We start from the raw sequence: 57,671 nt of genomic DNA, 5'->3' as shown, positions 1-57,671 counted from the left end.
CGATTTGCATACAGAGTCCACTAAATCGCGAGTACCGTAGCCTCTCTTTACACCGACAAACCATTCATCCCTTAGTTCTGTCAAGGATACGCTGCTTCGGTTTGCAAGCCGATGCCCCTTTGGAACAGCTACAAGGATGGGGTCGATGAACACAATTTGACATTCAATGTCCTCCCCTTCTATTGGAGGTGAGGACAAGCAGAAATCGACTTCTCCTCTATGAAGAAGCGTAACCATTTCCTGCGTGGTCAGCATTTGCACATGAAATTGGATATAGGGCTGCTTTTTCCGAAACTCTCGAAGGATATTGGGTAACGTGCTTGCGGTCGTCACCGCCAATTCGAGTGTGCCATGTTCCGGGCTGGACAAATCGCTGATCTCCTGCTTCCCCTGTTCCAATTCAAACAAAGCCCTTTCCGCACGGTGAAGGAATCTGCTTCCGAACTCATTCAATCGCAGCTTCCTCCCTGTACGATCGAATAGAGGGACACCTAGATCCTCCTCCAAGCGTTGAATCGTTTTGCTGAGTGACGATTGAGTAACATGCAGACTACGTGCAGCTTCGGTCACATGTTCCAATCGAGCTACTGCGATAAAATATTGCAGTTGAAGAAGTTCCATTTTGCACCCTCCATTCATTCCTTCAAGTCAATGAAATCATAACATAAAATGCGTTGGAATAAATAATCGATTTCGAGTACGATGACCTCAATACACTTTGGGGGGAACTCAAAAATGAATGCCCGTAGCTGGTGGTTAATGATTTCAGTTGGTCTAGGGATACTATTGAACCCATTAAATTCTTCGATGGTTTCTATTGCTATTCCAAGTCTGCAGGATGTGTTCAAACTTGACTTTACAGGTGTTTCCTGGATTATTTTTTCTTTTTACATTGCAAGTAGCGTCGCTCAACCTGTCATGGGAAAGGCCAGCGATTTGTTCGGTCGCAGGAAGATATTTCTTACCGGGCTTGTTGTAGCCTTCATTGCATCAATATTAGCTCCATTATCACCAAATTTCGGGTGGCTCATCGTGTTCCGCATTGTGCAATCCATCGGAACAAGCATGATGGTTGGAGTTGGAATGGCCATTGTTCGAATTCATATTACAGAGAAACAAGCGACTGCGCTGTCTGTTTTGTCCATATTCCTATCAGGAGCGGCAGCAATTGGTCCGTTTATTGGCGGGGTCTTGCTCTACTTATGGGATTGGTCTGCTATCTTTTTCGTCAATATTCCGTTTGTGGTGGCGAGCTTTATATTGGCTTGGAGGACTATTCCTAATGACGAACCGCCAACATCCGTTGCACGGGGCATGTCCTTTCGTAAATGGTTTAATTTGATTGATGCGTTAGGGATCCTGCTCTTCACAGTGGGTCTGATTGCTCTGCTCGCTTCCTTACTCTCAGTAAAAACATCTGGGCATATCTCATTATTAAATGTCATTGTTGGACTGATAGGCCTCATGCTACTTGTGGCTTTCGTACGACATGAATTAAAAACGACGTCACCCTTTATTCCTTTACGCACATTCGCCAAATATCCTGCGATGACTTGGGTCAATATCGAATTCATGCTCGTTAACATTCTTTTTTACTCGCTCTTTTTCGGGCTTCCTTCCTATTTGCAAATGGTACGTCATGTCAGCGAATTCCATACAGGAATTCTTATGTTAAGTTTAGGCTTGTGCTCGCTCGTTGCTTCTCCACTAGCAGGACGATGGATCGATAAATCAGGACCCAGGCCGGCATTGTTAGTGTCCGCAATTCTGATGACATTTGGGTCGGTGTGGCTCGTGACATTGAATCAAACTTCACCGGTTATAAATAGCTGTTTGGCGTTAGCAGCATTCGGTATTAGCAATGGGTTGAACAGTGTCGGTATGCAAGCGGCCTTATTCCAAAGTTCACCGAAAGAAATAATCGGTGTAGCATCGGGATTATTTAATACATCAAGATACCTGGGAACCATTCTCTCTTCATTGCTCATAAGCATCGTTATGAGAGGTAAGTTCAGCTTCGAGGGATTTCGAGTGCTTGGGATTATCCTCACGGTAATTGCATTGTCCTTGGTATTCATGAGTCGGAGGCGCCGGGAGTCAGGGCAATTGCAAGAGTCGTAGGTTCACCAAGTTCAAATTAGAAGGAGCCATCGATGGTCGGTATGAACTGAGACCCGAAAGATGGACACTTTAAAAAAAGTGCCACTAATCTTTCGGGTCTCAGTTCATTAATAGCTTTAGGTATCGTCTCTTTCATGCTTTTATTTCACAGGAATCCAGATCTCTGAGTATAGGTCAGGACTGGATGGATCTTCATCCGAATACACTTCTAGATCAGGCGTGCCAGCGTGCTCATAGGCATTAGAGGGAAACCATTCAGAGAGGATCTTTTTCCACGTTGTTTGCATAGCGTCTGGCATGGGACCCCGAACTTCGAATACAGCCCAACGTGAGGCAGGAATGTCCAACTCATGCAATGGTTCCGGCGTATCTCCTATATACTCTGTACCGATCCAATAGTCGATAACCTCTAACATCTTCCCCATATTGTTCTTGTCAACACATACGCCAAGTACGCCTTTGATGTCTCCGTTGTTAATCTTAAAGAGGTGATCAGTAGTGCCATCCTTATTCGCATCTTGCCAGAACAAAGGGATTTCAACAAAGTTCTCTCCATTTAGCGTGGAAAATTCCCGTTTCACACCTACTACTTTAAAGCCACTGCGTTCAACAATACGATAATTCATCGGTTCTGCTCCTTTCAGATTCACCTGGATGACCAGGCGATTATAAGATTTAAGCTTCCCGATATGATTCCGCACATCGCTAGGTGATAAATCATGCTGCTTGCGAAAAGCCTTCGCGAAAGCCTCGGGAGTTTCATAGCCATATTTGAGGGCGATATCAATGATTTTGGAATCAGAGGTTGCAAGCTCATGGGCAGCCAACGTTAACCGTCTCCGACGTAAGTAATCACCAACAGTCATATCTGTTAGAATCGAAAACGTGCGCTGAAAATGAAACGGTGACGAATGCGCCTGCATCGCAATCTGTTCAATCGTGATATCCTCAAGCAAATTTTTCTCCATATACTGTATAGCCTTCTGCATTGACTCAACCCAACTCATATATGCTTGATCACTCCCTATAATGATAATAACCGAAACAGCCTGCTGCATCTGGTCAATTTCTGCCTTGAATGGACAGATTTATTTGGCAAAGAATATAAGTTCTTACCCTGAGTTTTACACAAGAACTTATATCCTTAAAACAAAAAGCCGCACTGAGCGACTCCTAATGCATACATATTCTTGTTTCTCCACAACAAACTTGGCATATTATGTCACACATCATATTCTTTAATTTCATTAATTTGTTTAATATGTCTTTGTTCATGCAAGTACAGTGATCGAACCCATTCAATTAATAACATCTCTTTAAAGACTGGGTGTATGAATTGTCTTCTACTCAGCACTGAAGGGTCTTCTACTGTATTTAATGTTTCGAATAACTTCTCTCTTGAATTATTTAGCTTCACAATGATTTGTTGATAATCTAAAATTTCGTCAGTTGGTTTAGCGATTTCAGGAGCTTCTAACTTCTTACTTCTATCAAGTAGAAATTCCAATGGTTTATTCTCGATGAATGAATCTTCATTGCTCTTTAATCCTCTCTTTATTGCTACGACATATAATTCTTCTGTCTTACTTAAATGTTGACATATCTGACTAATACTCCAGCTGTGTGGGTCTCTCCGTTGGTTTAATTGATCTCCATTCAATCCATTAAGAATTCCTAGTAATTCATTCCTTGTTTCTTTTAAATTAAAAATGATTTCTTGAAGTTCCATGGAAAACTCCCTTTCTTTAATTTTTTGTGGATATTTCCTATAGCGTTGTTGTAAAACATATTATGGGTTTCGGTGAACTTCCTTTATTGTTGGATTAGATATAGAAACAATATCAACAATATGATTTAAACAAACCATGCCGTAATGCGCAAAAGAACCAGGATAGTCCTCAGTAGCAAAGGTTCCAACTTTAATGAAATCTAAATATCTAGATCTACTATAAAATCTGAACGACTTTCCTTCGAATTTTTGATAATCATCCCATGATGTATAGCTTTCATTTAATATTGAATATCCTATATAAGTCTCAAAATCTACTTGTATAACAGGTAAATCTTCATCTATTTCAATTGATTGAGCATTTTCATAAACTTTATCGCCAATAGAAAATGGTTCTGGAACTGATTTACTTCTACTGAAGAAGAGTCTTAAAGAATTCTCTTCAGGCTCAGTTAACCCTAATAAAAATATGCTTTTAAATTCCATAAGATCTGTGTATATCAATAGATCACTTCCATCTTTCTTATTTTTCATATTTGCACAGGTTTCATATAACGTTCTGTGTGTTCCTGAACCCGAAAGGCTTAAAGGAGCGCAGCGACTGGGTGGTTCCGCCACTTAGCCTTGCAGGGTTGTCTGCCTGATTCCACTCCCTCGAAATGCCTCGGGTAGACCAAGGAGCGTATGCGACGAGGCAGGAAAACGGTGTTAGACGAAGTCTCATAGAACTACTTTCAAATAGTCCTTAATTACTACTAAAAAAATGATCAGTAATTTTTACAATTGATTTCATGATTTCTAAAGAATCAACTATGTTAAAAACCTCTAATGCATGGTTTGCTTCATTGACTTTATGTAATAAAACTGTTGTGGATTTCTCAAGTTGAATAACATCTTGCTCATTGATAATCTTGTCTGCCGTCCCCCATATTACTATTCCCCTTAAGTCTTTAATCATAGGAATCGATGCTTTCATTGGAGTTAAAAATATATGCTTTATTTCATTTTCTTCAATTTGTGTTGCAACCTTTGCAGCTATGTATGTTCCCAAACTCTTGCTAACAAAAACTATTTTTTCGTAATTATTCATTATCTCAGACATTGAATTGTAACTTTCATTAATAATTGCATCTACATCTTCTGTGTTAAAATCTGACCTAGCAGCTTGGTAACCATACTCAAGCAATAACACATCATAATTAGATGCAATTGCTGATTTCATAACATAATACAATAAAGGTTTTTCACAGGAGTAATTTTGACCGGGAAAGAAGACTGCTAATGAAGAATTATTATTGCTTATATATTTTTGATTTAACTCTTTCCCACCATATGAGGGAACAGTAATCTTATTAAAGAACATCATGGACACCTCTCTCATTAAAAATCTCTTCAGTGGTTTCCGTCTAACGTTGTTGTATCTACGAACCCGAGAGGCTTAAAGGAGCGTAGCGACTAGGTCGAAGACTTAGCCTCGTAGGGTTGTCCGCTGACTCGACTTCCTTGCATACCCCTTCTTACGAACATAGGGGCGAATGCCCCACAGCGTAGATAAGATGTTAGGCGAAGTTCGACACTTCCTTGTTCAACTCTTCAACTTCTCTTAAGTATTCTTGTAAATGTGATTTGTATCTACAGTATGAAAATAACGCTTTGTTTTCTTCATAATACTTTCGTGATAACTCTGGTTTAAATAAGACTTCATTAAAACCACGATCTAATTCAATACAATCTACTCCATTGTATTTCTTCTCGAGTTCTGCAAGTTCATCTAATATATTTTTAGTTTTATTTGTTAATTGGCGTGTGACTTCCTTTAGGTCAATGATCTTATGTTTGAACAAAATGTTTATTGCTCTTAAATCATTAACCTTTCCATTCGAAATTTCGATTAGTTCTTCTTGTATTTGAGTAATATTCAATTTATCCCAATCATCAATGAAAAGTTCGAATAGCCAATAGATCCAAACTTCATCATCTTTATGGTGTTTTAGTACAGTTTTAATATAAGGGACAATTGGATCTCCAATTTCTCTTATTAGATCAGCAATCTGCGCAGCTCCAGGCCAATTCATATCTTGTAACCATTCCAGTAGCCCAGGGAGAATCACTTTAATTCTTGGATAACCAAGTTTTGTAATTACCTCCGCAGCACCATCCCACAAACCCTTACCAAGTGGTTGAAGAAGGAGATGGATATCTTGATCCTCAATCAAGAGCAAAGTTTCGATTGCACTATTCTTTTCTTCAACTGAACTTTCCCATGAAAGCTTCATTATTAATCTATTAATTTCTTTGCAATTAGATCACCTACAATTTGCATTTGTCGAATTTCGCCGAACGTTTCTGTGTTCACGAACCCGAGAGGCTTAAGGCTTTGCTGCCGGGTCGAAGACTTATCCTCGCAGGATGTGTCCGCCTGACACATCTCCCAGAATTGCCTCGGGCGGAGCAAGGTCGCGTCAGTTACCGCAGCGTGAATACGATGTTGTATGATGTTCCAGACATCATTGAGATACAATCAAAATATTTATTTAGCCCTCTGATTATTAAATTCTATTGTAATTGTTAGTGAGTCATTGAAAAATTCTTTAAAATTATTCCATGCCTTATTAGGTTTACCTTTTCCTTCAAAATACTCATAGATGGGCGGATCTTCACCCTCAGAGAACCTAAAATAACCAAAAATATAACCTTGATGCATATAACATACAAACGCATCGTAAGGCATAGTAAATTCTTCTTCGTTTTCATTAAGTAACAACTTGGCTTCTTCTGATATTTCCTTCAGTATTGAAAATGTAATATCAGTCCCTAAAAAAAGATCACCTGCTGAATGTCCAGCCGCTAATAAATACTCTCTATAGAACTTTGGAAATTCATTACCAATGCTAAGTTCCAGTAATTGAATTTCTTCTTCTGAACAACCAATAAGATTGCTATTCGTTGCTATATTATTTTCAATTAATGTTTTTACAATATCTTCTTTGAGCATACTTTCGTTCCTTTATCTTTAATATAGTTTTTTCTGGAGTTTCACATAACGTTCCCGCATTCACGAACCCGAGAACCTTTAGCCCCAAAGGGGCGGCCGCGACGCGGTTAGGTTCGCAGGGTTGTCGCCTGAATCACTTCACCGAAATGCCTCTTGGCGACCAAGCAGCCGTAAGGATGCAATGCGTGAATGCATTGTTATCGGATGTCAGTTCCTTCCTTGAAATAGCTTATTAACTATTCTCATTTATTTATTAACTCTGCTTCATTATCTAATCTTGCCAATATCTCAAAAACTGTTTCTTCAGGTGTCATGTTTGAAGAATCAATCCACATTCCAACTCGAGGTGTTTCATTTAGTAGTACACTATTCAATGCTTCAACTGTCCAAACACCATATCCTTTCTTCGATCTAATAGCTTCTCTTAGTGTTACAGTGTCCGTACTTGGACAAAGAACGACTACATACAAAGGACGGTTATGGACGTATGATATGAAGTCTTCTAACATTGGACCAATTACAACATCTTGAACTATTACAGAAAACCCTGCTTCAAAATAGAGACCTGCGGATTGTGCTGCAAGTCTATATCGAAGTTTCAATTGTTCCAACTCGACCTCTTCTGTGTCCGGGCTTACTTCTCTTCGATTATTAACAATCATTTTACGAAAGATATCCCCTCGTAAATGAACTGAGTTCTCGAGATGTTCGGCAAGTATTTGCGCAACTGTCGATTTTCCACTTGCCATAATACCTGTGATTAAAATGATCTTAGGATGTTCATTTAACATATTACGTCACCGCTTTCACTTTGACTTTTATATACTTGCACCGATTTCCGATAACGTCATATTCACGAACTTCGTAAATAATTCCGTAAGTAGAGTATTCACGAAATTGAGCTATTCTGTCTGTTAGCTGAACAAATTGCTACCAATTAGCAACCCTTGCACTATTGAACTATCGTACCCGTTAGTTCAATAAAGATAGCCTAAAAAATCCAGATCCCCCTTACTCCAATCGGTCTTTCCTACTTCCTTAATCATTAATTCATTCATTGCCTCAAAGCCTATTCCATTCGTCAACTGAGTTCCATCATCAATTTTCAACCATTTACATCTGTTCTTCACCGGTTTATATCCATTTTTCAAATATAGGGTCATGTTATCTGCAAATAAAAGTATAAAGTCAATATTTCGTCCCACAGAAAACTTATCAATTTCTAAAAGCAGAGTTGAACCTAGTCCTTGGGAGCGATTGTTTTGTGAAACACATAAATCAATTACTCCCAGTATTCTTATGGGTTTCCCATTTAAATTCATCACCCTGTAATCTAATCCAACATGTCCTATGAGCTGACTTTCTTGGTTGAAAGCTAGAAATCTAATATGCGGTAATTGCTTGAAATAAATTCTACTCTTAGGATATACTTCTGGAAAACTATCGATTAATAATTCTTGTATTCTTGCTTCTAATTCATTACTTATATCATATTCATATACTTTTTCTATCTTCAAATTACGTCTCCAATACCAATATATTTGTTTTTACCCTTTTCTACATCAGGATGGTACATTCCTTCTTTGAACTATCCTCCCGTTAGCGTAGCGAGGCTACCGATCCATTGTCGGCAGCGTCGTCCTAAATCTGTACACGTCTTCTTTCAATGATTTTTGGAATAGGCATGACTATACTTAAAACGGTTCGGCCACACCTTTTCCTAGCCGCGAACATAATCTATTATCAAATAATCGGCCCAGAGGTGGATTAGGATGAACTATTATTGTCCCCAGTACTGTGTTTGGCGTGAATACTGCATGCCAAGTAGTCACTGGCTACGTGTGAACTATTACACTGAAAGAAAGGATTCAACTATCATCGATGAATGGAACGCTGTTCCCACTCCTCCTCCACCTCAGCTGCAATCCGTTTCAGTGGACCCCAAAACAAGTGCACTCCTAGTTTTGGATATGGAGACCACTATATGTAATAATCCTCGTTGTATTGCCTCCATCTCTAAAATCAATCAACTATTGGCGAGAAGTCGTGAATGTGGCATGCTTGTCGTCTATAGCCTTACACATACGGGAAGCCTATCGGATATTGCCGCGCAGATAGCCCCCTTGTCAAGTGATCCTGTTGTGAAATCAAACGTTGATAAGTTCTACAAAACTGATTTAGAACAAATATTGAATGATCATGGCATTAAAACCGTTCTGATTACTGGTTATGCAGCTAATGGCGCAGTCCTTCATACAGCCACTAGTGCTGCATTCCGGGGATACAATGTCATTATTCCAGTTGATGGAATGTCAGCTCTCAATCCTTATGCTGAACAGTATACCACTTGGCATATGATAAATAGCCCTGGAACCCGAAACCGGGCCACTTTAACAAAAGTAAATCTGTTACATTTTAGTCATCCATACTAGCGATCCGAGGACAGGGAACTCGGAGTCATCCAGTAAAGCACATGCTCCATCAAAGAAGTGCTTATGCTATTGCTCCAAGAAGTTAACTCTCAGTCGTTATACCACGCTAATCTGCCCGTCCCTCGGTTTAGCAAAGAAAACGGAATCCCCAGCACTGACTACAGCCGGCGATCCCGCTTTACTATTGTTATCCAATTTTCCATGCATACCTGTCTATACCATCATACAATTTCACTCAACCTTTTTTGCCAAGTATATAAGTGGCTATAGCTTCGTACATTGGCTTTTTCTGCAAATGACTTTGATAAAGCTTAATCTCGTTAACCGACCAGTTTATGATCGAATCTGTGGTGTCAGGATAGTATTTCTCAAATGAAGTTGATAATGGAACTGTCCCTTTATAGCGGCGCGCTATTGTTAAATGAGGGCTAAATTTCGTTTTTCTTTTGGAAAAAGTTCCTCCAAGCTATCATCTATTCTAATGTGCAAATTATTTAGTGAATTCAGATCGCCTCCCACACCGGCCCACAAAATACTTGGTGCAGCTTGATTACCAAATATCCCCCACCCTTTTCCAGTTAATTCAAATGGACAGGTATTTTCAGAAACGTTAACGAGTATCTTTTCAATCTGATGCAATTGACTCACTGATGTATCACCTAAAAATTTCAACGTAATATGATAATCTTCAGGGTGTGTCCATTTTTGAAAAGGCAGGGTTGATTGCAGCGCAATGGATTGTTCGGTCAATTGTTCTCTCCATCTTTCATCGATCGGAATTGCGATGAATAAGCGTAGTGATTCGGTACTCATTTTTTGCCCCCTCATAATTAATTTTCAATTCTAGTTTTCCCTAGAATTGAGGGAATTAATTGTAATCAAGGGCTGTCAACTCTCACGACTTACGAGTCCAGCTTGAACCCTTCTTTGTTCTTCTTTCGGAGTAGCTATCCACCCCGGTTTCCAGAAGACCAGGTACTTCTTCAACCAAACTTTACATTCAGTGGTGAAGTAAACTTCTCTTTTTTTGGATCCCTTGCAATTTACAATTGCTGAGCAATTCTCCTAATTGAGATCTTCAATGTTGATCTTCTGTACCTCTCTAACACGGCAGCCGGTACTATATAGGAACTCAAACAAAGCTCGTTCTCGATTGGGAAAGACAAGAGATCTTCAGATGAATCACATCCTCTTCGATCAAAAACTTCGGAATGCGTTTATCCATCTTCGGCTCCCTTAATTTAAGTGAGGGGTTCGTCGTGAGGTAATTTTCTTCATATGCAAAACGGAAAAGGGAGCGAACAAAACGGATACGGTGTCCTAAACAGCTTGGTTTTAATCTGCCGGACTGTTTAGCTAAGTATTCCTTCAGCACCTGTAAAGTGACCTCTCCAATATCAAGATCACCTAGTTCAACAACCAGCATCTTTAGCTGCAAAGCGTACGCTTTTAATGTGTGTGGACTAAATCCCTAAATCCGTTTATCTGCTTCATACAACCCCCATAATTCTCTCAGATTCATAATAAAACCTCCCATTAGACCTAATAAAACTAGGTTTGCAATAAATGGGAGGTTTTAATCGATTGATTGCACTAGCTCCGTTAGTAATCAATTTCATCCATCTTTTACTCGATCCATTAATAATGGTGGCTTTATTCAGCGGACATGGCATCAGCTTTTGTTACATGAACCGTGCCATATGGATGCTCAGGTGGCGCATAGATGGCGTATATTTTAAGGGGGGTATTCCCCGTATTGGTAACATTGTGCCATGTTCCAGCAGGTACCATAATTGAATAGCCACCACAGGCCATTTCTTGAAAACTCAAATTATCTTTACTTTCACCCATCTGAACAAGTCCCTGACCTTCTTCAATACGTATGAATTGATCAGTTGTGGGATGAACTTCTAAACCAATGTCATCTCCAACATTAATACTCATTAGGGTCACTTGAAGGTGTTTCCCTGTCCACAAAGCGGTGCGGTAAGTATTATTTTGCTTAGTAGCTTGGTCAATATTCACTACAAATGGTTTTTGTCCATAATCTATTAATTTATAAGGATACCAGTTGGTGTTGTTCCCATTGTAGTAATGACAATTCCAATTATTACTCCAATTGATGTTATTCCAATAGTCATGCATAGGATTATGCCATTGATATGGATAGCATGAATTACGGTACAATATTCATTCTCCTCTCAGGATTTCATTGTTTATTTTAATTCTATGCACTTGCCTATCTAAAGGTTTGGAAAATGGGCAAGAGCCTGAGACCGAAAAAACAACGATAACACCAAATGCTAAACAATTGACATCAAATCTTTTTCACATGAATTTATAGTTATTGAAGATAACTGCCTGTTAGTTCAATGAGCTAAACTGCAATAAAAAAACAACGTTATAATTAATAATAAGATAGAAAATCTAATCTTCGTAAAGTGAAAACGGATGCTGCTGATGCTTATCTTTTGGGAGAGCTGCAATTGAATCGTCGTAGCGAAGTAAATATTCCCTAGAATGTGTTAATGTTTTGGATTAATCATTCCATTCCGTTTTCTGTTCAGTGTATAAATAAAACCTTTTATTACAAAACCTTGTAAATAAACAAAGACATATTTACACATATTATCTTCTGGAAAGGCTAAAAAACCAACATACAACGCACATAGCTTACTAAATACAAAGGAGTTAATAAAATGAAAAAAATAATCTATGGTATAGTTACAGTAACAGTTCTAATGTCAGGGGTTGCACATGCTTCATCATCCAATAAATCTCCTATAACTGTGTCAGAGCAGAAAACAGTACCGATTGGTGATCATAAACTTCCACCATTGCCGTATGCATACAATGCACTCGAACCATTCATTGACGAGCAAACAATGCGTTTACACCATGACTTTCATCATAAATCGTATGTTGACGGTTTAAATAAAGCAGAAAAAGAAATGCAGAAAGCTCGTGAATCAGGTGACTTTTCACTAATTAAGCATTGGTCTAGAGAAGCTGCCTTTAATGGATCCGGTGATTACTTACATACAATATTCTGGGAAAACATGAAACCAAACGGTGGCGGAATAGCCAGAGGTCCTATTGCGAAAGAGATTGAAAAATCATTTGGTAGCTTCGAGAAATTCAAAGAGCATTTTTCCGCATCCGCTGAAAAAGTGGAAGGCTCAGGTTGGGCACTTCTTGTATGGAGTCCGGCAGCTGGACATCTCGAAATTCTCCAAGCAGAAAAGCATCAAAATTTAACACAGCAAGGCGTGATTCCACTACTGGTCCTTGATGTTTGGGAACATGCATATTATTTAAAATATAAGAACAAGCGTGGAGACTATGTAAAAGCATGGTGGAATGTGATAAATTGGGATGATGTTAACAAACGATATCAAAAAGTAAGTAAACTAAGATATAGCTAAGATATTAAAAAATCACAAATAGACAGGCTGTCGAGAATTCCAATTACTTTGCTGGAAATGTTGACAAGCTATTTGCTGGTATAGCTGGACAGGCTGCCAAGCTGCGGGAGTTCTTTATCTTTTTATCAATATCCCCCTGTGTTAGGGTAGAAAAAATTGATATACATTCGCCCGTTTGCTGCAGATTTCCATTTTAATCCCGCTATAGCACTTTCGCTTTTAGAAGCTGTTAAACTTCATAACCTCTTAGCAGGTTTAATCTGACTGACAAATTGGGCTAAATCTATTAAGTATTTATCATCAACCAGTTTTCGAGGAAAGAATAGTGCAGTTAAATAGGCTCTTAGTTCGGATGCAGCGTTCTCTTTGCTAAGCATGGAATGGTCAGCATCAGGAAAGTAAGATACAGAAAGCAAGCTGGAAGATATTTTCTCTCGGTATACACGCTCTGTCTCCTCCACATCTACATTAATATCTTGCCCTCCGAGAACTAAGTGGACAGGAGAATAGAAGTTCGTAAGTTCCTCGCTGGAATCTGACTGAAAATTTTTAGCTATAAACCTCCATCTTTCCTTTGAAATCAAATCGTCTGGCTGAGCAAAATTCAAGTAAACATCATAAGATGATTGTTTTCTAAGCAATTGCAAGATTTGCTCGTTGTAATCTTCTTTCACTATTATCTCTTGTTGCGAATACCCTTCATTCTCCATTTCTTTTCTAGTATTATATTTTCCTTGTGAAATCCAATTAATCGCAGGCGATACAAGGATGCTGAACGCGAGATTATGCTCTTTTCCAACAATCTTGGGAATCACCCACCCCGCCTGACTTGCTCCCCACAAACCAATTAATTGATTGTCAATCATGGGTAAAGATTTAGCCCAATTAATCGCATGTATAGTTTCCACTGCACGATCCTCCATACTCTGCTCTAGCCAGTTGCCGGAAGAACCGTCAATACCGGGTTTGCTAAGTGACAAGGAAGCATATCCTGCAGAAGCGAATTTCTCCCACAAAGGCTTATATCCATCATCGTATGTATCATTGATTGGACCATCACCATGCACAAAGACTACAAGTCCGATTTTTCCGGAATATTCTTTTGGCAAAGTTAAGGTTCCTGTCAGCCTGCCTTGAGGAGTTTCAATCTCTATCTTCTTCTCTGTCATTTCATAAGAATGTTGGTAGAATACGAACATAACTAAAGTAAACAATAAACACGCAACAATCCCTGCTAACTTAATAGCTCTTTTCATTGATGGCACTCCTATCGTGTGGGGTTGTTTTCTGTGTCATGTAATGCCAAATGGGCTCATTGAAGAGTAAATTCCTAATACCGTTATATTTGGACTTTCCAATGTCAAATGCCATCTGCTTATATAAGCTTATGGCTCCCTTATTCTTGTTAGAAACATGAAGCGATAATTGGTCAAATTCAGAGTGACAATTGGCAAAATATTGTGCCCATGACAGAAGCTGCCTGCCAATTCCTTTACCGCGATGGCTTGCCTGGACTGCCAAGTGCTCGATATAACACTCATGTGCCCTTGGCTTATAATTCAAGAAATGAAGCCCTACAATAAATTTGCATACATTAAGGTATCCGAACTGCTTGAAAAGCTGTGCAAAGTGGATTTGATCATGCGTTCTGGCAGACGAATGAGTACCTTTCCATTTTAAGCAGACAGTACCGACAACTTCTCCGTTTTCTTTGGCCACTACTTGTTTTACTGATGTAGCATTAAGGTCGTCCTTCCAAAGGCCAGCTAATAGCTTAGAAATATAATGGTCATCCAGCTTGACAATAGAATGAAGTTTCCCTTGAAATGATTCTACTATTAGTTTGCATACAGCCTCATTGTCTTGTTCTTGGTAAGGAACGATAGTGATCGTGTTCGGATTCATCATGCATCACCTTTCCGATCATGATTGACTTTAACCTGTATTTCATAATTCAGCTCGTTGTTACTGAACATGGAAAGATAAGATTTTTCAATGATGATAATTTCCGATGACAGATCATACTGATGTTGTTTAACATATTGTTCGAGTTGCTGAATTTCATGCTCCATATCCTGATCTTCTTTTACTAAAAACGGTTTACAAAGATAGCTGCCCTTCTCTAGGATGATATCAGCCGATTGAGTGGTCTCAAAGCATAGGGTTACTTGATTGGAATCGTATAAGTAATGCAGATCAGTTTCGAATAAATGAGGCGTTTGTGGCCTTTGATTGTATAGTTTTTTTGCGTTCAACGTCTCATTTTCTCCGAATTCAGTCCATTGTTTCAGATGCCTTGTATCCACGTATTTGATGTGATACTCGTTGTTCAGGTTGTCCAATTCATCATGTTCGTTTAGTATCTTCTGAATAAATTGCTGTAATGTCTTGAGCCGATCTATTTCATCATTTATATCACCGAGCGATTCTCTCAACAATTGATGATAATCATCAGTGGAAAAGGACGTTAAACATTTTTTAATTGTACTGACAGGCAAGTTCAACTTGCGGAGCAGCAAAATCTGAGCCAATTGATAAATTTCATTGATGCCATACATGCGGTATTGATTTGTATCTGTGTAAGATGGAAATAGAATCTCTTTCTCTTCAAAGTAGCGGATTTGATGCACGGATACATTCATAAGTTTTGAAAGTTCGCTAATGGTAATGTAATCATTCAATAGAAATGCTCCTTGCTAATATGAATTTGATAATACAACTATAAACCTTAGGTCTGACCTAAGGTCAAGATTATTTTTTTGTAGAGCTTCACGCTATGTTGACGTGGAATACTTCGGTTATTCGGATCACCGGATGTACGTGCAAAAAAGCCGCCTCGACACAAACTCACCAATGAAGGTGCAGAATGTATCAAAGCGGCGTGTGCTTCACGAACGATGGTTTATTGTTAGTATAGCGTAACAAAAAAATTGTGCTTTGTTGTCAGCAATGAGATCAGGGGTTTAATCCTGCTCAGAAATCATGAGCTCAGGCGTTATAGTATAGTAATCAGCTAATCCAGCTTCAACTTCCCACCCGCTTGCTCCAGCATCTTCGCAATCTCTGTAAATCCGTGGGACTGAGCGTGAGCCAGAGCCGTTACTCCGTTGCTATCTGGAATGTTTACATCTGCTCCATATTCAATGAGCAGCTCTACGGCACGCTGGTGCTCCTTGCCACCGCTGCCCAATACAACCGCTTCCATCAAGGCGGTCCATCCCAAATTGTTGACGTGATTGATGTCCACATCCGATTCCTTGAGCAGATACTCGATGACGTCATTATGCGCGTGCTCTCCTGCCGGAATTAGCGCCGTCCCGTTATAACGGTTCGTCAACTTCGTATCCGCACCGGCCTCAATCGTCATTTTTAATATTTCCAAATACCCTTCCGCTCCTGCGTACAAGTACGGATTGTCCTTGTTGTCTGCCTGTATATTCACGTCTGCACCCGCTTCGATTAATGCCTTTACCGTCTTCGCATCATTGCGCAGTGTAGCCAGCATGGCTGCCGTGCGTCCTTGTCTGTCTTGCGCATTAATGTCGGCTCCGTCCTTGATGGCCTGCAGTGCCTCCTCGGTCTTGCCTTGATCCACAGCTTGCAGCAGTACCTGATTCAGTTTCATTGTTACTTCCTCCTTGTTCAGATCTGTGCCGTTCTTCCCTTCAGCCTCAATTCCATCCGGCAGAGACTTATCCTGTGCTTGTTCCGACTGAATTTGTGCAATCGAATTAATGTCACCCTGGTTATTGGAACAACCCGCTAACATAACCGCCGATAGCAATAGAATTAACATCTGATTCATCTTTTCTTCACCTCCGTCATATTGTCGTTATAGCATGCGCCGTCAGAATGGCTGAACCTATTGTGCTGCCTGATTCTATTATTTTAAAATGAATTGAACACAAATAAAATCATATTTTCATAGAAAGTTGGAACCGAGTTGAGATATAAAAAAATTGTTGAAATAATTAGTAAAGATCATTCCAAGCACAATTTCGAACAGTTAACAGATACAGAACTTAAAGATATTTTATTGTTTGGTGACAATTTTAGTGGAGATGCTGTGGGATTTTTAACAACGGATAATTGGTCTATTGTTGAAATATGGCATGACGATGATCTATCCATTAACCCAGGAGAAGAAAAGACTTTCGAAGAGTTTGCTAACGGTATGTTTGAAAAATTCATAAGTTGAATAAAAGAACCCGCACCTAACGCGGGTTCTATCAAAAGCTAATGTATTCAAGCTACATAGAGTACTATTTTACACGAAACGTACGACTGCCATGCTTACGGACAAGTATAAGTGCGACGAACAGGTAGATCAGAGTCAGTGTAAATACGAATGCTGAGAAAATATCGATTGGAATCCGAACCACGATGCTAATTCCGCATGCAAATGATACAAGCATAGTTACTACAAAGTATAGCGGATTCTTAATATTCAGCTCCGTAGAATAAGGCTGAAAGATATAGTACATAAACAGATGATGTACGGAAAACAAGACTGATAGCAAAAGTATGCCTATCCATAGCATGAGAATATCCCAGATCAATACTTCACCGCCAGATGCTGCGATCACGATCGTCAGCACGGCTCCGAGAGCGGCAGCAATCAATAAGTTTAGACTTGTTATCCTAATCAGACGAATACAGAAATGTTCATAGGCAGCTTTTCGGTAGAAGCCATAACGCAGCAGGCTTACATCACAATTATAGAACATGGCTTTGCAAATTCTTTCTCCGACAGTCAGGAAGCTCATAGTCAGCATAAGAAAGGGAAAGATAGCTTCCACATTTGAGCTTAGAAGTGCAGCATATTGATCGAATATCAATACGATGGCAACTCCCACGACGCCCACTGCACCAATAATTGCAATCCGTTTGTACAAGGGCTCTATTATATTACTCCTGTGTCTTGCAAAAAAGAGAGCATTAAGATAGGCGTATCCAGCTTTAGAGTTGAACTTGTCACTACTTGTCCTCTCCAGGGAATAGTCGCTGTCTTTAGATGCAACGCTGGTTTTCTGCGCTTCATTCATCATGCGACCAATATCCAGCAAGGGATCGTCTCTCTTGGTAGCTGCATCAATCACCGTTCTGTAATCGGAGTAACGAGTGAGTCGAACTATAGCGAAAATGCCTAAACCAATAATAATGAATAAAGCCGGCCAACTTAGCAGCATTACTCCTGTAATTGGCTTCATATGAAGGAAAAGCGGTAAATAACCGGCTGCATAGCCAAGTCCGATCACGGTCCAGACAGCGGCAATCTGTTTAACTAAAACCATGCCCGTTTTTTCAAACAATTTAAGATGCAGATATTCACATAGAATCCTCCACATGGTAACAGCTAATGATAGCAAAACAACCTGTACGGTAGAAGCGCCAAGCTTTGCACCAAATATAAGCATAGCTGGCATCAAACAGATCAAAAACATGCTATAGCGATAACTGAGTGATGCTTGCATATATCGGGTTGATGATAGTCTCATCAGCTTCACAGCGACGTATTTTTCACGTTTGGGCTCCAAGATCGAGGCACTGCTAACGGCAGCAACTACAAAGCTGAGCATGAAAAAAAGATGTATAAATAGCTGCAGTTGATCTTCTATAGACAGCGTCTTTCCAAGTGCAACTACAGGCAAGTAAATGAGCAGACCAATATAAGCTAGCCTAGACACAAACCCCCAAAGGAAACTCAAGAGCAGTGCTATGACGGTTATAATCCGCTTTAACGATAGATTGGCATAAATATGGTCCGATACAAGCTTTCTGATTAGCGGTAGCTTCTGAATATAATAAATAAATAGATTTGCGATGGTTGAAATGCGGATGGAAAGCAAAGTGTTAAGTGTTCTCAGCATGGCTCTCATCCTTTAACAAATGAATAACGCTCTGTTCGAAATCTGGACTGTGTAGCAGCTCAGCCGGGACAGAGGATAGTTGTCCTTTGTTCAGCACGACAAGCTCATCGCAAAGATCCGTCGCCAGCTGCAAAATATGAGTGGAGAAAATAAGGATATGATCCGATTTCATTTCCCGCAGCATATTTTTCATTTCCAGTGCCACGATGACATCAAAGGAAGTCAGTGGTTCGTCCAGCAGAATTACCGGCGGTTTCGTAATGAGGAAGAGCAGCATCTGAAGTTTGTTCTTCATCCCATGCGAGTAGCCTTTAATAAGCCGATGACGATCTTCCTCTGTTATCCTCATCATGTCAAAATAATCGTCGATGCGCTGAGTCATTTGCATTTTGTCCCGGTTAATATCCATAAAAAATTTCACAAATTCATAGCCGGTCAGAAACTCAGGTAAAATCGGCAGCGAATATACATATCCAATATCCTGCTCTTGCAACTCTCGAATGCTTCCGTCCTCATCTATGAATGATTTTCCGTCATCCATTTTCATTTCACCGCTCAAACAGTTGAACAGCGTCGTTTTGCCGACTCCGTTACGACCGAGCAGTCCATAAATCTTTCCCTTCTCAAAAGTAAATCCGGCGCCTTGAAGCACCTTTTTGTTATCGAATTGCTTGACGATATTCTCTAATATCAAACGCAAGAGCAATCCCTCCGTTCGGGTTAATAAGCGAGCACTTATTAATCTTCTACGAAGTTGACAGCGGATAGGTCTCAAAAATATTGTTGAAACAAGTCGAGGGAATATTACGATTGTCAAGGGCTTTGGCATTTTTAATGATCACTCAATTACAAGTATCTGAGGAGATGTTGTGGCTATCACTCTTGAAGAAGCCCACGAGCCAAGCCCTGCTGAAATAATTGTTACACAGGCATAAGCAATGATTCCACCCCAATGCAGTATTAAAGGTAAATCAGCAATGCCGTAATCAGAGAGTATACTTCCCAGAATAACTGGCAAAAAATAAACTCCCAGAACGATGCCCATGACAGCTCCGATCGCAGAAAGTGCTACGATTCCGAGCGATATAGACAATCTAATTTTAGTTGAAGTCAGTCCGAGCGATTTATAGATGCCATAGGTTTTGCTTTCTTTTCTGATGTCAAGACGACTGGTGCTATATATGATGATGATTGTAACCCCTGTGAATAACAAGCCCATGATACTCATAGGCAGAATTAAAGATGCTACAGCCTGCTTATATACGGCATCTAATAGAGTTTGCTGCATAACTGCTGATGCTGAATCCTTATATTTCACATTTAATTCTTTTACAACTTGCTCTGAATCTCTGTTATCTTTCAAATTTATAAGTGCGGAATTGGGATTATTATAATCGGGACGATTCACTTTCAACACATCTGCTGTAATTCTTGCCGAGTAAGACATGTTGGCTATTGACTGATAGATTCCGGTAACCATAAGCTTATACTTGTAGCCTTCGATATAAGCCTCTACAACATCCCCTACTTCTTTACCCAGTTGTTTTGCTACATTGATTCCAATCGCAATTTCATTACTATTTCGTGGGTTCTTCCCTCTTAACGTGGCATATCCAGCCTCATTATAACTTCCATCCATAACATGTATTTGAAAATTCATGGATTGGACGTCTGAATCATCAGCGTTCAAGTTTCTTTCTGAAGAAACAACACCATTTACATATCCCAGCCAACCAATATTTTTAATTCTAGGGTCAGATGATATTGTCTTATTGAACTCCTCCTGGGAGAAAGTCGCTTTATTATTTATCTGCAGGATAATGTCGGATGAATCATATCCCCATGCAGATGATGTCTGTTTAATATTGCTGATACTGTATAACAAGACAAAACCTAGAACTAACACAGCTGACATAATCGTAGCTAAAAGCGTTATCAGAACGGATGATTTCCTATTCTTCCATATATTCCGCAGCCCGATAACAACAAGGAGGGGCGCTCTTTCAAAAGAAATTCTTTGATTTTCTCTAGCTGTGAATCGTTTTGTCATTATGCTGTTATCACTTTCGGACATCCCATATCGAATCGCTTGCATAGGCTGTACATGCCGAGCTTTATTCGAATAAAACAGCACACATAGTATAACGAGCATAAATACAAAGATTCCGACGGTTAAGGCCACAAGATAACTTTCAACACTGCCCCCAGCATCTCCCGTCTTTAAAGACGAAAGTGCACTTTCGACGATCACGTTCGATATCCATTGACTCGCAATTAGTCCGGGAAGAATCGAGACCATAGCAATCAATCCATATTGCATTAAATAAGTCCACATTGTTTTCCCTGAGGTCAATCCTAATGCTCTAATAACGCCAATCGTTTTATAATTCGATAGAATGTCATCTGATATCGTAAATCCAATCGTAAATAAAGCCACAAGCATCATTACAATGCCTAGAAAAATCATAATAAATCCAATCACTTTATTCATAATCAGATAAAAAGAGGACATTTCCTCAAAGCTCATTTTTGACTGCAAATAGGGTGTCTTCATATCTTTCTCGAATTGTTCCCAATAGCTTGAACTCTGATTATAGTTATCATATCTAAGCCCCATCATAAACTCTTCTTTACCTGGCATAGCTTGAAACTGTTCCAGATAATCCTCATGATTCATCCATATCCGTGCACCTGTTGGAAATGGGGCACCATAAGGCATATCCACAACGATGGCTGATACTTGCAATTTAAAACTCTTTTCACCTGCTGTAAATCCAAGGGTATCTCCTACTGAAATATGATATAAATAGGCAATCGATGTAGGGAGCCATATCGTTCCTTTTGCCGGCACTACACTCTCATTACCTTGTGCAATTATAAGATCATCCACTGCATAAGGGCGAGGAGGCGTATCCATCATAAATAAAGTTAAGCTTAAAAGCTCTGCAGAAGGCTCTTTGCCCTGATTGCTGATTCCAGCTAAAGTTCTAAACGGTATCAATTCGGATGAGTTAACCCCTTCTTGATTGCTCCACCACTGATGAACCTTTTGCGGGTCATGCAGTTCATTTCCTAATACCAGCATTTCATGAGAGCCATGTGTTTTATTGTGCATATCGGTAAACAAATTATTTGTATTCAGAATAACTGTCACTGATGTAGCTAGCAGCAATGTAGACAAGAGGATGAGTAAGCCAATTAATCCATTATGTATTTTCTTCTTCCTTATATTAGCTAGGCAAAGAGAGTAAACTGCATACATAGACGCTTACCCCTTTCCTGAAACGCATGAAAATATGATCGCTTCTCTGTCTTGGATATGAGTATTATCAAACTTGCCAAACTCCAGTACATCTGCTATTTTCCCATCTCTTATCATGATAAGACGATCCGCTCTGCAGGCCGCTTTGATATCATGGGTTACCATGACCACAGACTGCCCCTTACGATTCATATCCGTTAAAATATCCAGAACAGCTACACCTTGATCATAATTCAAGCTTCCTGTCGGCTCATCCGCAAATATAAGATCTGGAGAATTAATCAACGCTCTTGCAATCGCCGCTCTTTGTTGTTGTCCACCAGAAGTTTGAGATGGTAGGCGATACTTCTGTCCATCAATTTCCATCGCCTTCATCAGTGAGAGCGCTGCGTTCTTCACTTTCTTCTTTGGCTGCCCGGTAATATAACCAGGTAAAGCTATATTCTCATATAAGGTAAGGTCAGGTACCAGATTGATGCTTTGATAAATATATCCGATTCTATTCGCTCTGAAATCGGCTAATTGCTTCTCTGTATAGTTATCAATCCTCTCTCCTTGAAAATAAACCTCACCTACTGTTACGCAATCAAGTCCACTTAGAAGATACAGCAGCGTAGACTTGCCTGAACCTGAATTACCCATAATAACTGTAAAATCACCTTCATAAACTTCTAAATCCAGATTTCTGATTGCATGAAATTGTTCGCTGCCTGTGGAATAGGTTTTGCACAGGTTCTTAGCTTGAATGATCGCTTTTTTCACTAAAAATATGCCCTCCTCTAGTAAATACCTATTCTCATTGTAAGAGGCATTTATATATAAACCCTTATCTAAATATTAATGAAATATTACAGGCGCTAGCTATCCTAACGGAATGTAACAATAAAATACCGTACCTTGACCTTGTACACTTCGGAAAGAAATCGAACCATGATGCGCTTCAATAATATGCTTGCAAATGGAGAGTCCTAATCCCGTCCCCTCATTTCGAGGTGTGGAATTAATCTTTCCTTTAAAATAACGATCAAAAACAAAAGGCATATCCTGTGGAAGAATTCCTTTCCCTGTATCTGCGATTGTTATTTTCAACTGTCCCCGCTCAAGCTCTAAATCCACACGAATAGAATCACCCGCAGATGTATGTTTCAAGCTATTTGAGATGAGATTTGATATGACTTGTTCCAATCGATGAGCATCCACATGGATCAACACATTGGGAATGTGCTGTGGCTCTATGAAATTCACCCCTGCTGTGCGAACATAATGTCCGATCGGTTGTAAAATAGTAAGCAATACGTCCCTGCTATACTGCTCAGTGAGCGTTACTGAAATCTGTCCTAATTCCTTTAACGCATGCAGTAACAGATCGTCTATTAATCTCGTCATTTTGTCCGTATTGTTATGCATAACCTCAACATATTCCATAACTGATGACATATCAGTACAGACCCCCTCACGTATAGCTTCAATGTAAGTCTTCAGTGTCGTGAGGGGTGTCTTGATTTCATGTGAAATATTTGAGATCAGTTCCTTCTGTGCTTGCTCTTGTTCATCTCTCCTAAGGCTATGGTGCATAATTTCCATTCTCATTTGATCAAACATCGCATAGACTTCACCGATCTCGTCCATCCTTTGGTATCCAGCTTGCATCTCATAATTTCCTTTTAGAATAGCTTCTGAGTAATCTTTTAACTGATGAATAGGCTCGAAGATACCTCTTTTGAGTTTTTTCCTAAGAAGAAGCATCAGGATGCATAGGATGAGTACCATTGAAGTCATTACAACAAAAAGGATAAGAGATACTGTATGGCCTCTCTCAACAAAGACAGTACTCGCAGGTATGGTAAAAATAGCATTACCAACTTGAACCTGGGTAGCCTCATCAACTACAGGAAAAGCGATGTTATATGAATCCCTATTTACTCTTGCATGATATAAATCATAATGAAGCGCTGTTTTTAAATCGATTTGTTGAAGGGTGTTGTTTGGTGAGGAATTGATCAGGACACGCCCGTCGAGCCCCACATAGACTAGGCTCACTTGGTATTCTTGGGTCATGGCCAAGAGGGATTCGCGTAACTTGGAATCTTCAGAAATTTGTTGATTATTTTGTGCCAGATACAGCATGATATCATTCACTTGGAGTCGAACCTGATTAATTACATACTGTGAATCAGCTTTTTCCCCATTATTGTAATTATTCCAAAGCAAGCCAGCCCCACTTCCTATTAATATGAATAGACATGTAATAACGGCAATAAACCATTTTTTAATCCAATCATTCAGGTACATATGTATCTCCTATCCTACATGTCATTCATCGAAGCTAAATTTGTATCCAATCCCCCAGACTGTCTTAATATACATAGGGTTTGACGGATCCACTTCTAGTTTCTCTCGTAATCTCCTGATATAAACGGTTATCGTACTTTCATCTCCATAGGCGGTGTAACCCCATACAGCATCCAATAGCTGACTTTTAGAGAATACTTGATTTCTATGCTTGGATAGGAAAAATAATAGTTCGAGTTCTTTTGCAGACAATGAAATTTCTTTATCTTCTTTCGTTACTTTATATCCCTTTTTATCAATGGTGATCTTTCCAAAGTGTAGAATATCTTCATGATCCGATTGTTTAGGCGGCGTACTGATCATGCTCTCAACTCTTCGTAAATTGGATTTAATTCTTGCCAATAATTCACTTAGCGAAAATGGCTTCGTCATATAATCATCCGCACCAAATCCAAGCCCAAGAACTTTATCTGTATTGCTGCCCCTTGCACTTAGAATAAGTATAGGAACATTATTCTTCTCACGAATTTGTCGACAGAGTTCAATACCATCAACATCAGGCAGCATAATATCCAGAATGACGAATTCTGGATTTAATAATTCAATGAAATATAGTGCCTCTTTACCATTATTAGCAATGGTAGCCTCATATCCGTTCTTATTCAGATAATCCTTAACAATTCGAGCAATATCATATTCGTCTTCAACAATAAGAATGTTCTTGTGTCGATTCATTATTTATTCTCCTGATCGTATAAAAAGATGATTAGTTAATCACATTGATTATTCGTTAATATTCGGCTTATATCCTGCTTTATTGCAACTTGGCCGCTTAAAATTATTGTTCCGCGCATCAACTTGTAACCACACAACAAAATAAACCTACTAGCGTACTCTTCTAATAAATCAAAATTGGTCGAACGTCAGTACGTACCACAAAAACACGATCCTATCAATTACATTGGAAATCCGTACATTAATTTTTTTTGCGGAATATGACATAGGTAATAATCGTTAATACGACATATATGACAATCACAACAGCAAGGGTAATCATTCGCTCTTTTAGGCTGCCGTCGGCAAACAATACCGGGCCTAACCCAAACATCGTCACCAGCGCATACATAACAAACATAACAAGACCAAGTGTAACTTTCATTGTTCAAGCACCTCATTTTATCCATTGCCGCACTCGATGATTATATTTTAGAGTGCCAACCAGATTTTATTATAATCCTAAATGAATTAAGCTAATTCAAATGGGTTTCACTATTAAAATATGATTTTAATTGAGCTCTGAATAAATCACTTGCATTTTGCACAACCTTTGCTTGATAACGTCTAATTTGACGGTTCAGGGAGGTTTTTTTATCAAACGGGTTATTGCAATCGCAGCTATATTACTCATTGCAGGATGTTCAGGTAAGGATTCGACAAACACGCAACAGTTGCAACAACAGCAACAACAGCAACAACAGCAGCCTCAACAACAAACGAAGGTTCAAACTCAATCTAACAACAATGCTGCGTCAAGATCAAACTTAACACAAGCGTCATCCATTTCTACACCGAATGCAGGAAAATCATCAGTTACGGCTAAACAGGCACCTAATGACACATCAGGTTTGATGGATTGGTTCAACCGCAATTACGGATCAGCAAAAAATCCACAGAATCAGACCCAAAATCCACCGAATCAGGTCCAAAATCCACCGAATCAGGCCCAAAATCCGAAACCGTCTGCTAATCCGCAACAGTCCGCCGATTCATCCCAATTTGCGCAGCAAGTGTTAAATCTGGTGAATCAAGAAAGAACAAAGGCAGGCTTACAGTCCGTTAGTATGAATAGCAGTCTTTCCAACATGGCTATGGACAAAGCGCAGGATATGTATAAAAATAATTATTTTGATCATCAGTCACCGACTTATGGATCCCCGTTTGATATGATGAAAGCATACGGAATTTCCTTTAAAACAGCAGGAGAAAACATCGCCAGAGGCCAACAAAGCCCAACTGAAGTCATGAACCAATGGATGAACAGTCCTGGCCATCGTGAGAACATCATGGACAAAAGCTTCACCCAAATTGGAGTAGCTTACTATAACGGTGAGTGGGTTCAAGAATTCATTGGCTAGTAACACACAAGAAGAAACGGCTTCACCGTCTTTGAAAGTCGCGGCGTTTCTTAAGGTGATACTTAGAATTTATAAGACGAATGTTATAAATTTTATATCACTACATCAAGCACGCCAAATACGGCGTGTTTTTTTGTGAGCCTTTGGCTATTGCAGTTTCCATATTTACACTTTCAAGAACATAAGTTATTATAAACATATGTTATTAGTAACATAATGAGGTGATTATTAAATGTCTATCCAATATGCCATACTTGGACTTCTTAGCTGGAAGCCTTCTACAGGATATGAATTAAAAAAGATTATGGAAGAATCTTCAATCATGTATTGGTCTGGTAACAATAATCAAATATATAAATCGCTTGTACATCTATTGGATGAAGGTCTTGTGACTAACGAAATTCAACATCAGGAGAGTTCTCCATCAAAGAAGATATACAGCATTACGGATGAAGGACTTGCCAGATTGAAAGAATGGGTTCTTTCAGAACCAGAAGTTCCTGAGTTCAAGAAAGTTTTCCTGGTTCAATTGGCGTGGGCTGAACAACTAAGCAACGAGGAATTAAATGAACTGCTGATACAATATGAAAACAAGATTAAAGTACAACTTTTATTCGAGCAGGAAAAAATCAAACGTAAGTCACTTTCGCCAAATAGAAACCCACGTGAAGCATTTTTGTGGAATGAGATTTCCGAGAACCTACTATCATCCTATCGCAACGAACTAAACTGGGTTCAAAGAATTCGTGAAGAACTATATAAAAATGAATTAATGGAGGAGACGATTATGAATTATAAAATCGTAGAGGACGGAACTAAAAAGTATATTGAATTCATATCTGCCCAAACCCCACTTAGCACTGAGCAGGATGCTGTGGATCTCGTCGCTTTGTGCAAAGAAAATGATACGTATCTTCTTATGCTGCATAGTCATGCTCTTTCGGAGGATTTTTTCAAGCTTCGAACAGGCGTAGCAGGTAAAATGATTCAAAAATTTATCAACTACTATGTTAAAACTGCAGCGGTCATTCCAATGGAATTGGTTAACAACGGAAAGTTCAAGGAAATGGTGCTCGAATCCAATAAAAGCAACCACTTTAGAGTTTTTGAAACCAGAGAAGATGCAGAGAGTTGGCTTTTAAAATGAATAATGAGAGTTTGCAGTCAATTCAAATACTGTAAAAATGCAACATGCTGTCCTCGATAAAAGGACAGCATGTATTTTTCATTTTACTTGCTTGGTCTGTGCTTCTTGCTGATAAATAATGGATCCCCCATAATGTCCTGTCAGAAACACAAGCGTACCGCCTAGTAAAGAAAGAACTAGCAATACGGGTATAAATATTTTAGACTGACTGTACTTGGCATAACGCTTTAATTGCGGGAAGTATGGGAGCCACTGATAAAGCTTTATTAGCACTACAATTCCAAATGTTAATAATGTAAGGAAAGCCAAATTTTCATGACGACTTATCGCTGATCTGGATGCTCCCATTACTTGCCTAGCAAAGCTCTCTCCCCCATCTCCTGTCATATAAGCAATAATCCCTGACAAGAAACCGGTTATGAGCAAAAATCCAGCAAGCTGATTCCAAAATTTTGGCCTCCACAAAGCGATGATTTGAATGATTGCACCAAGAAATAATAAACTAATTGGAAAATGAACAATAATCGGATGCAGTGGCATACTCATTTTACGAACACTCCTTTTCTAATCAAAATTTTCATGTATTCAATCCTGCTCCCCACTGACAATTGGAAGCGTTACGATAAAAGTACTGCCAGTTCCAACAATACTCTCTGCTCTAATCGATCCACCGTAAGACTCTGCTATCCATTTGACAATCGATAGGCCTAAACCTGCATGACCTTCTGTTCGATTACGCGCTTCATCCAATCGATTAAACCGTTCAAAAATTGTCTCCAGCTTATCTGGAGGAATCCCTATGCCAGTATCTTGTACATATAAAGTAAGCACTCTGCCCTTAATCTTGGCTTCTACCAAAATACTTCCGCCTGACGATGTGTACTGCATCGCATTATCAAGTAAATTGATCATTAATTGTTGGAAACGCGCTTGATCAGCTGTAATAATCGCATTTGTCTTCACTTGCATTTCCAGTTTAATTTTCTTTTGAGCAGCTATAGGATCAAACTTGCGAAATATTCGTTCTAACTCTTCATCCAATGAAAATTGAACATCATTATGCATAATTGTAGAACTGTCCGCTCTGGCTAAGGTCAGTAAATCTGATACAAGCCTGGTCATTCTTTTGATCTCATCCTTCATATCCCTCATGACTTGTTTGCCAAAAGAACTTATCTCTTCCTTAACCTCTCCTTCCAATACTTCCATAGACGATTGCAGTACGGTAAGTGGAGTTCGCAGTTCATGAGAAGCATCGGCTGTAAACCTCTGTTGCTTAGCAAAGGATTGCATAATCGGCTTCATAGAACGCTTGGACATAAGATAGGCAAACAAAATGGAAACGATGAAAAAGCAACCCGAAATAACAATCAACGTAAGAACCAATTGCATAAGCAGCTTTCGCTGCTCGGTTATATCAATTCCAGCAATAATACTTCCTATGTATTCACCCTCCTCATACATCGGTCTTCCAGCAAGCATCAGATGAATCTTCCCTTGATGTATATCATAGGCACGCTGAATCGTTTGGTTTTCCTTCGGTATCCAATCCTCTATATCATCTTGAATATCCTCTGCAAGCTCCTGATCATCGGCATCTGTCATAACGATATGTCCTTCATGATCCAGCAGCAAATAAAAGGGCCTTAGCGGCACTTCAATTGGACGATGCTTATCGTTTGTATCCTTTTTCTCATTATGCTCCTTCTCCAGCTTGCGCTTATGTGCATCCTGATTAAGCAGATACAACTCGCCAGCATGTTCATTCTTTTCCTCAATAACGACAGCCTCAAGCTTATCTGCCTGTTCCTTGAAAATAATCGATGATAGAAGTACATAACAGGTCACATTAATAAGAAGCAGAAATATGATCATTATGCCTGAAAAAAATATCGTCAGCTTGCGGCTTGTTCTAGCAAACATCAGGTACCTCCAATGTATAACCAGTTCCCCTGACATTGATAAGTGTTATTGGGCCTAGTGTGCAATCAAGCTTTTTTCTTAGTTGTTTGACCAACGCATCAAGAGAATTACTGTTCACATCCGCATCAAATCCCCAAATTCGATCAATTAGAAGCTGGCGCGATAATATTTTTCCATAATTTCTCATCATCAGCTCCATCAACTGAAATTCTCTTATCGTCAGCACAATGCTCTTGGTATCATAAACCAACGTTTTCTCATTTAACATCAGTCGGTAGGAATGCACCTCTATCCACTCATCCTGAACCGGCTGTGCAACACGTCTGGATAATGAACGTATTCTTGCAAACAGCTCGGCAAATTCAAAAGGCTTGATGATATAATCATCAGCTCCTGCATCCAGTCCATTAACTCGATCATCGATGGTATCCTTTGCAGTAAGCATAATAATGCCGCCATTGAACGCCTCAGTCCGCAAATACCGACATACAGCAGTTCCATCCATTCTCGGCATCATCCAATCTACAATGATCAAATCATAATGAATGCTTTTAATATAATCGATTGCTTCAATACCGTCCTTCACCCAATCTGTTGTATGTCCTTCTTTATTAAGCATATGAACAACCAAGGGACCAAGCTTAACATCATCTTCCGCAAGCAGTATGTGCATGTATATCCCCCTCTAGTTTGCAGGCTTTATCTCGTTAACTCATTATACCTCTAACTATTGAGACTCAGCCTGCTTATCGGGTATTTTTTTCTTCATCCTCAACAAGATAAATAGTACAAATAATAGTGCTGTAAGGACATACATCCCTTTGACCATGGACTGCCCGGAATCGGAACCTGCTGTCAATCCATGGATGAATGACAATACAAATGCAGGAAATGCAAGATAATGTATCGATCGCCATGCTTTTATACCTAGCTTCTTAATTCCATCTGAGCTTAGCATCACAGCTAGAAACATATAGAAAGCCAGAATTCCAATTCCTGTAGCAATTGGCTTATACTCCGCATAGAACGGAACAAGCAGCTCTACTACACGGAATGGTTGAAAGTCATCAATCCATAACACAACACCGTGAATCAGACTGAATAAGAATCCGAACCATCCAAACCACTGATGAGCGATGATGAGCTTTGCACGTTGTTTAATTGAAACTTGTTTGCTATGTGCAAATGCACCCAGAATAACCGAAACAAATAACAGCAGATATGAGCTGAAGCCTGCAGCCTTTGTAACCCCCCATGTCGTCAAATATTCCAACATGACTACACCATCTCCTCAATGTAATTCCGAACATACCGATTCAGCTTAATATTTCCGCTTCGAGTCATGAAAATATACCCATATCCAGGAAAATGCTGCTCCATCCAACCATTCACTTCATTAGCCTGCAGCATGCAAATCACCTTGGATGCAACCTCAGCAGATGTGGTTGATGGTCCTAGAACAGTTGCCTGTACAATATCAGTGAAAACAGGTTTCTTAGTAATTCCATCCAGAATATGATGTTTCAACTGCCCCTGATGCAACCAGCTTCGGTAGAGTACATTTGAAGTCGCGACTGCTGCTTGCCTAACGCACAGCTGCATGACTTCCTTGCTTTCTTCAAAGGGATGCTGTATTCCGATTATCCAAGGCTCTTGCTGGCTCCATACAAACAAATCACCGCCAGCATCAATTATTCCTGAAGATACTGACAGTTCGTGGTGAAGCAAGTGATACACTTGATCTACCGTCCAGCCTTTGCCAATCCCGCCAAGATCGATATCCGCATGTTCCTGTTTGACCAAAATATGCTCATCATCTGATAGTATCAAAGTATCTCGTCTAGGAATGATTTCACTCCCAACACCTCCATGTTCTAAACTCGGTTCTCCTATCGCAATTTGAAGCTTCTGAGCTTTGGTTAATTGCTCAAATGACCGGTCGTATCCCTCCTTCTGCAACGCTGTTCCTATTAAAGGATTGAATTTGAAATCAGTAGATACAGTATAATTCCAGGCTTCCTTCACTAAATTGTATAAATCCTTAGATGCTCGAAATGGGCTTCCAGTTACTGTGGCATTCCATTGTGATAATTCACTATCCTCTCGAAACCGTGAAGCAATTGCTTCATTTCTAGTGAATAAATCAGTAACCTTCACCTTCCAATCCGGATTCACAAAATCATTGCTGATTTGTACACTAATCTCTGTATTCATAGCCCTGAAGGTATGTACATCCATCACTTAGGATCTCCTTGTACGAACATGACTTTTAATCTTCACGTTCGTATCACCACTTCTAGGTTGCAAAGTAAGCTCATTCTGCCCCCAGTCCAGACCCGATATCCAGTTTTCTCTTTTCCGAAGCTCAGATTCGTCCATATTTTGGATGCGCCTCAACTCTTCTTCATTATGAATAAAGCCTTCTTTATCTGAAAAAGTCTCGAATTGATTTACAGCCAAACCGTTTTCAGTGTTTACTTTCTTATGCTCAAGCACCGTTTGTTCCGCATATAGAATCCCAGTAAATAAGGCTACGCTTGATATGCCAATCATCCATTTCGTTGCTTGACGAGACATCATTAGTTCAGCTCCTTCCAGATCATTTGTAATTCTCCTTTTGTAATGTCAGGTGATACCTGATAGTGAACCATATCTGCAAGCAGTACAATAGGAATGTACAGTTGACCATTTAGCAATATCGGCTTATTTATGATCTGCTTCATTTGCCCATTGATAAACATTCTGGAATGACCAGCTCTAACAATAAAATCTTGTATTTGCTTTTCCTGAACACCGTTATTAACAATAACTTCCAAAGCACCTAACTTGTCATAAAATAGGGCAGTTATGCCGAGATGCTCTAGCAGAGGCTTGGCTGGAATGTACAATATATTGTCCTGATTCAACCCCTCAAGCTCGAGACTGCTCAGTCCATTTGAAAATACATTTTGGATCATCAGCTTTTGTTGTTTCAAATTGCCTGTTTGATCCACTTCAGCGACAGTTTCATTTTTCTCCGTATCCCTATATTCCCATTCCTCTTCATCTTCCTCATCCTCATCATGATTCCTATCCTTATCTGATTCCAATTCTTTCTCTTGATGCTTGGCGTCCTTGCCCTTATCATGGTCAGCGTAGACGTAAGAAGTCTGGGGGATAGTGATTGCACCAATAAAAGTCAAGACAGCAATAAGGATTGTCAGTTTTCTAGCGTAACGGTTCAGTAGATTACTATTCATATTGGACGAATCACCACTTTTTCTATGTTCTTATCAAAGAGTATAAACACCTAATCTGAAAAAAGAATGAAAATACAGTTTTTTTCGAAACTGCAGGAGAAAGTGTAGGAGTTATTCGCAACTAAAAACAAAAMACGACCCCGAGCCTTATAAGGTTCGGAGTCGTTATATAATTAGTTGAATTCACTGAGTTAATCAAGTACTTCACTATTTAATGGAGGCTTCATAAATAGCCTGAATGGACTTGGATAGCATCGCGTTGAATTCATCGTCTGTTTGCCCGGCACTTAGTCCCTGTGCTAAGGCTCGTGAGAAACTGGCTATCAATCCGTGATTATCGGCCAGCTTTTCGTTTGCTTCCGCTTGAGTATAGCCGCCTGACAATGCCACAATCCGTACAACGTGTGGATCTTCCATTAAATCGCTGTAGAAATTATCTTCCGTCGGTATGGAGAGTTTAAGCATGACCTTAACGTCTTTGCCAAGGGCAGATAATTGAGCGAAAATTTCATCCTTTAATATTTTTTCCGATGTTCGCTTATCCGCGCTATATATATCAACTTCTGGTTCGATAATCGGAACCAGTCCCATCCCTACGATTTGGTTACCGATGGCAAACTGTTGCTCAACGACTTTTTTGATTCCGGCAGGATTGGCTTCCTTAATAAGGGAACGCATTTTCGTCCCGAATATGTTTCGCTCTACCGACCGCTTCAGAAGATCGTTTAAGCCGGAGATGGGCTTCATAAGCTGAACTCCGTCTTCGAGATCAGCGAGCCCTTGATCCACTTTTAGAAAAGGCACAATTCCTTTCTTCTCCCAAAGGTAATCAGCGGTAAATTGCCCATCGATATTACGATCCATTGTGTTCTCAAATAAAATCGCACCCAAAATGTACTGGGAATCAAACGCAAGACTCTTGATGATTCGCGTTCTCATCTCATGAACCAATTCATACATCTCTTCTTCATTGGAATAGCTGCTTTCGTTAACTCCATACTGCAGCAGTGCTTTAGGAGTACTTCCGCCGCTTTGATCCAAGGCCGCAATAAAGCCCTTTCCCGTACGGATCCGATCCAATTGCTTTGTATTCATGAATGATTCTCCTTCCCTTTCGTGGACTGGAATGACTTCGAACCCTTTTATTATAGCACTTTTACTAGCGAGCATACATTCCGCCATTTAATAAGAAAAATGCAAATAAGGGTGTTCCACAGCCATTTTCATAGCTTTGGTACGCCCTCATCCCATATTCTTAGTTATTAACTTATTCTAGTGATACCTTCCTCTATACAACTCAATACATAATCGATTTGTTCATATGAGATAATAGCTGGCGGTTCAAGGCGAATGACGGTAGCGTTGTTTATCGTGCCGCCTACAAGGATCTTTTTGGTAAACAAATATTTTGCCAGATCATAACCAAGTGGATTGGTGGCAAATTCCATGCCGATCAACAGTCCCATGCCCCGCGCTTCAACAAGAATGTTGGAATGCCTGCTTTGTATCTCTTTTAACTGTTTCAAGATGTAATCGCCTTTCTCTTTGGCCATCTCAGGTATGTTCTCATCTAATATTGTATGAATACCTGCGATTGCACCGGCACAGCAAAGCGGGTTCCCGCCAAAGGTGGATGAACCAAGCAAGAATGGATTTTCCTCCATAGGGCCCCACCATTTCTTTTTAGCCACCATAGCTGCGATAGGCATGACACCTCCGCCAAAAGCTTTACCTAATGTCATGATGTCAGGCACAACGTTCCAGTTGTCGACACCGAATAATGTTCCCGTTCGTCCCATACCCGTTTGAACTTCATCAGCGATCAATAGACATTCATATTTATCGCAGATCTGTCGCAACCTTGGTAAATAATCATCAGGTGGAATATTGACTCCGCCTTCGCCTTGAATCGGTTCAATAATGACTCCTGCAACCGTCTCTCCTGTTGCTATCAGCATGCGAATCGCTTGTTCCACTGCATCCGCATCCCCATAAGGTACATGCTGAAAACCAGGAACAAGTGGTAAATAAGGCTCACGAAATTTCGCTTTACCAGAAGCAGACAACGACCCAAACGTTTTGCCATGGAAACCGTTCTCCATTGAAATAAACCACTTTTTCCCGGTTGCCAGACGCGCCAGTTTAAGCGCCATTTCGTTTGCTTCTGTTCCACAGTTAACTAGATAAGAATGTTGCAGATCACCGGGTGTAATATAAGCAACTAGCTTCGAGAGATAGCCTCGCAAAGGATCTACCATTTCCTGACTATGCAAGGCATACCGCTTCAATTGCGCTTCTACTGCTTTAACAACTTTGGGATGACGATGACCAAGCAAATAGACTCCGTAACCGCCGAGACAATCAATATATTCGTCCCCCATCGTATCCCTGAAAACAGCTCCCTCATCTTCCCATTCCACCACAGAGAAATCGGTCGATACTGATTTGCGATGTGCCAGAACTGCTTTGGTCACATAGTTGGAGAAATTCTCAATTGAGTCCGTAACAATTTGTTTGTTTTGATCAGGAGTCAGTTTCTCACTTTTAATAAACCCTAGAATTTCCTCTGCCAGCGCTATTGCCTCATCTTTTGTTTTACGTTGCATTCTATCACCTTTCTCAAATTAGTATGTTAATTTGCAATTCCTAAATCTGATGAACTACCTCACCATCAATAATGGTTAGCACGACTTTGGTATCCCGGATCATATCCGATGGAATATCGAGTAGGTTACGATCCAGAACGATAATATCAGCCAGTTTGCCAACTTCAAGAGTACCTAATTCCTGATCTTTGAAAACGCCGTACGCCGATCCGGATGTATAGGCCTTCAAGGCTTCCGCAACCGTAATTCGCTCATTCGGATTCCATCCTCCTTCTGGCTGCTCATCGTTATGGATTCTGGTCACCGCACGGTAGATTTCTAACATCGGATTGAGCGGAACCACAGGAAAATCGCTGCCAAATCCTAAACGTGCACCGCTATCCAGAAGTGTTTTGATCGACCATGTATAAGGATCTCGTTCTTTGCCAAGCCGTACAGGATACGGATTTTCTTCAAATGTTTGAGTCAATGCCATATGCTCAGGCTGCATCGAAGCAATTACACCGAGCTCTGCAAAACGAGGGATATCATCCGGATGAATCACTTCAATATGTTCAATAGTATGGCGCGAATCTCTGACTCCGTTATGATTACGAGCTGCTTCTATACAGTCCAAGCCTAGACGGACCGCACCATCTCCACACGCATGCAGCCGTACCTGGAATCCTTCCTTGTCTGCTTCAATGACCCATTCCTTTACCTTTTCAGGAGAAATCAGCGTATAACCCTTTGAATCAGGTTTGTCTGAATAGGGGTCTACGAGCAATGCTGTATATGTAGCAGGTACACCATCCAGGAACTCCTTTAGCCCGGAAAATCTCAATTTATTAGATGCATATGTATCCCGTAAAAAGCGAGGACGTTCCAGATCCCCATTTAATGTAGTCAGGAAATGAACGCGGGTTGTTAACTTCCCCTCTTTTTCAAATTCAACATACATATCCAAATCCCCAATTTCCATGCCTGGAACAGGGAAAAAGTCGCTGATGGAGGTAATCCCCAACTGGACTGTTTGTTCAAAAAAACTTTGGTATAGTTTTACTTTTCGAGCGTGAGGCAAATGATAGGCTTCTTGAGCAAGAGCCATAGCTGTTTCAAATAAAATACCGGTAGGTTCGCCATGTTCATCCTTAAGGATCTCACCATAGAGCGGATCAGGTGTCTCTGAGGTAATATTGACAATTTCCAAAGCTTTGCTATTCAACCAGGCACCGTGACCTTCAGCATTTTGCAAATATACCGGACGATCTGGAATTAGACGATCCAAAGTACTACGATGCGGGAGATTTTTATTTTCCCAAAATGTATGGTACCAGCTAAAACCGAAGATCCATGGATCTTCCGGCCTTGAGTCCGCGAATGCTTTCACCATTTCTGCTGCTTCTTCTTCCGAAGTGGCATTAAGCAGATTAACACTATCTTGATACAGGCTGCCAGGCAGCACATGCAGATGAAAGTCGTGAAAACCAGGCATAATCAATTGATCCCCGAAGGCATGCACCTTTGTATTCGGCCCAATATGTTTCTCGATTTCAGTGAGATCACCCATCGCGACAATACGATTGCCTGTTATCGCTATAGCGCCGGGACAAGCCGTCTCACCGATACCAGTAAAAATTGAATTACTAGAAATAACGAGATCTGCCGTTTCTGTATAATTAACTGACATTGTACCGCTCCTCTCTTAAACGCAAAGTCACATGTTAACGCTCTGTGAATCGATGGCGATATCCGCATCTTCAAAATTCATCTCTGGAGGTCGTTTACTGAATATTTTGGTCAAATAGAGCAGATAGATAAATCCACAAGCAGCCCATACAATTCCAAGAATCATGGCATTCTTATCTAAACTCGTCCACAGCCAAATATTAAATAAGGCACCTATAATCGGAAATACAAGGTAACGGATTGTTTCTTTTGCAGAACGTCTGTGTTGTTTGATGTAATAGTGAGATATGACGGATAAATTAACGAATGTGAAGGCGACCAGTGCTCCAAAGTTTATAAATGAGGCGGCGGTGACTAGATTGAGGAATAGAGCAGTTAAAGAGAATAGTCCAATCAAAATAATATTGTAAATTGGAGTTTTAAGTTTGGGGTGAATATATCCGAATATTTTTCGTGGAAGAACCCCATCTCTCCCCATTGCGAATAGAAGACGAGCAACGCTCGCATGAGACGATAAACCGGATGCAATACCAGTGGTAATTAAACCAGCTAGAAAAATAGCGTTGAATAACGATCCCCCGATCCGTGCTGCAATTTCAACTGAGGCAGCATCAGGATTGACGAAAGAATTGTAATCTGGAAATACCATATGACCAACGTAAGATACGAATATGAAAAGCAAACCACCGATTACAACGATGAGCATAACCGCTTTTGGAATCGTCTTCTTGGCATCAATCGTTTCTTCCGAGAGCATCGTAACCGAGTCAAACCCTAAGAAGGATAGACAAAGTATAGATGCACCTGCTAATACAAATGAGAATGAAACTTCAGGATTATAAAAAGGAAGCGAAGAAAAAAAGGTGCCCGTCCCCATTCCACCAGCGATACCTTTAATGGAGAAAATAACAAACAACACCACAGCTAAAACCTGAAATCCAACTAATAAGGCATTTATACTTGTAGTCAACTTAATTCCCAAACTGTTTACAAGTGTTACGGCAAAGGCCAACCCAACGACCCAAACCCACATCGGAATTGACGGGAACGTAGCAGTAAGATAGATAGAATTAATCAAAATATTAAGCATCGGGAGAAACAGATAGTCCATTAGGATCGACCAACCAACCAAGAACCCCATGTGGGGGCTAATCGATTTTTGGGTATAGGTATAGGCTGAACCAGTTACAGGATAAGCTCTTACCATCGGTCCATAACTCAATGCAGTAAAGAGCATAGCAATCAAGGCGAAGATGTATGCAGCAGGCAGCATACCATGCGAGGTTTGAGCTGCTACTCCATATGTGCCGAAAACTGTCATTGGAGCCATATAAGCCAGACCGAATATAACGACGGGAAACAAAGTAAGCGTACGTTTAAGAGAGTATTGGTTTTCCATAAGCCTAACCTCCCAATTAATTTAAGCAGATCAGCTTTCTCTCTTTAGCCCCTACCCAGGACGTGCTAATTTCAATTTATTTATCCCCTTTGAGTATCTTCTACTAACACCTCATTCCTAGAGCATTACGTGAAGTAAGCGCTATCACGATTAGGCTTTAATGTAAATGTCAATAAACTCCAGCCTTGGGTTTTACTATAAATAAAAGTTCACAAAAAAGACACGTCTATGATGTACGAAAAATTAGTTTCATTTTCTATCATGATGAATAAAAAAAGAATACTTTTCCCCTAATCTCAGCATGGGAAAGTAATCTTTAACTTTAATTCTTGCAAAGTGAATCAATTTAACCCAAATGAAGATCTACACTAAAAAGATCATACAGTTTGTAAGCGAGCATGAGATTAAACCGCTGTTCTGCATCATCAATATCGTTTTTTAACAAATCTCTTATTTTCTCCAGACGATACTTTAATGAACTTCGGTGAATATACAAAATCTCAGCTGCATCTTTGATGTTGCCATTCGTTTGCAAATAGACTCTCAAGGTATTAAACAGATCCCTGTTCTTCCCATGTCCATACTGCAGTAAAGGCTCGATATAGGTTTTTATAAATAAAGGCACAGCAAACGGATCACTCAAATGATACAAAACAGAATACGAGCCTAACTGGTGAAAGCTGAAATACCCTTCGTTCGGAAAATGCGTACATAGGATTGTCAAAGTTTTTTGCGCTTGCTTGTAACATAATGTGTAATCTTCGATATGATTGGCTTCTTGACTTATACCAGCATGGATGGAAGCTTTATCAAACTCTGCCAGAATGAGCTTTCGAACACTTTCATAGAAAGTTTTCCAAAAATCGCCTTTACTGCTCTCCTGTGGCACAATCACGATCACATAATCATCTTGCCTGGTAAGCACAATCCCTTGCTCCATGCGGGACACATAGTCCCGTATCCGTTCCCAGATCCAGTTCCTTCGAGCATTAGTTTCGAATAAATCTGACTTCTGATCAGCCTTGTCAAAATCGATAGCAAATACGCCAATCGTATGCGGTTTATCAATATTCCAATTAAGTAAATTCGCATACTCTCTGATTTCGCTTTTATCTTGTATATGCTGAGAAAGCAAACGATGAAAGAATCCATCCTTTACCTGCTCACGTATGTCGAGAGCAACTTTCTGTTTGATAAATTGAACCGCATAAACATTCAGTGCATGATTAAGCGTCATTCTTAGTACAATATCTAGCTTACTTCTAGGTATAATTAACCCCAAATACCCGAAGACCTCACCCGCACCAACGATCTTCCATATACCTGCTTCAAAGCACCCTTCTTTCTTAATCCAATACTCCAATTGCTTGCCATCTTTGAATCGCTTCTTATGGTCAGCTACATCAAGCATCAAAGCATCCAGACAAAGATTATCTTTTTCCAAGATGAAGCTGGAAGCGATATTAAAAAATCGGTCTAATAACAGAACAGAGCAATTCATCATTTGAGACAAAAACTCAGTGATTTTCCCAAAGCTATCATCCTCAAGTGTATGTTTCACCATTTCCTGTTGATGCTGCATGAACTTCTCCAGCCTGTATTTTTGATCTTTTTCACTGCTATATAACCTCATATTTTCAATCAGTGACGATACGTGGGAGGCCAGGAACTGGAGCAATTCCATATCATTCGATGTAAAAAGCGAATCCTTGCCGTTTAAGACATGCAGAACTCCGATTGTTTTCAAATTTATAGTTAATGGTATCGTAATTTCATGTCCGCCAATTTGTTCTAAATAAGCAAAAATTGTTGTAAGATCATACAATTGCTTTAAATCGATTCTCTCAGGTAGAGTAAAATTTCCATATAATGGGGATTGAAGAATAAGACAATTGGCAGAATCATCGTATAAATATACAGCTGCGGCCTCAGCCCCAGTTCCTTTTCCTGCCCGTTCCACGATACTCATAATGATTTGCTCCAATGAAGAGCCGTCCAAGTATACATTTTCCTTCAACCATTCAAGACCTTGAAGACGTTTGATTTCGTGTTCTTTCTGCTTAGCTAAAGCGAAAGCAGTTGCGATATCTTTGCCATACTCCTCAAATAAGGTATCGGCCTCGAGCAACAAAGGAACAAAATGTCTAAATCCGATCACACATAATCCTAAACTACTCTCATCCTCACGATGGATAGGAATGGTAAACCAGGTCTGAAACTGCTCCTTATCCAGACTAGATAATAATTGACAAGCACCTTTCCCCTGCAAGTTGTCGAATGAAGTAAACGATTCTTGGAATATCCTTGGTGTACAAGCCTCCGCAGCAATCGGCAAACCAGCTTCAAAACGGGTAGCAATTCCCTTCGTTGCCTGTAACTTAAGCTGCATATGGTCAACGGTCATAATCGCCATATAGTCACATGCCAATTTGGAGTGGAATGAATCAATTAAATAGTGCAGCGTTTCATTTAACGTGTCGAACTGAATCATCTGACGAGCTGTCTTTCGAAGATGAATGTCTAGCTTGCTCATGAGATTTTTATGTTTTCGCTGATTTGTCATGTTTTCCCCTCCCTTCATATCAAAAGAATCGCCGTCTACTTATGGGACAAGTAAAAGGCGATTCAAATTTGAAATACATATTCAAGTGGTAAATGTCGACAGCTCCTGTTGAAGACTTTCGACCATCTGCTGCAATTGTTTAGCCGTTTCAGAAACCTCTTCCGTTTGAGCGAGTTGCTCTTCAACGGCTGCTCCAACATTCCGTGTACTGTTGCTTGTTGATTCAGCCGAAAGTGTGACCTGATTCAATGTTGCTGCGACCGTATCGAAGCCAGCGAGCACTTCCTTGGTAAATGTGTAGACATCCATAATTTGTTCAACGACAACACGAACATCATGATCGATCGTTTCAAATTTCTGCTGTGCCTTCGAAACAATTAAAGTACCTGCCTCAACATTCACTCTTACATCCTGCATCGCCTTTACAGAGAGATCCGCTCTATTCTGGATCGATTCAATCATTTCCGTGATTCTTCCAGCAAACTCGTGGGACTGGGCAGCAAGCTTTCGCACCTCACTGGCAACAACAGCAAATCCTTGACCTGATTCTCCCGCACGTGCAGCTTCAATAGAAGCATTCAATGCCAGGAGATTGGTCTGCCTCGCAATATCCGTAATCGCTTGAATCATATTTTTGATTTGAAAAGATGTATTCACTAAATCTTGAATGGAAGTTGACGAAGAGTGAACAGATTCCTGGATACGGCTCATTTGATCACTAACTAATTCGAGCGCCTGCTTCCCTTCTTGAGAATTTGCAGAAGCACTCTGGGAAGAAGTGCTAACTTGCTCTGTGTTCGTATAGATCAAATGCAAACCATTCGTCATCGTGTCCATAACTTGAGTACTTTGCATGACATGATTCAGTTCGGCTTCTGCATCTTGTGCGACCAGTTCCATTTCATTTGCAATCGTATGTGTTGCAGCAGCAGCCTCATGTGCATGAAGACTAAGAGATTTAGATGTCGAAGCAAGCTGATTCGCCACAACGGCAACATTAGTATGGATTTGATCCAGTAGCTTTCTAAGATTATTCCGTGTTTGTTCGTACGTTCTTGAGAGCAAACCCAGCTCATCCCCGCGTTTGCTGATCCGATCCGATACTTGATGAGTCAGGTCACCTCTTGACAGCAGATCCATCAAAGAAGCCAACTTACGAATCGGTCGAGTAATCCGTATTTGCAGCATGAATAGTAATAGGACAGCGATTAGCACAATGATACCCATAAAAATAAAACTGATTTCTCCAAATTTGACTGCAACCGCATTACTAGCGTTTAACGAATACTGTAAAGAGAGTAGTCCAATCGGTCTACCATTCAAATCGTTAAGTGTGGAAACAACGAATGCTTCTTTGTTCTGTTCACCTACTGTTTGGAAGTTGTAAAAGGATGCATTCTGCATCCCTTCACTGAGATAGTCAAGCAGCAAGGATTGTGTAATGCTCTTCGTTGTGGATATAAATTGCTGTTTACTAGACAACAAAGCAACATTGACATTGAACTTCTGAGAAAGGTCTTGTAATTCGGGAATCGAAATGAGATGACCTAATATCAGAAAACCTCCAGAAGGATTTTTGCGTTCATTATCTGTGATCTTAACGGCATTGATAACTGCAACCCCTTTAGAAGTTTGCAGCAAACCTGATAACTCCATGTTTTGCTGAATCTGTTTTAACAGATCCGCATCCTCCAGGCTTGTGGTGAATTCTTCCAAATCACCCGCCTGAGTCAGAATGCTCCCATCATATGCAAGAGTAACAACAAAATTTATGTCAGAATTACTAATTAAAGAGGAGTTAATGTTCTGCTCGATCCATGCAATATCACGCGCTAGAAATGCATTATTATAATCTGTCCAATGCGTATTATTGTTAGCTACGCCCGAGAGCAGCTTCGCATGGTCGGATAAAACTGCACGTGATGAATGTATAACCGATATCGAATGGTCTTCGTCAATTTTCTCTAACTGTGCATGAACACTTTGATAAAGCCAATACCCGGCACCTAATAAAGGTAAAACGAGTAGTACAAGGATGACAACTATAACCTGTAAGTGTATTGTAAGCTTCATGCTACTCCTTCCTTACTGCTACTCTTTTGGTGCTCCCTTAATCTCGATCCGTTCAAGTGTTGAATCCTCAGATTTGTCATTCCAAGTCGTTGCTTGTTTGAATTCTCTGAACATTTTACCAAAACCTCGCCCAAGCTCTGGAAGTTTATTTGGACCAAACAAAAGTAATGCAACAGTTGCAATCAGAATAATATGCCATGGTGATAATGCGCCCATGTAAACACCTCCAACAATGATATTTGGAAAGCTATGTCTATACTTGAACTGCAGCTGACTTCAATTTACTCAGCACTTTGCTAGCAGCTATATTGCCTGTCTCAACAGCGCCATTCAAAAACTGTTGAAATTTGAGCGATGTATGCTCACCTGCAAAGAAGCAATTCCCTTCAGGCTCCCCTAGAATCCCTCTATATTTTGTATATTGCCCGACTGTATAGCAGGAATAGGAACCCTTGGTCCATTTATAACCAGGCCAATAATCAAGCTTTGCGATCCCGTTCCATTTTTCAGTTAAACCAGGCAAATCAGGCTCTATTGCTTTTAAGAAGTTTTGTGCATGCTGATCCACTGATCCTTTTCCGAAACTGTTACCCATGTTACCACCTGTAAAATCGACCAAAATGCCAGATTTCCCTGATTGACCTCTTGTCGCATCCCATGTATCCTGGTACCTATCGGATACGATATCTCCGCTGCTGCCAAGAGATTCCCAGTGCCGATCTGTAAATTGAAGAGCCATTTTGGAGCAAGTCGCCATTCCGATTTGAGTAATTGCTTCTCGCTTCAAGCTTCTGAACCCAGACTTGTCTAAACTAACATCACGAAGTGTTGTGGCTGGCAGTGCCAATATGACATAATCGGCCTGTACGCTGCTGAATTTACTGCTAAAATGAAGCGAATACGTACCATCAGTGTTTTGGATCAAACTCTCTAGAGGAGATGACAGATTGATTTGCCCACTCAACTTCTCTGCCATCTTATGTGCGACCAAATCATTTCCGCCATGAACATGATATCTTTCTTCACTACCAGTTCCAAAAGGTGAAAACTCCTGTTTAGTGGATGTACTCATGGCGTATATCATTTCCAGCGAGCTTAGTTGCGAGATCTCAAGCCCCATACTCGCTGTATAAGCTACATCAACAACCTTGGATAACAAGGAATTCATCCCATTCGGAACGTTAAGCTGTAACCAATCTTTCATTGACATATTATCTAATTCCTTGCCACGAGCCGTAAAGCGATTATATAGCGTCACATCACCTATATCTTTTCGATCTTTTTGTAGAGGCTTCCAAACATCCAAGAACAAGCGGGATAATTCCTCAAAATCGGCAAGTTGACCATCCATAATCAATCTAAAATCACCATTACTGTAAGCCCATAAGTCATCCACTTGAAGTCCGAGTTCACTAATCAAATTTAAGATATCCATATGATCGGTATTGATTAATTCTCCACCATGTTCAAAAGTCTGATGATCAGCGAAGTCGTTTCTTCCTGTAAAGCAGCGACCCCCTATGCGAGAAGAAGCCTCGTATACTTGTGCATTGATTCCAGCCTGTTTTAGGCGATAAGCTGCAGTCAATCCAGCTAGTCCTGCACCTACAACCACAACACGTGGCGCTGTCGCTGCATTCACGATTTTGGTGCCAAGGTTTAACACGACTGGCGGAAGAGCCATTACTGCAGTAGCAAGCATCGCTTTCTGCAGAAATTCTCTTCGTGATAATTTGTGTTCCTCAATGACTTGTTCTACAGATACATCTCTGTGAGCTGCCTCGCTAGCTATACGCGCAGCTTTTTGCAAATGGCGCATTAATGGTGTTTTTGACATGGGATTCATCCTCCTATTAATTTAAGAGTGATTCACTATTCAAATTTCATCATGACATGCTTTAAGCGTGTATACTCTTCTAAGGCATAGATTGATAAATCAGAGCCGTATCCCGACATCTTATGTCCGCCATGCGGCATTTCGCTGAGCAAACTCAGATGGGCATTCGTCCAAACTTCGCCAAATTCAAGTTCCTTGCTTGCTCTCATGGCACGATCTAAATTTTTGGTCCAGATAGAAGAAGCTAGTCCATACTTGCAATCATTCGCCATTTGAATAGCTTCTTCATCCGTTTGGAACGGCATTACTGTGATAACAGGGCCAAACACTTCTTCCTGGATAATCTCATCGGATTGTTTCGCGCCTGCGATAACAGTTGGACGGTAGAAGAAACCAGGACAATCCATGCGTGAACCGCCTGCCAATATTTTGCATCCATTATTTACGGAACGCTGCACCATTCCATCAATTTTCTGAAGATGTGCTTCTGAAATGACAGGACCCACCAGCGTATCCGGGTGCATTGGATCTCCAACTGCAGTACTTTCGACAAAAAAAACTAATTTTTCAATAAATTCATTATAGATATTTTCCTGAATATAAATCCGAGTTGCTGCTGTGCAGTCTTGCCCGCTGTTATAGAACCCGCCTGCTGCTGCCCAGAAAACAGCCTCTTCCATATTTGCATCATCGAATACGATAAATGGTGCTTTACCACCCAGCTCCAGATGGAGTTTTTTCACAGAGTTAGATGCCTCTTTGGCAATTGAACTGCCAGCACGCACACTACCTGTAAGTGCAGCCATTTTTACCTCAGGATGGCGAACAAGCTCTGCTCCTGCCTCTGTACCGTGACCAGTCACGATATTTAGTACCCCAGGAGGAAGTATGCCAACACTAAGTTCTGCAAGCTTCAAAGCTGTTAATGGCGTTAGCTCCGAAGGCTTGAGCACGACTGTATTACCAGCCGCAATTGCAGGACCAATCTTCCAGATCGCCATCGCAAGCGGGAAATTCCATGGAGCGATTGAAGCCACAACACCAAGCGGTTCCCGCCGAAGCATGCTGTTATGCTGAGGCATATATTCTCCCGAAAGAGGTCCTTGCAGCATACGCGCAGCGCTTGCAAAAAATCTCAAATTGTCAACAATGAACTCAATTAGATGGGTTGAAAATTGAATTGGGAGCCCAACATTCTGAGTTTCTAATACGGCTAATTCCTCTGCGTGAGCCTCAATCCGATCCGCAAGCTTCAATAATGTGGTGCTTCTTTCTCCAGGAGTCGTATTTCTCCACGACTTGAAGGCGATACCTGCCGCTTGCACAGCAGCATCGACATCGTCTTTATTGCAAATTGGAGCTTTAGCAAGCACTTCACCTGTTGCTGGATTAAGGATTGAATCGTACTGTTTACTCAAGCTATCTACAAATTGTCCATTTATAAAAATTTGTTGTCTTTGTGTCATACCTGAAGTCTCCTCTACAATAAGTTATTCTAACATCCACTGTCCAAAACGTTCATTAAGCTTGTCAAAGTTCTCGATCCAGTAGGTATCGTCATTTGCTACTTGAATAGCTTGCAATTCTGGTGTTACGCCTAGACGCTTCTTATCTGCATCCGACAATTTGTCGATCGCCTTTTGATTCGAAGGTGCATAATCAGCATTCTTGCCATATTCCAGTTGCACTTCTTCGGAAGTAGAGAAAGCGATAAATTTCATTGCCAGATCTTTGTTTTTAGTACCCTTTGGAATTACCCAGCCGAGATAAGAACGTAACGCGTTCTCATATGTAAATTCTACAGGTGTTCCCTTTTTCTTCTGCGCAGCTAGCGTACCGTCATAAGCCGTAGCAAGTGCAGCTGTTCCATTGGTTAACAGATCCGGCACTTGCGCACCACTCGTCCACCATGTTTTAAACTCTTTTTTAATTTCATCTAATTTCTTGAACGCACGATCTACGTCTAACGGATACAGCTTATCCTTGGTTACTCCATCTGCTAACAATGCCATTTCAAGACTTCCGGCAACGAAATTATAAGCAGAGCGACCGCCTGGGTATTTCTTCGTATCCCAGAAATCTGCCCATGTCTTCGGTGCATTTGCCGCATCAATCTTTGACGAGTTCCAGCTTATGACCGTAGCAAAGGAATCAGAAGCGATATAATTCGCTGTTGCTGTTTGATCGTTGAATCCATCTTTACTAATGACATTGTAATCGAGTGGCTCGAACAGCCCTTGTTGCCCAGCTAGTTTTCCATAGAAAGAATCAACATTCACGACATCCCATGTGACGTTCCCGCTATCTACCATTGCTTGCAGCTTTCCGTAATCTGGTGGTGTTTCAAGTACAATCTCTACGTTATATTTTTTCTCAAAGGCATCGTATACTGCTGCTTGTCTATAACTAATCGAATTTGCATCCCAGTCTACGATCGTTAATTTCTGCGGGTTGGCCCCACTCGAACCTTCTTTTGTACTACTGCAGGCGACCAATGAGGCGGTTAAAGCAAATACCAAAGTCATACCGGTTATTCTTTTCAACATTCTTATTCCCCCTTATTTTCATAAAAAATGAAACTACTCCTGCTTAATACTTCGCTTTGCAGCATTGGAAGAAATCCAGCCCTGAACCAGAAATAAAGCCAAAGTCATAACAATCAGAACAGTCGATACGACGGCGATGCTAGGATCGATACTCGTACGCAAGCTTTCCCAATACTTGACTGGCAACGTTTTCGTATTCGCACCTGACATGAAAAGCGAGATAATCGGCTCATCGAATACGATCGAGAAAGCAAACAACGTACCAGAGAACAATCCTGTTTTCATCAAAGGAACGGTTACCTTAAAAAAAGCACCTATAGGCGTGGATCCAAGTCCCATTGCAGCTAATTCTAAATTGCGATCTACTCCTTTAAGACTTGCAATTACAAGTGTAAACACAATCGGAATAGCAAGAACCGAGTTGGACAATATCATTCCTAGGTAGGTATCAGTCAGTTTAAAAGGTGCAAAGAAATAATAAAGCCCAATTGCCACGACTACTCCCGGTACAACCATTGGTGAGAGCATGAGAGGAAGAAAAATATTTTTGCCCCAAAAATTCAGTCTTGTAAAAGCAATCGCTGCCATCGTACCTAGAATCAGAGATAAAATTGCTGTCAAAACGCCAATAATCAAACTTCGCGAAAAAACTTGGATCCAAACAGGACTATCTAAGACCTTTTCATACCACATAAGCGAAAAGCTTGGCGGCGGAAATTGAAAATAGGAAACAGATGTAAAGGATAGAGGAATAATAAGCACAATCGGAAGTATGAACACAAATAGAATTAAGACAACTAGAACTCTTAACCACATGTTATATCACCCCTTTCAAAGCTGGATGCTTCCTAAAGATTATAAATGGAACGAGAATCAAAAGAATCGTTGCAACTAGAAGAATGATCGAGAGCGCTGCAGCCAAATTCCAATTTAATGTAACATTAATAAAATTAGCGATGAGATTTGCGATCATGGCGTCTTTAGGGCCACCAAGAATAACGCCTGTAATAAAAAATCCCAGACTGAAAACAAAACAGATTAACACTCCTGCTACCACACCAGGCATGGATAGCGGAAACACAATATCTCGAAATGCCTTCAATGGTCTTGCTCCCATCCCTTCAGCCGCTTGAATTAAACGACCATCAATCCCTTTCATGACTGAATAGATACAAAATACCATGTAAGGAAATAGATAGTGAATCATACCGACAGCGTTACCAAATGAATTATATAGCAACTGGAGCGGTTCATTGATTAGACCAAGACCCATCAAGAATTTATTGATAAGACCTTCATTCTGCAGCATGATCATCCAAGTAAATGTTCGAATCAATGCAGAGATCCAGAAGGGTATCATGATGAGAGCCGTCGTAAAGTTTCTCCACTTATCGGATTTCATCTTATAGAGCAGATATGCAACCGGATAACCAAGTAGCAAAGTAACAACTGTCGCTATAACAGAAATTTTAAATGTGTAGAGAATTACTTTTAAATAAACCGGTGTTGTTAATATCTTCAGGAGATACTCAAAAGTATAAGCTTCTCCGTTATGAACACCCAATTTCATGATCTTGAGAATCGGGATAAAGGTAAGCAACAGCATGTAAACTGCCGGAATAATAAATAAGAGCCACTGAATGCCCGGAATCGAAGATAAACCTCTTTTTTTCTTGTAAATCAGTTTATTGGTTATTTGTGTCTGCGTATTCGCCATTTGCAACATTCACCTCACTCTCCTTCTATTTCTAAGATGCAGGGATAGCTTCATAGTCAGGAATTAAGGAGGCATCCTGTGCATTCCAGCCAATCTGAATCTCATCTCCGACTGCGATTTGCTTTGAACTTCCATATCTCAGCTTGATACTGATTTGCTCGTCCATACTGGTAGCTACATCAATGCGGAATGAATCACCAATATATGTTTTCTCCATAACTCTCGCTTGAAAAGTATACGAATAGGATGAATTTTCTTGAACAATATGAAGATTTTCAGGCCTTACAGCAATCAATACTTCTGAGCTCTCTGGAAGCACATGTTCAGATTCAATATGAACCACTTCTCCATTCAAAAGCTTTATCACAGACATACCAGATTCTGCTCGAATCAACTTCCCTTTGATCCAATTGATCTCACCGATAAAAGATGAGACAAATTTACTTTGCGGATGATTGTACAGTCTCTCAGGAGAATCAATTTGTTCAATTTTCCCTTTATTCATCACACAGATACGATCCGACATCGTTAAAGCTTCTTCCTGGTCGTGCGTAACGCTGACTGTTGTAATGCCTAACTTCTCTTGAATATGCTTAATTTCAAATTGCATTTGCTGGCGTAAATTTTTGTCTAGCGCACCAAGCGGTTCGTCCAGCAATAACAAGGGCGGATTAAATACAATCGCCCTTGCTAATGCTACTCGCTGCTGCTGACCACCGCTTAGTTGATTAGGAAACCGCATGGAAAAGTCCTCAAGACGAACAATTTGCAGTACTTTATGCACTTGCTCCTTAATCTCTTGCTTCGACAATTTGCGTAAGCGAAGTGGATAAGCTATATTATCAAAAATCGTCATATGCGGAAATAAGGCATAGTTTTGAAAAACCATGCCAATATTGCGTTCATAAGCCTTCTTCTTAGTAATATCCTGACCATCCAAATAGATCGCTCCACCGTCGATGATTTCAAAGCCAGCAATCAGCTTGAGTAATGTTGTTTTGCCTGAACCACTTGGCCCTAGAATGGTAACGAATTCGCCTTTGTTTATGGATAGATCAACGTGATCAACAGCAATAAATTTTTTGTAGTGTTTTTGTGCGCTTTTGATCTCCAAATGAGATGTCATGTGAAATTCGCTCCATTCCTTTAGTTCTGCTTTTCAAAAACGATTTTACCATCCATGACGGTTAATTCGACCTGTGCATCCTTGATTTTTTCTGCAGGCACCTGGAACAGATTGCGATCGATTACGATAAGATCAGCGAGTTTTCCTGCTTCAAGCGTTCCCAGCTCATCTTCTCTGAAAATGCCATATGCGGCTGTCTTTGTATACGCTTTCAATGCTTCTGTAAGTGTGATTGCCTCTGCTTTGTTAAATAATCCATCCCTAGCCACACTTCGAGTCACAGCTCGATATATTTCCAAGAATGGATTCAGCGACACAACAGGATAATCGCTGTTTAAAACTACCTTCGCCTCAGCATCTAATAACGATCGAATGGCAAAGGTATACCGTTCCCGTTCGCCAATGCAGGAGAAATAGTGATCCTTATTAATTAACTCCATATGCTCTGGCTGCATGGATGCGATAACATCCAGCTCTTTGAAACGAGGAATATCTTCAGGATGCACGACCTCGATATGTTCGATCGTATGCCTGGAATCTCGAACGCCATTTTGTTGCTGCGCTTCTTCAAAGAGATCAAGTGCATATCGTACTGCACCATCTCCTACTGCGTGAAAACGAATACGGAATCCTTCTTGATCCGCAGCGAGAACATATTCTCTCATTTCTTCAGGAAGGCTCTGACCATAAGAATCCGGCATGTCTGTGTAAGGTTCAACGAGGTTAGCCGTATGAGTAGTCACAACACCATCCAAAAACTCTTTCAATCCTGAAAAACGAAGCTTGCCTGAAGTATACTTATCACGGTAGTATCGCGCTCGCTCCATATCCCCATCAAGGCCAATTAAGAAATGAACACGTGTAGTTAATTTCTCTTTCTGCTCAAACTCTTCATAGAGCTCGATTTCATTAATTTCCAGATCCGTCACTTTAAAAATATCCGTTAAGGATGTAATGCCATACGAGGCAGCCTGATTTAGAAAAGCTCCAAACACTTCATCTTTTCTGCCTTCTGGAAGTTTCATTATATTTTTCCATGCTAGACTTGCTGCCGCTTCATATAAGATTCCTGTAGGCTCCCCATTCTCATCCTTCATAATTTCCCCGTGCGGAGGATTTGGTGTATCCCGATCAATTCCGAGTATCTCAAGAGCCTTTGAGTTAACCCAAGATGTATGACCAGAGGCATGGAGCAGAAATGCCGGGCGATCCGGAAGCACCGCATCGAGTGAAGCACGATGCGGCAACTTCGGCTCATCCCACTTGGTGTGGTACCACATGTAGCCTTGGATCCAAGCATCTTGAGGTCGCGTTTTCGCAAATTGTGCTACTCGATCGACAACTTCCTGCTCAGATCTCGCGTCAAGCAAATTAACGTTGTCATCATTGAGACAGCCTGGAACAATATGAAGATGCAGATCATTGAATCCTGGCATAACAAGCTTGTCTTCATATCGATAAATCTTGGTATGAGAACCGATTTGTGCTTGCAAGTCGCTTTCTTCACCAACCGCCGTAATCTTGTTATCTTTTATCGCAACCGCACCTGGCTTAGGCAAGCTATCAATCCCTGTAAATACAGCATTACTGATAATGACGATATCTGCATATTCAACATTTTGGATGGATGACATGGGTTACCTCCGCTGTTATTTTATTGTTTTACTGTTTCACTTATTGTGATATAAAGCTCTACATTTTTATTTTTTAGGTAAGAGATAAAAGTTTCTGGATCAACGCAGAGTTCTGCTGGCTTAACGCCCTTCTCCGTAATTTCATCCTTTAGCAGCATTTGGGCAACGATGGAAGCAGGAATAGCTGTTGCGTATTGTGTCGGACTGACGCCCCATTTCGCATGATATTCTGTCAACAATTCCAATCTTACCGTCGTCTGATTTCCATTCTTCTTCCCTTTGATTTCAACAAGCAACGAGTCCGTTCCCCATACCGGCTTCTCCTTCTTGGATAGTACTTTGGTTAACAGTGATACAAGCTGACGGCGAGGGATCGTTCCGTCTTCCAATTCATTCGTATCAATAAGGCCCAGTTCATCCAGCACTTTAATTTTCTCGATCGTTGCTGGATCCCAGGTATCCTTATAAGTAATGTGTTTAACCTGTGGGAAGCTAGTCGGTAAGGTAGCAAGCTCAGAATGAATAATAGAGTACGTTTTCTGAATACCCAGAGCTTCATGAAAATGAGTGAATTCTTCGTCAGCTAAAGGAGGAATTTCAACCAGCTTGCCATTCTTCACAGCAATTGCGTTCTTGACCGCTTCATCAATGATCGTGTCAGCAGCAAATGCAAAGGTTGTTCCAGACGATGTAGATCCATAACGGATATGAATTTCTTCAGCAATATCCAATTGATTAACGCCATAACGGCAAAAGATGTTCGAAGTGCCTGGATCTGAGCCCATTCCTGTAATTGAAAGCACATTTGCTTCCTTCATCTGAACATCCAATTTCAACTGTTCATTCGTAAATTTGAAGAGCCCGCCCAAATCAAGAATACTCACGCCTACTGCCGAAGCAGCTCTCATTGCATCCAGATTAAAAACATAATTTGTCGCATTTACACACACTTTGCCTTGACTTAATACTGTTTTTGCTGCTTCAATATCTCGAATATTCAAAGTAGTTGTCGTAATCTCTTTGCCTACCCACAGAGCCAGTTCATTCAATTTCGCCTGATCCAAATCAGCAGCGATAACCTCGACACCACTTTCAACTAAATCTTTAACGATAACCTTGCCAATTGTTCCTGTCGCTCCTAGTACAACAACTTTACTCATGTGTAGTCCTCCTTTATTGTGGCAACCATCCAGCCGGCGAAACGTTTAATTTGATATTGATTTGCTTAGGCTCCAAAAATTGTCCAAATCCGTATGTGCCCAAATCTCGACCTATACCGCTCATCTTAAAACCGCCCCATGGTGCTTCATTGTAAGTGTTATGATACGTATTAATCCAAGTAATACCAGCACGTATTTTACGAATCACCCTCATCGCTCTTGAGGAATCGTTCGTAAAGACACCGCCTGCCAGTCCAAATTTGGTACCGTTCGCTAGTCGAATGGCTTCTTCTTCTGTAGCAAATTTTTGAATGACGAGCACTGGACCAAAGATTTCCTCTTGAACGATTCTCATCTCAGGTGTCGAGTTAGTGAAAATCGCAGGCTCCATGAAATAACCTTTGCCCTCGATTCGTTTACCACCGCACAACAGCGTGGCGCCTTCATCTAAACCAATTTGCACATAGTCAAGAACCGTTTCTAGTTGATCCTTGGAAACAAGAGGACCCATTAACGTATCTTCTTCGATTCCAGGCCCAATTTTTATTTTCTTCACCTTGATTAACAATTGTTCAACAAAACGGTCATATATACTCTCTTGAAGAATTAAGCGTGAGCCTGCAGAGCATACCTGTCCTTGATTGGCAAATACTGCAAATAGGGCATATTCAACTGCTGCATCAAAGTCTGCATCTTCAAATACGACAAGCGGTGATTTTCCGCCAAGCTCAAGGCTTAATCTCTTCATCGTCGGAGCTGCCTTCTGTGCAATAGCAACTCCTGTGTCTGTACCACCCGTGAAAGAGATTTTATCCACTAAAGGATTCTCAGAAAGTTCATTGCCAATGATCGAACCTGGGCCTAAGACAAGATTGAGAACACCTTTAGGGAATCCTATTTGTTCAATAAGTTCAAACAATAGAATAACTGTAAGAGGTGTCACAGAAGCTGGCTTTACGACCACTGTGCATCCAGCAGCGATTGCAGCCGCAATCTTCTGTGTAGCCATCACAAGCGGATAGTTCCATGGTGTAATTAATGCTACAACTCCAACGGCTTCAGAAACCACCAATGCCTGAACATCATCAGGAACATCATATACCTGTCCATGAGGTTTTGTTGCAAGCCCAGCGAAATAACGGAATTGGTTCACAGCATCGGCCACATCATATCTGGATTCTTGAATCGGTTTCCCGTTATTCAACGTTTCTAGCTTGGCAAATTCTTCAGCTCGCTCTTCTAACTTATTCGCAAGTTGAAGGAGCTTTTCGGCACGATCTCTTGCCTTACTTTCCATCCATCCATCTTCATAGAAAGCCCGATAAGCTGCAGCAATAGCCATTCTAACCTCATCCACATGACCTTCCGTAACTACCGCAATCACTTCTTCTGTAGCTGGGTTCATAATATTCCGAGTTTTTCCACTACTTCCTGTTATCCATTCACCATCAATATACATTCGTTTCAAATCCATTTGGTCCTTCCTCCTTTCTTTACATCCATGATCTATTTTATTGATCTTTTAAAACTTTTTTCAATATTCCAATTACAATATCCAAATCCTCATCCGTCGACGAAAGCGGAGGAGACAAGGCAAGAATATTGTTATAACCTGGGACCGTATCCCCATTCCTGCCTATTATTAATCCATTCGATTTACATTCAGCTATGATTTTGCCAACGGCTGCTGGAGATAACGGTTCTTTCGTCTCTTTGTTTGCCACAAGTTCGATCCCCATTAGGAAACCAAAGCTCCGAATGTCGCCTACAAACTTATGTTCCCGAAGTTCCTGCATTTCCGTTTCCAATCGTTGCCCAAGCTGCCTGGAACGCTCAACGAGATTTTCTTTTTCCATAATCTCTAGATTTTTAAGTGCCAGTGCACAGCAGGCAGGACTGCCACCGAATGTATTGACATGCCTTAGGTGGGTGAAATCACCTTGTTCTTTGAATGCTTCATAAATATCTTTACGAACAGCTGTCGCAGACAATGGTAAATATCCACTTGTTAAGCCTTTTGCCATCGTTACAATATCCGGCTTCACCTTGTAGTTCATGTGTCCAAACTTCATACCAGAACGACCGAACCCGCAAATCACTTCATCAATAATAAGGAGCACGTTATACTTTTTACAAATTCTTTGAACCTCATCAAGATACAAAGAATGTGGGACAATGATACCTCCTCCTGTGATCACCGGTTCCATTATGACGGCAGCGATGGTATCTTGCCCTTCCCAAATGACTCTTTCCTCGATTTCACGCGCACAGAGTAGATTAAAGTCTTCGATAGACATCCCTTCAGGACGACGATAGCTGTCAGGTGGACGCACATGAAGGAAGCCTGATCCGAGCGGTTCATACATGTACTTGCGCGAAGCTTGACCCGTAGCTGCCAGAGCCCCCATTGAGTTGCCATGGTAAGCACGATATCGGGAGATAAATTTATGACGGTTTGGCGAACCCGTTTGTTGATGATATTGTCTCGCAATCTTGAATGCGGTTTCATTCGCATCCGAACCACTATTGGAGAAGAAGATGACATACTCGTCTTCCAGCCATTCATTTAGCTTCTCGGCTAATTGAATCGCAGGAAGGTGACTCTGTGACAGTGGATAATAGGCCATTTCTTTTAATTGCTCATAAGCTGCTTCCGCTAATTCCTGTCTTCCATAACCGACATTTACACACCAGAGACCCGACATCGCATCCAGATAACGATTTCCTTTAATATCCGTAATCCAAGAACCTTCTCCATGAACGACGACCATCGGTTCTTGATTCGGATTGTACGGAGACATCGCATGCCATAAGTATTGACGATCTTTGGCTGTATACAGTTTAGAATCTAGTTCTGAAAAATTATTAATCACATTCATTTCCCACCAATCTATTAAAATTAATAACGAGCCGTTAACATTTTCTTGCGCGTATAGAACTCAACGCCATCACGTCCGTTAGCATGTAAATCTCCATAGAAAGATTTCTTGTATCCTGAGAATGGGAAGAAGGCCATCGGAGCGGGTACTCCAATATTTATACCAAGCATTCCAGCATCGATGTCTTCACGGAACTGACGTACTGCTTTAGCGCTATCCGTATATAGACATGCGCCATTAGCAAATTCAGATTGATTCGCAATCTCAATCGCTTCTGACAAATCATTAGCGCGAACAATTGAAAGCACAGGAGCAAAAATCTCATTTTTCCAAATTTGCATGTTTATTCTGACATTATCAAATATAGTTGGACCTACAAAATAACCTTCACCTTGGGCCGCTTTATCTTTACTTCCATCACGTACAAGTTCGGCCCCTTCTGATTGACCGATTTCAATATATTTTAGCGTACGTTCCTTATTCTCTTCACGAATGACAGGACCTAGAAATACGCCTTTGTCCATTCCATTCCCTATTGTAATCTGATCTGCCGCTTGCTTCAGGCGTTCAACTAATTGATCAGCGATATCTCCTACTGCGACGACAACCGCACATGCCATACAACGTTCACCTGCTGAACCGAACGCACCACTTATAATTTGCGTTACCGCATTGTCAAGATCCGCATCTGGCATAACTATCGAGTGATTTTTTGCCCCAGCAAGCGCCTGAACTCTTTTGTTGTTCGCGCTAGCTGTTTGGTAAACATATTCAGCAACAGGCTGAGAACCGACAAAAGAAATTGCCTTGATATCTTCATGCTCGAGCAATCCATTAACGACATCGCGAGCGCCGTGTACGATATTCAACACACCATCAGGCAAGCCTGCTTCTTTGAATAGTTCAGCCAGCCGATTAGCCAGTAATGGCGTGCGTTCAGATGGCTTCAATACAAACGAATTACCACATGCGATAGCAAGCGGGAACATCCAGCATGGAACCATCATAGGGAAATTAAAGGGTGTAATTCCTCCGACAACACCTATCGGATATCGATACATGCCTGATTCAAGACCTGTTGCAATATCCGGGAGCTGTGACCCCATCATGAGCGTCGGGATCCCAGCAGCAAATTCAACACATTCAATACCACGTTGTACTTCCCCATAAGCCTCTTGATAGCTTTTACCATTCTCAAGCGTAATGATCTTGGCTAGTTCTTCCCAGTTCTGAACGAGCAGCTGCTGATAACGGAACAGCAGTTGTGCTCTCTTAGGTACTGCCGTTTTTCTCCAGGCAGCAAAAGCTTTGCTTGCAGCTTTCACCGCCTGGTCTACATCCTCTTTGGATGAAATCGGTACATAGGCGATAATTTCACCTGTTGCCGGATTTGGCACCTCTTCATAGTGGGAACCTCTCGACTCGACCCACTGTCCGCCAATAAAATTTTTTAAATAGGTCGCTTTTGTCTGAACTTGCGCCATGCCGGAACCTCCTCAATTCTTACTCATGTATACAATTATTTTAATTTTATAACAATTAACTTCAGTTCTGTCATTTCTTCTACCGCATATTTAATTCCCTCGCGTCCGAATCCGCTTTCTTTCACACCGCCATATGGCATGTTATCGACTCGGAATGTAGGAAAATCGTTAATCATAACGCCACCTACTTCAAGTTGCTCTGCAGCTTGCATCGCTGAATGAATGTCATTCGTATAAATCCCCGCCTGTAGTCCGAATCGGGAATGATTCACCTCGTTAATGGCTTGCTCAAGTGTTGTAAAAGAGGAAACGCTTACAATAGGACCGAACACTTCTTCGCAGGACACAGGCTCCTTCACATCTACATTTGTCAAAATTGTTGGCGGAAAGAGTCTCGTATTCAACGCTT

Annotated in this window: 54 protein-coding genes and 1 pseudogene (2 of these 55 cut by a window edge); 6 read left to right on the top strand and 49 right to left on the bottom strand. The window is 40.6% G+C overall.

Annotated elements, in window-relative coordinates; translation table 11 throughout:
• Nucleotides 1–621, bottom strand: partial view of a LysR family transcriptional regulator gene (locus AC1DOK_RS18940; RefSeq protein WP_477555879.1) — the 5' portion only. It extends 267 nt beyond the left edge of the window; 621 of the gene's 888 nt are visible here — the first part of the coding sequence; its start codon is at nt 619–621; the stop codon falls past the left edge of the window.
• 114 nt (nt 622–735) lie between these two features.
• On the opposite strand from AC1DOK_RS18940, the gene AC1DOK_RS18935 reads away from it, so the two are divergent.
• A complete protein-coding gene (locus AC1DOK_RS18935; RefSeq protein ID WP_477555878.1) occupies nt 736–2,121 on the top strand; it encodes an MFS transporter in 1,386 nt (461 codons plus the stop codon).
• 140 nt (nt 2,122–2,261) lie between these two features.
• Here the strand turns inward: AC1DOK_RS18935 and AC1DOK_RS18930 are convergent, their stop codons facing one another.
• The 8 genes from AC1DOK_RS18930 to AC1DOK_RS18895 all read right to left on the bottom strand — a co-directional run bounded on the left by AC1DOK_RS18930 (nt 2,262) and on the right by AC1DOK_RS18895 (nt 8,362).
• The gene (locus AC1DOK_RS18930) at nt 2,262–3,128 is read right to left on the bottom strand and encodes an AraC family transcriptional regulator (RefSeq protein ID WP_477555877.1); all 867 of its coding nucleotides are present in this window, start codon (nt 3,126–3,128) and stop codon (nt 2,262–2,264) included.
• Between the two features lie 215 nt (nt 3,129–3,343).
• Nucleotides 3,344–3,850, bottom strand: coding sequence for a DinB family protein (locus tag AC1DOK_RS18925; RefSeq protein WP_477555876.1), 507 nt, complete (start codon nt 3,848–3,850; stop codon nt 3,344–3,346).
• Between the two features lie 60 nt (nt 3,851–3,910).
• Nucleotides 3,911–4,468 carry a hypothetical protein gene (locus AC1DOK_RS18920; RefSeq protein ID WP_477555875.1) on the bottom strand — a complete coding sequence of 186 codons (558 nt, stop codon included), beginning with the start codon at nt 4,466–4,468 and terminating at the stop codon, nt 3,911–3,913.
• Between the two features lie 127 nt (nt 4,469–4,595).
• Nucleotides 4,596–5,213: an alpha/beta hydrolase gene (locus AC1DOK_RS18915; RefSeq protein WP_477555874.1), complete on the bottom strand. Its 618-nt coding sequence runs from the start codon at nt 5,211–5,213 to the stop codon at nt 4,596–4,598.
• 196 nt (nt 5,214–5,409) lie between these two features.
• Entirely contained in the window at nt 5,410–6,126 is a 717-nt protein-coding gene (locus tag AC1DOK_RS18910; RefSeq protein WP_477555873.1) for a DUF5071 domain-containing protein, read from the bottom strand.
• A gap of 254 nt (nt 6,127–6,380) precedes the next feature.
• Nucleotides 6,381–6,845 (bottom strand): SMI1/KNR4 family protein, encoded by a 465-nt coding sequence (locus AC1DOK_RS18905; protein WP_477555872.1) that lies wholly within the window; start codon nt 6,843–6,845, stop codon nt 6,381–6,383.
• 242 nt (nt 6,846–7,087) lie between these two features.
• Nucleotides 7,088–7,636 carry an AAA family ATPase gene (locus AC1DOK_RS18900; protein WP_477555871.1) on the bottom strand — a complete coding sequence of 183 codons (549 nt, stop codon included), beginning with the start codon at nt 7,634–7,636 and terminating at the stop codon, nt 7,088–7,090.
• Between the two features lie 186 nt (nt 7,637–7,822).
• Nucleotides 7,823–8,362, bottom strand: coding sequence for a GNAT family N-acetyltransferase (locus tag AC1DOK_RS18895; RefSeq protein ID WP_477555870.1), 540 nt, complete (start codon nt 8,360–8,362; stop codon nt 7,823–7,825).
• Nucleotides 8,363–8,617: 255 nt separating this feature from the next.
• Here AC1DOK_RS18895 and AC1DOK_RS18890 point away from each other — a divergent pair, with 255 nt between their 5' ends.
• A complete protein-coding gene (locus AC1DOK_RS18890; protein WP_477555869.1) occupies nt 8,618–9,277 on the top strand; it encodes a cysteine hydrolase family protein in 660 nt (219 codons plus the stop codon).
• Between the two features lie 417 nt (nt 9,278–9,694).
• Here AC1DOK_RS18890 and thpR read toward each other — a convergent pair whose 3' ends face one another.
• The 3 genes from thpR to AC1DOK_RS18875 all read right to left on the bottom strand — a co-directional run bounded on the left by thpR (nt 9,695) and on the right by AC1DOK_RS18875 (nt 11,464).
• Nucleotides 9,695–10,090, bottom strand: coding sequence for an RNA 2',3'-cyclic phosphodiesterase (gene thpR, locus AC1DOK_RS18885; protein ID WP_477555868.1), 396 nt, complete (start codon nt 10,088–10,090; stop codon nt 9,695–9,697).
• Between the two features lie 319 nt (nt 10,091–10,409).
• Nucleotides 10,410–10,715 (bottom strand): hypothetical protein, encoded by a 306-nt coding sequence (locus AC1DOK_RS18880; RefSeq protein WP_477555867.1) that lies wholly within the window; start codon nt 10,713–10,715, stop codon nt 10,410–10,412.
• A gap of 215 nt (nt 10,716–10,930) precedes the next feature.
• Nucleotides 10,931–11,464, bottom strand: a complete 534-nt coding sequence (locus AC1DOK_RS18875) for a cupin domain-containing protein (protein ID WP_477555866.1) — start codon at nt 11,462–11,464, stop codon at nt 10,931–10,933.
• 617 nt (nt 11,465–12,081) lie between these two features.
• On the opposite strand from AC1DOK_RS18875, the pseudogene AC1DOK_RS18870 reads away from it, so the two are divergent.
• Nucleotides 12,082–12,702 (top strand): annotated as a pseudogene (locus tag AC1DOK_RS18870) (superoxide dismutase); the annotation flags it as partial.
• Between the two features lie 236 nt (nt 12,703–12,938).
• Here AC1DOK_RS18870 and AC1DOK_RS18865 read toward each other — a convergent pair.
• The 4 genes from AC1DOK_RS18865 to AC1DOK_RS18850 all read right to left on the bottom strand — a co-directional run bounded on the left by AC1DOK_RS18865 (nt 12,939) and on the right by AC1DOK_RS18850 (nt 16,507).
• The gene (locus AC1DOK_RS18865) at nt 12,939–13,958 is read right to left on the bottom strand and encodes an alpha/beta hydrolase family protein (RefSeq protein ID WP_477555865.1); all 1,020 of its coding nucleotides are present in this window, start codon (nt 13,956–13,958) and stop codon (nt 12,939–12,941) included.
• Complete coding sequence (locus AC1DOK_RS18860) at nt 13,942–14,607, bottom strand: GNAT family N-acetyltransferase (protein WP_477555864.1); 666 nt, start codon at nt 14,605–14,607, stop codon at nt 13,942–13,944. The genes AC1DOK_RS18865 and AC1DOK_RS18860 overlap by 17 nt, the downstream gene beginning before the upstream one ends.
• Nucleotides 14,607–15,383, bottom strand: a complete 777-nt coding sequence (locus AC1DOK_RS18855; RefSeq protein ID WP_477555863.1) for a helix-turn-helix domain-containing protein — start codon at nt 15,381–15,383, stop codon at nt 14,607–14,609. The genes AC1DOK_RS18860 and AC1DOK_RS18855 overlap by 1 nt, the downstream gene beginning before the upstream one ends.
• A 332-nt stretch (nt 15,384–15,715) precedes the next feature.
• Nucleotides 15,716–16,507, bottom strand: coding sequence for an ankyrin repeat domain-containing protein (locus AC1DOK_RS18850; RefSeq protein ID WP_477555862.1), 792 nt, complete (start codon nt 16,505–16,507; stop codon nt 15,716–15,718).
• Between the two features lie 138 nt (nt 16,508–16,645).
• On the opposite strand from AC1DOK_RS18850, the gene AC1DOK_RS18845 reads away from it, so the two are divergent.
• Complete coding sequence (locus AC1DOK_RS18845; protein WP_477555861.1) at nt 16,646–16,900, top strand: hypothetical protein; 255 nt, start codon at nt 16,646–16,648, stop codon at nt 16,898–16,900.
• Between the two features lie 64 nt (nt 16,901–16,964).
• On the opposite strand, the gene AC1DOK_RS18840 is transcribed toward AC1DOK_RS18845, so the two are convergent.
• The 7 genes from AC1DOK_RS18840 to AC1DOK_RS18810 all read right to left on the bottom strand — a co-directional run bounded on the left by AC1DOK_RS18840 (nt 16,965) and on the right by AC1DOK_RS18810 (nt 25,285).
• On the bottom strand, nt 16,965–18,572 hold the full coding sequence (locus AC1DOK_RS18840) for a hypothetical protein (RefSeq protein ID WP_477555860.1): 1,608 nt from the start codon (nt 18,570–18,572) through the stop codon (nt 16,965–16,967).
• Nucleotides 18,556–19,272 carry an ABC transporter ATP-binding protein gene (locus AC1DOK_RS18835; protein ID WP_477555859.1) on the bottom strand — a complete coding sequence of 239 codons (717 nt, stop codon included), beginning with the start codon at nt 19,270–19,272 and terminating at the stop codon, nt 18,556–18,558. The genes AC1DOK_RS18840 and AC1DOK_RS18835 overlap by 17 nt, the downstream gene beginning before the upstream one ends.
• A 138-nt stretch (nt 19,273–19,410) precedes the next feature.
• Complete coding sequence (locus AC1DOK_RS18830; RefSeq protein ID WP_477555858.1) at nt 19,411–21,834, bottom strand: ABC transporter permease; 2,424 nt, start codon at nt 21,832–21,834, stop codon at nt 19,411–19,413.
• A gap of 6 nt (nt 21,835–21,840) precedes the next feature.
• Nucleotides 21,841–22,596, bottom strand: a complete 756-nt coding sequence (locus AC1DOK_RS18825) for an ABC transporter ATP-binding protein (protein WP_477555857.1) — start codon at nt 22,594–22,596, stop codon at nt 21,841–21,843.
• Between the two features lie 99 nt (nt 22,597–22,695).
• Nucleotides 22,696–24,126: a sensor histidine kinase gene (locus AC1DOK_RS18820; protein ID WP_477555856.1), complete on the bottom strand. Its 1,431-nt coding sequence runs from the start codon at nt 24,124–24,126 to the stop codon at nt 22,696–22,698.
• Nucleotides 24,127–24,147: 21 nt separating this feature from the next.
• Nucleotides 24,148–24,861 carry a response regulator transcription factor gene (locus tag AC1DOK_RS18815; RefSeq protein ID WP_477555855.1) on the bottom strand — a complete coding sequence of 238 codons (714 nt, stop codon included), beginning with the start codon at nt 24,859–24,861 and terminating at the stop codon, nt 24,148–24,150.
• 241 nt (nt 24,862–25,102) lie between these two features.
• Nucleotides 25,103–25,285, bottom strand: coding sequence for a DUF6954 family protein (locus AC1DOK_RS18810; RefSeq protein ID WP_477555854.1), 183 nt, complete (start codon nt 25,283–25,285; stop codon nt 25,103–25,105).
• Between the two features lie 172 nt (nt 25,286–25,457).
• Between AC1DOK_RS18810 and AC1DOK_RS18805 the strand changes: the two genes are divergently transcribed.
• Nucleotides 25,458–26,261 carry a CAP domain-containing protein gene (locus AC1DOK_RS18805; RefSeq protein WP_477555853.1) on the top strand — a complete coding sequence of 268 codons (804 nt, stop codon included), beginning with the start codon at nt 25,458–25,460 and terminating at the stop codon, nt 26,259–26,261.
• Nucleotides 26,262–26,493: 232 nt separating this feature from the next.
• The gene (locus tag AC1DOK_RS18800; RefSeq protein ID WP_477555852.1) at nt 26,494–27,408 is read left to right on the top strand and encodes a PadR family transcriptional regulator; all 915 of its coding nucleotides are present in this window, start codon (nt 26,494–26,496) and stop codon (nt 27,406–27,408) included.
• A gap of 78 nt (nt 27,409–27,486) precedes the next feature.
• On the opposite strand, the gene AC1DOK_RS18795 is transcribed toward AC1DOK_RS18800, so the two are convergent.
• The 26 genes from AC1DOK_RS18795 to AC1DOK_RS18670 form a co-directional block, all read right to left on the bottom strand.
• A complete protein-coding gene (locus tag AC1DOK_RS18795) occupies nt 27,487–27,954 on the bottom strand; it encodes a DUF2231 domain-containing protein (protein WP_477555851.1) in 468 nt (155 codons plus the stop codon).
• A 39-nt stretch (nt 27,955–27,993) separates the two neighbouring features.
• Nucleotides 27,994–29,331 (bottom strand): sensor histidine kinase, encoded by a 1,338-nt coding sequence (locus tag AC1DOK_RS18790; RefSeq protein ID WP_477555850.1) that lies wholly within the window; start codon nt 29,329–29,331, stop codon nt 27,994–27,996.
• A complete protein-coding gene (locus AC1DOK_RS18785) occupies nt 29,321–30,004 on the bottom strand; it encodes a response regulator transcription factor (protein ID WP_477555849.1) in 684 nt (227 codons plus the stop codon). The genes AC1DOK_RS18790 and AC1DOK_RS18785 overlap by 11 nt, the downstream gene beginning before the upstream one ends.
• Before the next feature lie 54 nt (nt 30,005–30,058).
• Complete coding sequence (locus AC1DOK_RS18780; RefSeq protein WP_477555848.1) at nt 30,059–30,607, bottom strand: ferric reductase-like transmembrane domain-containing protein; 549 nt, start codon at nt 30,605–30,607, stop codon at nt 30,059–30,061.
• A gap of 2 nt (nt 30,608–30,609) precedes the next feature.
• On the bottom strand, nt 30,610–31,569 hold the full coding sequence (locus AC1DOK_RS18775; RefSeq protein ID WP_477555847.1) for an FAD:protein FMN transferase: 960 nt from the start codon (nt 31,567–31,569) through the stop codon (nt 30,610–30,612).
• Between the two features lie 3 nt (nt 31,570–31,572).
• On the bottom strand, nt 31,573–31,911 hold the full coding sequence (locus tag AC1DOK_RS18770) for a hypothetical protein (RefSeq protein ID WP_477555846.1): 339 nt from the start codon (nt 31,909–31,911) through the stop codon (nt 31,573–31,575).
• Nucleotides 31,911–32,570, bottom strand: a complete 660-nt coding sequence (locus AC1DOK_RS18765; RefSeq protein ID WP_477555845.1) for a stalk domain-containing protein — start codon at nt 32,568–32,570, stop codon at nt 31,911–31,913. Before AC1DOK_RS18765 ends, AC1DOK_RS18770 begins: the two co-directional genes overlap by 1 nt.
• Nucleotides 32,571–32,777: 207 nt before the next feature.
• Nucleotides 32,778–33,665, bottom strand: a complete 888-nt coding sequence (locus AC1DOK_RS18760) for a fructose bisphosphate aldolase (protein ID WP_477555844.1) — start codon at nt 33,663–33,665, stop codon at nt 32,778–32,780.
• 167 nt (nt 33,666–33,832) lie between these two features.
• Entirely contained in the window at nt 33,833–35,176 is a 1,344-nt protein-coding gene (locus AC1DOK_RS18755; RefSeq protein WP_477555843.1) for an aminotransferase class III-fold pyridoxal phosphate-dependent enzyme, read from the bottom strand.
• Between the two features lie 40 nt (nt 35,177–35,216).
• The gene (locus AC1DOK_RS18750; RefSeq protein ID WP_477555842.1) at nt 35,217–36,845 is read right to left on the bottom strand and encodes an amidohydrolase; all 1,629 of its coding nucleotides are present in this window, start codon (nt 36,843–36,845) and stop codon (nt 35,217–35,219) included.
• A 27-nt stretch (nt 36,846–36,872) separates the two neighbouring features.
• Nucleotides 36,873–38,243 (bottom strand): APC family permease, encoded by a 1,371-nt coding sequence (locus tag AC1DOK_RS18745; RefSeq protein WP_477555841.1) that lies wholly within the window; start codon nt 38,241–38,243, stop codon nt 36,873–36,875.
• 346 nt (nt 38,244–38,589) lie between these two features.
• Nucleotides 38,590–40,806 carry a helix-turn-helix domain-containing protein gene (locus tag AC1DOK_RS18740; protein ID WP_477555840.1) on the bottom strand — a complete coding sequence of 739 codons (2,217 nt, stop codon included), beginning with the start codon at nt 40,804–40,806 and terminating at the stop codon, nt 38,590–38,592.
• A gap of 81 nt (nt 40,807–40,887) precedes the next feature.
• The gene (locus AC1DOK_RS18735) at nt 40,888–42,879 is read right to left on the bottom strand and encodes a methyl-accepting chemotaxis protein (RefSeq protein ID WP_477555839.1); all 1,992 of its coding nucleotides are present in this window, start codon (nt 42,877–42,879) and stop codon (nt 40,888–40,890) included.
• A gap of 18 nt (nt 42,880–42,897) precedes the next feature.
• The gene (locus tag AC1DOK_RS18730) at nt 42,898–43,095 is read right to left on the bottom strand and encodes a Sec-independent protein translocase subunit TatA/TatB (RefSeq protein WP_477555838.1); all 198 of its coding nucleotides are present in this window, start codon (nt 43,093–43,095) and stop codon (nt 42,898–42,900) included.
• Nucleotides 43,096–43,132: 37 nt separating this feature from the next.
• The gene (locus AC1DOK_RS18725; protein WP_477555837.1) at nt 43,133–44,716 is read right to left on the bottom strand and encodes a flavin monoamine oxidase family protein; all 1,584 of its coding nucleotides are present in this window, start codon (nt 44,714–44,716) and stop codon (nt 43,133–43,135) included.
• A gap of 35 nt (nt 44,717–44,751) precedes the next feature.
• The gene (locus AC1DOK_RS18720) at nt 44,752–46,182 is read right to left on the bottom strand and encodes a gamma-aminobutyraldehyde dehydrogenase (RefSeq protein ID WP_477555836.1); all 1,431 of its coding nucleotides are present in this window, start codon (nt 46,180–46,182) and stop codon (nt 44,752–44,754) included.
• A 24-nt stretch (nt 46,183–46,206) separates the two neighbouring features.
• On the bottom strand, nt 46,207–47,262 hold the full coding sequence (locus AC1DOK_RS18715; protein WP_477555835.1) for an ABC transporter substrate-binding protein: 1,056 nt from the start codon (nt 47,260–47,262) through the stop codon (nt 46,207–46,209).
• Nucleotides 47,263–47,295: 33 nt separating this feature from the next.
• Entirely contained in the window at nt 47,296–48,078 is a 783-nt protein-coding gene (locus tag AC1DOK_RS18710) for an ABC transporter permease (protein ID WP_477555834.1), read from the bottom strand.
• A gap of 1 nt (nt 48,079) precedes the next feature.
• Complete coding sequence (locus tag AC1DOK_RS18705; RefSeq protein WP_477555833.1) at nt 48,080–48,988, bottom strand: ABC transporter permease; 909 nt, start codon at nt 48,986–48,988, stop codon at nt 48,080–48,082.
• Nucleotides 48,989–49,010: 22 nt separating this feature from the next.
• Nucleotides 49,011–50,105: an ABC transporter ATP-binding protein gene (locus tag AC1DOK_RS18700; protein WP_477555832.1), complete on the bottom strand. Its 1,095-nt coding sequence runs from the start codon at nt 50,103–50,105 to the stop codon at nt 49,011–49,013.
• Nucleotides 50,106–50,125: 20 nt separating this feature from the next.
• Nucleotides 50,126–51,739, bottom strand: coding sequence for an amidohydrolase (locus AC1DOK_RS18695; protein WP_477555831.1), 1,614 nt, complete (start codon nt 51,737–51,739; stop codon nt 50,126–50,128).
• Nucleotides 51,740–51,759: 20 nt separating this feature from the next.
• A complete protein-coding gene (locus AC1DOK_RS18690) occupies nt 51,760–52,899 on the bottom strand; it encodes a saccharopine dehydrogenase family protein (protein ID WP_477555830.1) in 1,140 nt (379 codons plus the stop codon).
• 13 nt (nt 52,900–52,912) lie between these two features.
• The gene (locus tag AC1DOK_RS18685; RefSeq protein ID WP_477555829.1) at nt 52,913–54,373 is read right to left on the bottom strand and encodes an aldehyde dehydrogenase family protein; all 1,461 of its coding nucleotides are present in this window, start codon (nt 54,371–54,373) and stop codon (nt 52,913–52,915) included.
• Between the two features lie 37 nt (nt 54,374–54,410).
• Nucleotides 54,411–55,772: an aminotransferase gene (locus AC1DOK_RS18680; RefSeq protein WP_477555828.1), complete on the bottom strand. Its 1,362-nt coding sequence runs from the start codon at nt 55,770–55,772 to the stop codon at nt 54,411–54,413.
• A gap of 26 nt (nt 55,773–55,798) precedes the next feature.
• On the bottom strand, nt 55,799–57,262 hold the full coding sequence (locus AC1DOK_RS18675) for a CoA-acylating methylmalonate-semialdehyde dehydrogenase (protein ID WP_477555827.1): 1,464 nt from the start codon (nt 57,260–57,262) through the stop codon (nt 55,799–55,801).
• 35 nt (nt 57,263–57,297) lie between these two features.
• Nucleotides 57,298–57,671: the end of an aldehyde dehydrogenase family protein gene (locus AC1DOK_RS18670; RefSeq protein WP_477555826.1), read on the bottom strand. Its footprint extends 1,054 nt past the window's final position; 374 of the gene's 1,428 nt are visible here — the last part of the coding sequence; the start codon falls outside the window, past its right edge; its stop codon occupies nt 57,298–57,300.

This window comes from Paenibacillus sp. P5_B5, assembly GCF_056400365.1.
Note: the sequence above shows the minus strand (reverse complement) of the source record. Positions and strands in the feature narration are given on the sequence as shown.

Excerpts from the sequence above, each read along its gene's own strand:
- AC1DOK_RS18740 (WP_477555840.1), bottom strand. The coding sequence starts at position 40,806 with ATGACAAATCAGCGAAAACATAAAAATCTCATGAGCAAGCTAGACATT.
- AC1DOK_RS18820 (WP_477555856.1), bottom strand. The coding sequence starts at position 24,126 with ATGTACCTGAATGATTGGATTAAAAAATGGTTTATTGCCGTTATTACA.
- AC1DOK_RS18810 (WP_477555854.1), bottom strand. The coding sequence starts at position 25,285 with ATGAAAGTTACACTTGGTCTTGTTATGTTTGTTATGTATGCGCTGGTG.
- AC1DOK_RS18770 (WP_477555846.1), bottom strand. The coding sequence starts at position 31,911 with ATGATGTCTCGTCAAGCAACGAAATGGATGATTGGCATATCAAGCGTA.
- AC1DOK_RS18860 (WP_477555864.1), bottom strand. The coding sequence starts at position 14,607 with ATGAATCCGAACACGATCACTATCGTTCCTTACCAAGAACAAGACAAT.
- AC1DOK_RS18890 (WP_477555869.1), top strand. The coding sequence starts at position 8,618 with ATGAACTATTATTGTCCCCAGTACTGTGTTTGGCGTGAATACTGCATG.
- AC1DOK_RS18910 (WP_477555873.1), bottom strand. The coding sequence starts at position 6,126 with ATGAAGCTTTCATGGGAAAGTTCAGTTGAAGAAAAGAATAGTGCAATC.
- AC1DOK_RS18750 (WP_477555842.1), bottom strand. The coding sequence starts at position 36,845 with ATGTCAGTTAATTATACAGAAACGGCAGATCTCGTTATTTCTAGTAAT.
- AC1DOK_RS18925 (WP_477555876.1), bottom strand. The coding sequence starts at position 3,850 with ATGGAACTTCAAGAAATCATTTTTAATTTAAAAGAAACAAGGAATGAA.
- AC1DOK_RS18745 (WP_477555841.1), bottom strand. The coding sequence starts at position 38,243 with ATGGAAAACCAATACTCTCTTAAACGTACGCTTACTTTGTTTCCCGTC.
- AC1DOK_RS18935 (WP_477555878.1), top strand. The coding sequence starts at position 736 with ATGAATGCCCGTAGCTGGTGGTTAATGATTTCAGTTGGTCTAGGGATA.
- AC1DOK_RS18865 (WP_477555865.1), bottom strand. The coding sequence starts at position 13,958 with ATGAAAAGAGCTATTAAGTTAGCAGGGATTGTTGCGTGTTTATTGTTT.
- AC1DOK_RS18755 (WP_477555843.1), bottom strand. The coding sequence starts at position 35,176 with ATGCAACGTAAAACAAAAGATGAGGCAATAGCGCTGGCAGAGGAAATT.
- AC1DOK_RS18850 (WP_477555862.1), bottom strand. The coding sequence starts at position 16,507 with ATGAATCAGATGTTAATTCTATTGCTATCGGCGGTTATGTTAGCGGGT.
- AC1DOK_RS18695 (WP_477555831.1), bottom strand. The coding sequence starts at position 51,739 with ATGTCATCCATCCAAAATGTTGAATATGCAGATATCGTCATTATCAGT.
- AC1DOK_RS18720 (WP_477555836.1), bottom strand. The coding sequence starts at position 46,182 with ATGACACAAAGACAACAAATTTTTATAAATGGACAATTTGTAGATAGC.
- AC1DOK_RS18760 (WP_477555844.1), bottom strand. The coding sequence starts at position 33,665 with ATGAATACAAAGCAATTGGATCGGATCCGTACGGGAAAGGGCTTTATT.
- AC1DOK_RS18725 (WP_477555837.1), bottom strand. The coding sequence starts at position 44,716 with ATGTCAAAAACACCATTAATGCGCCATTTGCAAAAAGCTGCGCGTATA.
- AC1DOK_RS18710 (WP_477555834.1), bottom strand. The coding sequence starts at position 48,078 with ATGTGGTTAAGAGTTCTAGTTGTCTTAATTCTATTTGTGTTCATACTT.
- AC1DOK_RS18830 (WP_477555858.1), bottom strand. The coding sequence starts at position 21,834 with ATGTATGCAGTTTACTCTCTTTGCCTAGCTAATATAAGGAAGAAGAAA.
- AC1DOK_RS18775 (WP_477555847.1), bottom strand. The coding sequence starts at position 31,569 with ATGGATGTACATACCTTCAGGGCTATGAATACAGAGATTAGTGTACAA.
- AC1DOK_RS18715 (WP_477555835.1), bottom strand. The coding sequence starts at position 47,262 with ATGTTGAAAAGAATAACCGGTATGACTTTGGTATTTGCTTTAACCGCC.
- AC1DOK_RS18675 (WP_477555827.1), bottom strand. The coding sequence starts at position 57,262 with ATGGCGCAAGTTCAGACAAAAGCGACCTATTTAAAAAATTTTATTGGC.
- AC1DOK_RS18730 (WP_477555838.1), bottom strand. The coding sequence starts at position 43,095 with ATGGGCGCATTATCACCATGGCATATTATTCTGATTGCAACTGTTGCA.
- AC1DOK_RS18800 (WP_477555852.1), top strand. The coding sequence starts at position 26,494 with ATGTCTATCCAATATGCCATACTTGGACTTCTTAGCTGGAAGCCTTCT.
- AC1DOK_RS18790 (WP_477555850.1), bottom strand. The coding sequence starts at position 29,331 with ATGTTTGCTAGAACAAGCCGCAAGCTGACGATATTTTTTTCAGGCATA.
- AC1DOK_RS18765 (WP_477555845.1), bottom strand. The coding sequence starts at position 32,570 with ATGAATAGTAATCTACTGAACCGTTACGCTAGAAAACTGACAATCCTT.
- thpR (WP_477555868.1), bottom strand. The coding sequence starts at position 10,090 with ATGAGTACCGAATCACTACGCTTATTCATCGCAATTCCGATCGATGAA.
- AC1DOK_RS18700 (WP_477555832.1), bottom strand. The coding sequence starts at position 50,105 with ATGACATCTCATTTGGAGATCAAAAGCGCACAAAAACACTACAAAAAA.
- AC1DOK_RS18840 (WP_477555860.1), bottom strand. The coding sequence starts at position 18,572 with ATGCTGAGAACACTTAACACTTTGCTTTCCATCCGCATTTCAACCATC.
- AC1DOK_RS18685 (WP_477555829.1), bottom strand. The coding sequence starts at position 54,373 with ATGGATTTGAAACGAATGTATATTGATGGTGAATGGATAACAGGAAGT.
- AC1DOK_RS18785 (WP_477555849.1), bottom strand. The coding sequence starts at position 30,004 with ATGCACATACTGCTTGCGGAAGATGATGTTAAGCTTGGTCCCTTGGTT.
- AC1DOK_RS18735 (WP_477555839.1), bottom strand. The coding sequence starts at position 42,879 with ATGAAGCTTACAATACACTTACAGGTTATAGTTGTCATCCTTGTACTA.
- AC1DOK_RS18915 (WP_477555874.1), bottom strand. The coding sequence starts at position 5,213 with ATGTTCTTTAATAAGATTACTGTTCCCTCATATGGTGGGAAAGAGTTA.
- AC1DOK_RS18705 (WP_477555833.1), bottom strand. The coding sequence starts at position 48,988 with ATGTTGCAAATGGCGAATACGCAGACACAAATAACCAATAAACTGATT.
- AC1DOK_RS18780 (WP_477555848.1), bottom strand. The coding sequence starts at position 30,607 with ATGTTGGAATATTTGACGACATGGGGGGTTACAAAGGCTGCAGGCTTC.
- AC1DOK_RS18690 (WP_477555830.1), bottom strand. The coding sequence starts at position 52,899 with ATGAGTAAAGTTGTTGTACTAGGAGCGACAGGAACAATTGGCAAGGTT.
- AC1DOK_RS18905 (WP_477555872.1), bottom strand. The coding sequence starts at position 6,845 with ATGCTCAAAGAAGATATTGTAAAAACATTAATTGAAAATAATATAGCA.
- AC1DOK_RS18900 (WP_477555871.1), bottom strand. The coding sequence starts at position 7,636 with ATGTTAAATGAACATCCTAAGATCATTTTAATCACAGGTATTATGGCA.
- AC1DOK_RS18930 (WP_477555877.1), bottom strand. The coding sequence starts at position 3,128 with ATGAGTTGGGTTGAGTCAATGCAGAAGGCTATACAGTATATGGAGAAA.
- AC1DOK_RS18815 (WP_477555855.1), bottom strand. The coding sequence starts at position 24,861 with ATGAATCGACACAAGAACATTCTTATTGTTGAAGACGAATATGATATT.
- AC1DOK_RS18795 (WP_477555851.1), bottom strand. The coding sequence starts at position 27,954 with ATGAGTATGCCACTGCATCCGATTATTGTTCATTTTCCAATTAGTTTA.